The 57206-nt window shown below is 66.8% G+C and carries 48 protein-coding genes (2 of these 48 only partly in view); 19 read left to right on the top strand and 29 right to left on the bottom strand.

What is annotated here, in order from left to right; translation table 11 throughout:
- Nucleotides 1-1199, bottom strand: the 5' portion of a protein-coding gene (locus tag QX073_RS18505) for a helix-turn-helix domain-containing protein (protein WP_316165976.1). It extends 340 nt beyond the left edge of the window; the window shows 1199 of its 1539 coding nt (coding positions 1-1199); it begins with the start codon at nt 1197-1199; its stop codon lies beyond the left edge, outside the window.
- A gap of 159 nt (nt 1200-1358) precedes the next feature.
- On the opposite strand from QX073_RS18505, the gene QX073_RS18510 reads away from it, so the two are divergent.
- Complete coding sequence (locus QX073_RS18510; protein ID WP_316169800.1) at nt 1359-2198, top strand: class I SAM-dependent methyltransferase; 840 nt, start codon at nt 1359-1361, stop codon at nt 2196-2198.
- A 133-nt stretch (nt 2199-2331) separates the two neighbouring features.
- Here the strand turns inward: QX073_RS18510 and QX073_RS18515 are convergent, their stop codons facing one another.
- Together QX073_RS18515 and QX073_RS18520 are read right to left on the bottom strand one after the other, a co-directional pair.
- Complete coding sequence (locus QX073_RS18515) at nt 2332-3549, bottom strand: alpha/beta hydrolase (RefSeq protein ID WP_316172375.1); 1218 nt, start codon at nt 3547-3549, stop codon at nt 2332-2334.
- 282 nt (nt 3550-3831) lie between these two features.
- The gene (locus tag QX073_RS18520; protein WP_316226215.1) at nt 3832-5331 is read right to left on the bottom strand and encodes an amidase; all 1500 of its coding nucleotides are present in this window, start codon (nt 5329-5331) and stop codon (nt 3832-3834) included.
- Between the two features lie 260 nt (nt 5332-5591).
- On the opposite strand from QX073_RS18520, the gene QX073_RS18525 reads away from it, so the two are divergent.
- The 4 genes from QX073_RS18525 to QX073_RS18540 are packed head-to-tail and all read left to right on the top strand — an operon-like array spanning nt 5592 to nt 8660.
- Nucleotides 5592-6431 (top strand): roadblock/LC7 domain-containing protein, encoded by an 840-nt coding sequence (locus QX073_RS18525; protein ID WP_315825259.1) that lies wholly within the window; start codon nt 5592-5594, stop codon nt 6429-6431.
- Nucleotides 6432-6491: 60 nt separating this feature from the next.
- Nucleotides 6492-7253 carry an MBL fold metallo-hydrolase gene (locus QX073_RS18530; protein ID WP_315713400.1) on the top strand — a complete coding sequence of 254 codons (762 nt, stop codon included), beginning with the start codon at nt 6492-6494 and terminating at the stop codon, nt 7251-7253.
- A gap of 1 nt (nt 7254) precedes the next feature.
- The gene (locus tag QX073_RS18535) at nt 7255-8019 is read left to right on the top strand and encodes an OmpA family protein (RefSeq protein WP_316169801.1); all 765 of its coding nucleotides are present in this window, start codon (nt 7255-7257) and stop codon (nt 8017-8019) included.
- On the top strand, nt 8016-8660 hold the full coding sequence (locus QX073_RS18540; protein ID WP_315713402.1) for a hypothetical protein: 645 nt from the start codon (nt 8016-8018) through the stop codon (nt 8658-8660). Before QX073_RS18535 ends, QX073_RS18540 begins: the two co-directional genes overlap by 4 nt.
- Nucleotides 8661-8743: 83 nt before the next feature.
- Here QX073_RS18540 and QX073_RS18545 read toward each other — a convergent pair whose 3' ends face one another.
- Complete coding sequence (locus QX073_RS18545; RefSeq protein WP_009030497.1) at nt 8744-8917, bottom strand: DUF1328 domain-containing protein; 174 nt, start codon at nt 8915-8917, stop codon at nt 8744-8746.
- Between the two features lie 291 nt (nt 8918-9208).
- Between QX073_RS18545 and QX073_RS18550 the strand changes: the two genes are divergently transcribed.
- The 6 genes from QX073_RS18550 (at nt 9209) to QX073_RS18575 (ending at nt 15491) form a co-directional block, all read left to right on the top strand.
- Nucleotides 9209-11809: an ATP-dependent helicase gene (locus tag QX073_RS18550; protein ID WP_316226145.1), complete on the top strand. Its 2601-nt coding sequence runs from the start codon at nt 9209-9211 to the stop codon at nt 11807-11809.
- A gap of 109 nt (nt 11810-11918) precedes the next feature.
- Entirely contained in the window at nt 11919-12335 is a 417-nt protein-coding gene (locus tag QX073_RS18555) for a hypothetical protein (protein WP_315713404.1), read from the top strand.
- Entirely contained in the window at nt 12335-13006 is a 672-nt protein-coding gene (locus tag QX073_RS18560; RefSeq protein WP_315713405.1) for an OmpA family protein, read from the top strand. Before QX073_RS18555 ends, QX073_RS18560 begins: the two co-directional genes overlap by 1 nt.
- 243 nt (nt 13007-13249) lie before the next feature.
- Nucleotides 13250-13801, top strand: a complete 552-nt coding sequence (locus QX073_RS18565; protein ID WP_315825264.1) for an Mpo1-like protein — start codon at nt 13250-13252, stop codon at nt 13799-13801.
- Nucleotides 13801-14826, top strand: coding sequence for an NAD-dependent epimerase/dehydratase family protein (locus tag QX073_RS18570; RefSeq protein ID WP_315713407.1), 1026 nt, complete (start codon nt 13801-13803; stop codon nt 14824-14826). Before QX073_RS18565 ends, QX073_RS18570 begins: the two co-directional genes overlap by 1 nt.
- A 41-nt stretch (nt 14827-14867) precedes the next feature.
- Nucleotides 14868-15491, top strand: a complete 624-nt coding sequence (locus tag QX073_RS18575; RefSeq protein ID WP_315752449.1) for an isoprenylcysteine carboxylmethyltransferase family protein — start codon at nt 14868-14870, stop codon at nt 15489-15491.
- 5 nt (nt 15492-15496) lie between these two features.
- Here QX073_RS18575 and QX073_RS18580 read toward each other — a convergent pair whose 3' ends face one another.
- A complete protein-coding gene (locus QX073_RS18580; RefSeq protein WP_315752448.1) occupies nt 15497-16543 on the bottom strand; it encodes an alpha/beta fold hydrolase in 1047 nt (348 codons plus the stop codon).
- A gap of 119 nt (nt 16544-16662) precedes the next feature.
- A complete protein-coding gene (locus QX073_RS18585; RefSeq protein ID WP_410052375.1) occupies nt 16663-17394 on the bottom strand; it encodes a hypothetical protein in 732 nt (243 codons plus the stop codon).
- Between the two features lie 283 nt (nt 17395-17677).
- Here QX073_RS18585 and QX073_RS18590 point away from each other — a divergent pair, with 283 nt between their 5' ends.
- Both QX073_RS18590 and QX073_RS18595 read left to right on the top strand, forming a co-directional pair.
- A complete protein-coding gene (locus QX073_RS18590) occupies nt 17678-18598 on the top strand; it encodes an ABC transporter ATP-binding protein (RefSeq protein WP_315752447.1) in 921 nt (306 codons plus the stop codon).
- A complete protein-coding gene (locus QX073_RS18595) occupies nt 18595-19356 on the top strand; it encodes an ABC transporter permease (protein ID WP_315713411.1) in 762 nt (253 codons plus the stop codon). The genes QX073_RS18590 and QX073_RS18595 overlap by 4 nt, the downstream gene beginning before the upstream one ends.
- 14 nt (nt 19357-19370) lie before the next feature.
- Here QX073_RS18595 and QX073_RS18600 read toward each other — a convergent pair whose 3' ends face one another.
- Nucleotides 19371-19721 (bottom strand): hypothetical protein, encoded by a 351-nt coding sequence (locus QX073_RS18600; RefSeq protein ID WP_316165961.1) that lies wholly within the window; start codon nt 19719-19721, stop codon nt 19371-19373.
- Nucleotides 19722-20038: 317 nt separating this feature from the next.
- On the opposite strand from QX073_RS18600, the gene QX073_RS18605 reads away from it, so the two are divergent.
- On the top strand, nt 20039-20827 hold the full coding sequence (locus tag QX073_RS18605) for a L,D-transpeptidase (RefSeq protein ID WP_315713413.1): 789 nt from the start codon (nt 20039-20041) through the stop codon (nt 20825-20827).
- Between the two features lie 53 nt (nt 20828-20880).
- Here the strand turns inward: QX073_RS18605 and QX073_RS18610 are convergent, their stop codons facing one another.
- The 4 genes from QX073_RS18610 to QX073_RS18625 form a co-directional block, all read right to left on the bottom strand.
- Nucleotides 20881-21906: an ABC transporter permease gene (locus QX073_RS18610; protein ID WP_315752444.1), complete on the bottom strand. Its 1026-nt coding sequence runs from the start codon at nt 21904-21906 to the stop codon at nt 20881-20883.
- Nucleotides 21907-21918: 12 nt separating this feature from the next.
- Nucleotides 21919-23421, bottom strand: coding sequence for a sugar ABC transporter ATP-binding protein (locus QX073_RS18615; protein WP_316226146.1), 1503 nt, complete (start codon nt 23419-23421; stop codon nt 21919-21921).
- 13 nt (nt 23422-23434) lie between these two features.
- Entirely contained in the window at nt 23435-24388 is a 954-nt protein-coding gene (locus QX073_RS18620; RefSeq protein ID WP_315713416.1) for a sugar-binding protein, read from the bottom strand.
- 505 nt (nt 24389-24893) lie between these two features.
- Nucleotides 24894-27173, bottom strand: a complete 2280-nt coding sequence (locus QX073_RS18625; RefSeq protein WP_316226147.1) for a fused MFS/spermidine synthase — start codon at nt 27171-27173, stop codon at nt 24894-24896.
- Between the two features lie 200 nt (nt 27174-27373).
- Here QX073_RS18625 and QX073_RS18630 point away from each other — a divergent pair, with 200 nt between their 5' ends.
- On the top strand, nt 27374-28975 hold the full coding sequence (locus QX073_RS18630) for an NAD(P)/FAD-dependent oxidoreductase (RefSeq protein WP_316226148.1): 1602 nt from the start codon (nt 27374-27376) through the stop codon (nt 28973-28975).
- 175 nt (nt 28976-29150) lie between these two features.
- Here the strand turns inward: QX073_RS18630 and QX073_RS18635 are convergent, their stop codons facing one another.
- Nucleotides 29151-29315: a Flp family type IVb pilin gene (locus QX073_RS18635; protein ID WP_315713419.1), complete on the bottom strand. Its 165-nt coding sequence runs from the start codon at nt 29313-29315 to the stop codon at nt 29151-29153.
- A 267-nt stretch (nt 29316-29582) separates the two neighbouring features.
- Between QX073_RS18635 and QX073_RS18640 the strand changes: the two genes are divergently transcribed.
- Nucleotides 29583-30479: a 50S ribosomal protein L11 methyltransferase gene (locus QX073_RS18640; RefSeq protein ID WP_316226149.1), complete on the top strand. Its 897-nt coding sequence runs from the start codon at nt 29583-29585 to the stop codon at nt 30477-30479.
- A 68-nt stretch (nt 30480-30547) separates the two neighbouring features.
- On the opposite strand, the gene QX073_RS18645 is transcribed toward QX073_RS18640, so the two are convergent.
- Entirely contained in the window at nt 30548-30730 is a 183-nt protein-coding gene (locus tag QX073_RS18645) for a hypothetical protein (protein ID WP_315713421.1), read from the bottom strand.
- Between the two features lie 261 nt (nt 30731-30991).
- On the opposite strand from QX073_RS18645, the gene QX073_RS18650 reads away from it, so the two are divergent.
- On the top strand, nt 30992-32815 hold the full coding sequence (locus QX073_RS18650) for an aminopeptidase P family protein (RefSeq protein ID WP_315825270.1): 1824 nt from the start codon (nt 30992-30994) through the stop codon (nt 32813-32815).
- A 120-nt stretch (nt 32816-32935) separates the two neighbouring features.
- Nucleotides 32936-34213 carry a multidrug effflux MFS transporter gene (locus QX073_RS18655; RefSeq protein ID WP_315769148.1) on the top strand — a complete coding sequence of 426 codons (1278 nt, stop codon included), beginning with the start codon at nt 32936-32938 and terminating at the stop codon, nt 34211-34213.
- 191 nt (nt 34214-34404) lie between these two features.
- Here the strand turns inward: QX073_RS18655 and ligA are convergent, their stop codons facing one another.
- From ligA to murC, 10 genes are all read right to left on the bottom strand, one after another.
- Nucleotides 34405-36552, bottom strand: coding sequence for an NAD-dependent DNA ligase LigA (ligA, locus tag QX073_RS18660; protein ID WP_316226150.1), 2148 nt, complete (start codon nt 36550-36552; stop codon nt 34405-34407).
- A 107-nt stretch (nt 36553-36659) separates the two neighbouring features.
- Entirely contained in the window at nt 36660-38333 is a 1674-nt protein-coding gene (gene recN, locus QX073_RS18665; protein WP_315713425.1) for a DNA repair protein RecN, read from the bottom strand.
- 125 nt (nt 38334-38458) lie between these two features.
- Entirely contained in the window at nt 38459-39349 is an 891-nt protein-coding gene (locus tag QX073_RS18670) for an outer membrane protein assembly factor BamD (RefSeq protein WP_316226151.1), read from the bottom strand.
- Between the two features lie 391 nt (nt 39350-39740).
- The gene (gene lpxC / locus QX073_RS18675) at nt 39741-40700 is read right to left on the bottom strand and encodes a UDP-3-O-acyl-N-acetylglucosamine deacetylase (RefSeq protein ID WP_315713427.1); all 960 of its coding nucleotides are present in this window, start codon (nt 40698-40700) and stop codon (nt 39741-39743) included.
- A gap of 347 nt (nt 40701-41047) precedes the next feature.
- A complete protein-coding gene (gene ftsZ / locus QX073_RS18680; protein WP_316226152.1) occupies nt 41048-42886 on the bottom strand; it encodes a cell division protein FtsZ in 1839 nt (612 codons plus the stop codon).
- A 90-nt stretch (nt 42887-42976) separates the two neighbouring features.
- Complete coding sequence (ftsA, locus tag QX073_RS18685; protein WP_315713429.1) at nt 42977-44296, bottom strand: cell division protein FtsA; 1320 nt, start codon at nt 44294-44296, stop codon at nt 42977-42979.
- On the bottom strand, nt 44293-45342 hold the full coding sequence (locus tag QX073_RS18690) for a cell division protein FtsQ/DivIB (protein ID WP_315713430.1): 1050 nt from the start codon (nt 45340-45342) through the stop codon (nt 44293-44295). Before QX073_RS18690 ends, ftsA begins: the two co-directional genes overlap by 4 nt.
- A gap of 288 nt (nt 45343-45630) precedes the next feature.
- Nucleotides 45631-46632, bottom strand: coding sequence for a D-alanine--D-alanine ligase (locus QX073_RS18695; RefSeq protein ID WP_315752434.1), 1002 nt, complete (start codon nt 46630-46632; stop codon nt 45631-45633).
- 69 nt (nt 46633-46701) lie between these two features.
- A complete protein-coding gene (gene murB, locus QX073_RS18700) occupies nt 46702-47625 on the bottom strand; it encodes a UDP-N-acetylmuramate dehydrogenase (RefSeq protein ID WP_316226153.1) in 924 nt (307 codons plus the stop codon).
- A gap of 202 nt (nt 47626-47827) precedes the next feature.
- Complete coding sequence (murC, locus tag QX073_RS18705; RefSeq protein WP_315825274.1) at nt 47828-49231, bottom strand: UDP-N-acetylmuramate--L-alanine ligase; 1404 nt, start codon at nt 49229-49231, stop codon at nt 47828-47830.
- 358 nt (nt 49232-49589) lie between these two features.
- On the opposite strand from murC, the gene QX073_RS18710 reads away from it, so the two are divergent.
- Entirely contained in the window at nt 49590-50327 is a 738-nt protein-coding gene (locus QX073_RS18710) for a carbonic anhydrase (protein WP_316226154.1), read from the top strand.
- 3 nt (nt 50328-50330) lie between these two features.
- Here QX073_RS18710 and QX073_RS18715 read toward each other — a convergent pair whose 3' ends face one another.
- The 6 genes from QX073_RS18715 to murF all read right to left on the bottom strand — a co-directional run.
- A complete protein-coding gene (locus QX073_RS18715) occupies nt 50331-51053 on the bottom strand; it encodes a hypothetical protein (RefSeq protein ID WP_316226155.1) in 723 nt (240 codons plus the stop codon).
- Nucleotides 51054-51214: 161 nt separating this feature from the next.
- Nucleotides 51215-52318 (bottom strand): undecaprenyldiphospho-muramoylpentapeptide beta-N-acetylglucosaminyltransferase, encoded by a 1104-nt coding sequence (gene murG / locus QX073_RS18720; protein ID WP_316226156.1) that lies wholly within the window; start codon nt 52316-52318, stop codon nt 51215-51217.
- Between the two features lie 45 nt (nt 52319-52363).
- On the bottom strand, nt 52364-53515 hold the full coding sequence (ftsW, locus tag QX073_RS18725; RefSeq protein ID WP_316165944.1) for a putative lipid II flippase FtsW: 1152 nt from the start codon (nt 53513-53515) through the stop codon (nt 52364-52366).
- A gap of 84 nt (nt 53516-53599) precedes the next feature.
- Nucleotides 53600-55000, bottom strand: a complete 1401-nt coding sequence (murD, locus tag QX073_RS18730) for a UDP-N-acetylmuramoyl-L-alanine--D-glutamate ligase (protein WP_316165943.1) — start codon at nt 54998-55000, stop codon at nt 53600-53602.
- Nucleotide 55001: 1 nt separating this feature from the next.
- The gene (mraY, locus tag QX073_RS18735) at nt 55002-56108 is read right to left on the bottom strand and encodes a phospho-N-acetylmuramoyl-pentapeptide-transferase (RefSeq protein WP_315713440.1); all 1107 of its coding nucleotides are present in this window, start codon (nt 56106-56108) and stop codon (nt 55002-55004) included.
- A gap of 187 nt (nt 56109-56295) precedes the next feature.
- Nucleotides 56296-57206: the 3' portion of a UDP-N-acetylmuramoyl-tripeptide--D-alanyl-D-alanine ligase gene (gene murF / locus QX073_RS18740; RefSeq protein ID WP_316165942.1), read on the bottom strand. 466 nt of this gene lie beyond the right edge of the window; only the last 911 of its 1377 coding nucleotides appear in the window; its start codon lies off the right edge, out of view — the gene reads right to left on this strand; its stop codon occupies nt 56296-56298.

Here is a 57206-nt window from a genome sequence, read left to right on the forward strand (position 1 = left end):
AAGCGCTCGATCGCCGACGCGGCATCGCCGCGATAGACATCGAGCCAGCCGCTGCGGCTCCAGGCCCAGGCGGCACCGCCATCCAGCGCGAGCGCCCGGCCCACCACCTGCTCGGCCTCGGCGAGCTCATCCAGCAAGGTGAGCGCGTTGCCGAGCACGCACAGCACGGTCGCATCCGCAAGCTCGGTCGGCACGCGCTGCGCCAGGGCGCGACCAAGCTGCCGGTCCTGCCCGGGCGCGGTGCCGAAATGATAGACCGCGCGCTGGCCGTAGGCCCAGGCCGCGAGCGCCGTGGCCAGGGCATGACGGGGATCGCGGGCGATGGCCTGATGCAGCAGCTCGAGCGCACTGCGGTTGCCGTCGGCGTCGAGCGACAGCACGCCGGGCATGGCGCGCAGCGCGAGATCCTGCGCGGTCAGATCCTCATCCGGTTTGCGCAGCGCCCGATCGATCTCGGCGCGGCGCAGGCTTTGCAGCAGCGATGCCGCCACGCGGGCGGCCAACCGTTCGTGACTGTCGGCCTCCCACCGCAGCATGACCTCGCCGCGATGCGCCCATATCAGCCCGCCGCTGTCCTGGTCGATCAGCTGCAGCAGCAGCCGTGACGCGCCATCCCGACCCTGGAGCGACGCGTTCATGCGGTAGCGCGCCGCGCGCGGCTGGGTCGTCACGGCAAATCCCGCGCGGGTCAGCGCCAGCGTGAGCTCGGCCGCGAGGTCGTCCGCCAGCTCGCGCACGCTCGGATCGGTGGCGATCATGGCGAAGGCAATGGTCGGCCGATCGCGCACCGGCGCAATGGTGGTGCGCGACGCGGCGAGCTGCGCCATCAAGACCGCCTGCCGCTTCAGGGTTTCCGACGGCGTCTCGCCGTGGCAGCGACGATAGCCGGCGGCGAAGCGGCCGTAATGCGGGAAGCCGCAGCGCAGCGCGACGTCCATCACCTTCCCGCCGGCGCGCCCCTGCAGAAACTCGACACGGGCGCGCGCGTAGCCGATCTCCTGCCGGACCATTTGCGGCGACCGGCCGATCGACCTGACGAACTGGCGCTGCAAGGTCCGTCCGGAAACGCCGGCAATCTTCGCCAGATCGGCCAGCGTCCAGCGCCGCCCGAGGTCGTCATGCATCGCTTCGAGCGCGCGGCGTACGCTGCGTGGCAAAGGCTGCCGCGCCGCCAGGGGAACCTGATCTCCGTCCATCATGCGACGACGTCCAATTGCCTATGGGTCATCGGCGGCGCTCGAAAAGTTCACGATCCGGATGGCCGTGTCGCGATCTGGATAGCGCCGCCCGAAGCCTGCCGCGTACGTCTCCACACACCAGCGCGCGCAACAGCGCTGCATTCTCCGGAGGAGACCATCATGACCGCATCAGCTGCAATTCAGGCCGGCGCGACCGCAGAGCCGGATTTCACCGCGCTCAAGGCACGCCAGCACAGCGCGTGGTCGTCCGGCGACTACGCCATCGTCGGCAACACGCTGCAGATCGTCGGCGAGGAACTCTGCGAGGCGCTTGACATCCGCGCCGGCCAGAAGGTGCTCGACGTGGCCGCCGGCAACGGCAACGTCACATTGGCTGCGGCGCGGCGCTGGTGCAACGTCGTCTCGACCGACTACGTGCCTGCCCTGCTCGACCGCGGGCGCCAGCGTGCCGCCGCCGACGGCCTGTCCGTGCAGTTCCAGGAGGCCGATGCCGAGGCGCTTCCGTTCGGCGATGGCACATTCGACGTGGTGGTCTCGACATTCGGCGTGATGTTCACGCCCCGGCAGGAGCGCGCCGCCGCCGAGCTCACCCGGGTGTGCCGCAGCGGCGGCAAGATCGGCCTGGCCAATTGGACCCCCGACGGCTTCATCGGCCAGTTGTTCAAGACGCTCGGCAAATATCTGCCACCGCCCGCCGGCGCCAGATCGCCGGCGCTGTGGGGCACCGAGGCACGCATCCGAGAGATGTTCGCCGATGCCACCGACATTCGCTGCCATCGGCGTCATTTCGCGATGCGCTACCGCTCGCCTGAGCATTTCGTCGACGTGTTCAAGACCTACTATGGCCCGGTGCTCAAGGCCTTCGCTGCGCTTGATGGCGACCGCCAGGCCGATCTCAAGCGCGACATGCTGGCCCTGATCGGGACGCTCAATCGCGCCGAGGACGGCACGATGGTGGTGCCGTCGGAGTATCTCGAAGTGGTCATCATCAAACGCTGAGATCGTCAGCTCTGCATCACCCAGTCCGGCAGGCGCGCGAACCAGGGCTGCGCCTGCTCGAGCTGGCGGGCGAGCCGCAGCAGCCTCGTCTCGTCGCCGAGCCGGCCCATGCGGGCGCGCCTGCGTCCCGCGCTCAGCTCCCGCCGGCCGCCCTCTTCTTCGCAGCACCGGACTTGGCGACGCGCGCCTTCGCGGCGCGCGGCTTGGGACTGGTGGCCCTGACCGCCAAGCGGGCCTGCGGCCGAATGCGGTAGCGTCCCGACCCCACCGGATCGCGGTTGCTGACCTGGTTCTGCGGCACGCCCTGCAGCACCTGGACGATGTCGTCGCGGACCACCGGGAAGATCCGGTAATACTGGTGCTGCTGCGGGTCCTGCTCGAACGTCGTCACATCCGAGCAATCGATCGCGGTGACCTTGTCGCTGATGCTGCCCATGTTGTCGGGACCGTCGTTGCCGAGCCGCGGACCGTTGAATTTCGTGCCCGCGCTCAGCGTATTGAGCACCCAATCCTTGGTCGAGTGATAGACCGTGACGCTGCTCGCGGTGCGCGGCAGATATTTCAGCTTCGCCGGGTCGTCGAACGCGTCCGCGTCCTCGTCGGCCGCCGCGAGCACGACCTTGTCGAAGGTCCTGCGCAATCCGGTCAGGGACGGCTGCGTCCCGCCCATCCGCACCATCGCCGGAACGCCTCCGGCCATGGCCGCGCCGGCGACCGGGTCGGGCATCTGCATCAAGGCCTGCAACGCGTTGCGCAGGACATAGACGCCCATGCTGTGACAGATGAGATGAATGCTCTGGTTGCAGCGTTCACTCTCGGGCAGCCCGTCGACGAAATCATAGAGCCGCCGCAGCGTGCGTGCCACGGCCGGGCCGGATGCCGCCGCCGTCTTGCGATCGTGCTGGTAGTCCACAAAGGGCAGCGGCACGCCGACCAGCGAGGCGACCGACGGCCAACTGAACACGAACATGTTGGCGTCGATCCCGTAGAACGCCGAGATCCACCCGGCGCGTTCGATCGAGTCGACGAAGCTGTTGCTGAAGCCGTGAATGAACGCCAGCGTCGGCCGCGCCTTCGCCAGCATGTCGGCACGCAGGGCGCCGAAGATCGTATTGCTGCCGAGGACCGCACGGGAGCCTTGCGGAAAGATCAGTTGCTCGTCCTCGACATGAAGCGATCCAGGCACCAGGGCATAGCTCGATGCCTGCAGATCGACCGCGATCTCGGCCCGGCCATACCTGATGTTCAAGCCGTTGACGGGACCGAGCTCGGAGCTGAACCCGGTAATCTGATTCGTGCCTTCAGCCGTGATCGGTTGCCTGTTGGTCGCGAAATAGACTGTGACGTTCATGATCCCGCCCTCTGAAAGTATCACCAACGTGCATGGCACGGCACCGGACCAGCGGACCGTCGGAAGCGACGCGGAGTAGTTTCCGCACGACGGCAGCGACGTGCGATGTGCCGGGTCCGAAGAACGTGGCCGTCCGAAGAACGTCGCCGAGCCGGCGCGGCTTAGGCGACCGCGCTCCACCTAAGATAGAACACCACAAACAGCGCGCACGCAATCGCGATGGACGTGCACGGCGTCGTGCGACGCACGACCGCGCTGCTCGAACCGGCCCGCCGGGTGTGGTCAGCTCTGCATCACCCAGTCCGGCAGGCGCGCGAACCAGGGCTGCGCCTCCTCGAGCTGGCGGGCGAGCTGCAGCAGCCTCGTCTCGTCGCCGAGCCGGCCCACGAACTGCACGCCGAGCGGCAGGCCGTCGGCGGTCCAGTGCAGCGGCACGCTCATCGCCGGCGTGCCCGTGAGATTGGCGAGCTGCGTGAACGGGACATATTGCAGGCTGTCGCGGGCGATCTTGTCGATCATGCCGTCGAGCAGGCCCCAGCGCGTCATCAGCCCGAGCAGGCCGATGCGGTCGAGCATGTCGAGCAGGGTCTGCTCGGCGGTGCTCGGATCGCCCTCGCCGTGCCGGATTGGCGGATGCGCGAGCGTCGGCGTCAGCAGCAGGTCGTAGCGGGCATGGAAGCGCGCCAGCGCCCGCGCGAACTCGTTCCATTTCAGCAGCTGCGTCGTCAGCGCGCCGGCCGAGATCGCGCCGCCGAGCGTCGACAGCACCCGCGTCAGCAGCTCGAACTCCTCGCGCCTTGCGCCCTTGCCGCGCGCGTCGGCGACCAGCGCCGCGACCTGGCCGAAATAGATGTGCAGGAACGCTGTCGCGAGCGCGGCGCCATCGATGTCGGGCGAGGCCTCCTCGACCTCGTGACCAAGGCCCTGCAGCAGCTTCACGGCGTTGTCGACCGCAAGCTTCGCCTCGGCATGCACCTCGGTCCCGATCGGCGACGCCACCGTGTAGCCGATGCGCAGGCGGCCGGGATCGCGGGCTACCGCGTTGGCGTAGACCACGCCCGGCTCGGCGGTGAGAAAGGGATCACCGGGCTCGCCGCCCGCGATGACGTCGAGCGCGAGCGCGGTGTCGCGGACGCTGCGCGACACCACGCCCTCGCTGGATGCGCCGAACCAGTACTCGCCGAAGCCGGGCCCTGACGAGATCAGCCCGCGCGATGGCTTCAGGCCGAACAGGCCGCAGCAGGCGGCGGGAATGCGGATCGAGCCGCCGCCGTCATTGCCGGCGGCCATCGGCACGACGCCCGAAGCGACCGCCGCCGCAGCGCCGCCGCTGGAGCCGCCGGGCGTATGTGCGGGATTCCAGGGGTTGCTGACGCGGCCGAAGGCGCGGGAGTCGCTGACGCCCTTCAGCGCGAGCTCCGGCAGGTTGGTCTTGCCGAAGATCACGAGGCCGGCCTCGAGATACCGCCTGACGACCGAGGCATGCTCGCCGGCGACGAATCCGGATAGCGCCTTGCTGCCATAGGCCGTCGGCAGGCCCGCATAGTCCTGGGCGCAGTCCTTGATCAGGAACGGTACGCCGGTGAGCGGGCCGTTGGCGGGCTTGGCGAGCTGCGCGCGGGCCTCGCGCTCCATCAGCCTGCAGACCGCGTTGGTCCTCGGCTGGGCCCGCTCGTTCTGCGCCAGCGCGAGCTGCAGCAGCTCCGCCGCATGGGTCTCGCCGCCCTTCACCGCGGCGGCAAGCGCCGTCGCATCGCGCTGCACATAGTCCCGGACGTTCACATTGCCCTCCCCGCGCCGCCATTCGTCGCCGTGATCGTAGCTGATTCTGGCTGCGACCGAGGCGCAGTTGCGCCGAACGCGGCGGCAATACGGCGCATTGGCGGCAATCGTGGCCACACGATGATCTGCTGCGGTCGACTTGAGGGCGAGATTACGCAGTCTGGTCCTGATTTTAGTCAATTTGATTCAGATCATTCGTCCTGTCCCTTGCACCGACCTAACCTTATGCATCGTTAGTTGCGTAGAGTGACGAGAGAGCGATGGGACGCCTCGCAAGCCTGCTGAGCCGAGCGCACGGTCCGCATGAGGATGCGGCAGCCCTGCCCGTGACCACCGCCGACTACTTCATCCTGCTGTCGCGCGCGATGGAGAGCCTGCCGGATTCCACCCCCGAACGCCGCGCCGAAGTCTACCAGTCGGCCCGCCAGGCGCTGGTGACCCAGTTGCAGGCGATGGATCCGCCGGTCTCGCGATCACGCATCAAGGCCGAGCAGCGCGCGCTCGACGATGCGGTTGATACGATCGAGACACGCGCGCTGACGGCGCCGGACGGCAGTCCGGAACAGACGACGACGCTGGTCCCGGATGACCCGCTGTATCCCTCCTTCGTTACTGCACAAATCGACATTCCGACCGCTTCCGTTTCAACAGCTCAAGATGATGACCAGGACCCCGCCATGGCTCAAACCCAGTTTCATTCCAAGTTTGCCCCGCGCGCCGTCGAGGAGAAGCCGATGTCACGACTCGATGAAATCAACCGGGTGCTGCGCAAGCTGCAGAGCGACTCGTTCGGGGTCGAGGCCTGCGCGCTGATCTCGGAGGACGGGCTGATGATCGCGAGTGTGCTCGCGGCCGACATGGAGGAGACGCGGGTTGCCGGCATGACCGCGACCTTGCTGTCGCTCGGCGGCCGCGCCGCCATGGAGCTCGGCCGCAGCCATCTGCAGGAGGTCATCATCCGCGGCGAGTCCGGCTATGCCGTGCTGGTCAGCGCCGGCCGCGGCGCGCTGCTGCTCGCGCTCACCAACGAGAACAGCAAGCTCGGGCTGACCTTCTTCGACATGCGCGAAGCCGTCAGATCGCTGCAGAAGGTACTGTAGCGCACCGTCGTCCAATGAGCCGGCGCGCTGCGATGGCGCGGCGCCGGCGGGAGTAGTTTCATGGCCAATACCGTCCTCTACGACGACGGCGTTCACAAGAACATTCTGCTGGAGGATTTCGGCGCCGGCGACCACGCGGTGCAGGCGAACCAGCATCTGATCATCCACGACCGCGTCGGCATGCTGCTCGATCCGGGCGGCCACAAGGTCTATTCCAGGGTGCTCAGCGAGACCTTCAGCGAGCTCTCGGGCGGGCGGCTGAAATATCTGTTCCTGTCGCACCAGGATCCCGACATCGTCGCGGCGATCAACGGCTGGCTGATGACGACCGACGCCGACGCCTACATCTCCGAGCTGTGGACCCGCTTCGTGCCGCATTTCGGCTTCGACCACATCGTTGCCCACCGGCTGAAGCCGATCCCCGACGAGGGCATGGTGTTCGATCTCGCGGGCAGCAGGCTGTACGCGCTGCCGGCGCACTTCCTGCACAGTGAGGGCAATTTCCAGCTCTACGATCCGATCTCGAAGATCCTCTACAGCGGCGACCTCGGCGCCTCGATCGGCGTCGACTACACCGTCGTGCGCGACTTCAAGGCGCATACACGCTTCATGGAGGGCTTTCACCGGCGCTACATGGTCTCCAACCGCGTCATGAAGGCGTGGGCGCAGATGGTCAGCACGCTCGACATCGAGATCATCGCCCCGCAGCACGGCGCGCTGTTTCCGGATGCTACGATGTCGCGCCAGTTCATCGCGTGGTGCGCGGGGCTCGAATGCGGCATCGACCTGATCACGCCGAAATTCAAGGTGCCCGTGGGCTGACATGCTGGCGCCCTCCCCGAACTCCGCTCTGCCTTCTCCCGCCATGCGCATCGATGCGTGCACCGTGGCCGGCGAAGAGGCGCCGGTCTGGCTCGCCGCGGCCTTCGCCGTCGCCGGCACCCTGATCGCCGTCATGTCGGCAGCGCTCTGGCAGCAAGGCACCGCCACGCCGCCGGTCGCGACGGCCGCAATGCCGGTGACGGCCGTGCCGCAGCGCGACGCCCCCGTTGCCGACGCGGCACCCAAGCGACGGGAGGCGCGGATCGTCGACCCGGCACCGGTCGCGGCGCCGCCGATGCCGCCCGCGATCGCTCCCGTCGTGGTCGCGCCACCGACACCGCCGGTCGCCCCGGCAGCGCCCCCGGAGCCCCAGAGCCCCGCGAAGCCCTCCGCCGAGTGCTTCGCGCCGCTGGCGGTCGGCTTCGAGCGCGGCAGCGCACGACCGAACCCTGCCGACATGAAGCGGTCGCTGGCGATCCTGCAACGCGCGCTCGCGCGCCATGGTGAGGCGACCATCATCATCGAGGGGCATACCGATGCCAGCGGCACCGAGGATCTGAACGTGCTGCTCAGCTATTCGCGCGCCAAGGAGATCGCGGCCCAGTTGAAGCGCGAGGGCCTCCCCGCGCAGCGGATGTCGGTGCGCGCGGCCGGCGCCGGCGAGGCGCGCGGCGATGCCCAGGCGGTCGCGGGCGACCGCAAGGCCGTGCTGCGCATTGCGGGCGTCGATGATTGCAGTCAACTCACAGCGACGAAGCGACCATGACGATCTATGCCATCGTGAGCGGCCTCGGCGCCGCCATTCTGCTGTTGACCTCGGGCTATCTGTTCGGCGCCCGCCAGGGCGCGCTGTCCCGCGAGCTGTTGCGCCGGCAGGTGCAGATGCAGGCGGCCAGCCTCGACCAGTTGCAGGAGCAGAGCAGCCACGACGCCATCGAGCGGGAGACCAGCCTGCGCAGCGCGATCGAAGATGTGCTGGCGCCGCTGGTCGAGCGTGAGCGCATCTCGCTGGATCTGGCGCAGCTCGCGAGCCGGCCGGGCCGGCGCCGCGAGCTGGTGCCGCTGCTCGACCGCATCGCCGAAGTCGGCCGCTTCCAGACCGTGCTGCTCACCAACGAGGAAGGCTTGCCGCTCGCGGCCAATACGACCGCACACCGCACCGAGCAGCTTGCGGCGGCGGCGACGCGGCTTGCGCTCGTGGCGGAGAAGATCGCCGACGAGACCCACATCGCGCCGTTGTCGGTGATGCTGCGCGACGCCTCGGAGGCGACGACGCTGTGCCGGATCTTCCGCGTGCAGGACCAGACGCTCACTCTGACCGCGCTCTCCAACGATACGCGCCTCGCCTCCGTGGCGCTCGATCCCGCCCTCGCCAAGGTGCAGGTCGCGCTGACGGCCCCGGCCTGACACCTCCTCAAAACGCAAAGGGCGCCGCACCTCTTGCGAGGCACTGCGCCCTTCGCCGACCTCATTGTCAGGGATGAGGCCGACTACACGCGGCTGCGGCCACGGGCGAGGCCCACGACGGCCGAAACCAGAAACAGCACGATGGCGATGAAGAAGATGATCTTGGCGATCTCGATGGAGGCACCGGCGACGCCGCCGAAGCCGAGAATGCCGGCGATCAATGCGATAACCAGGAAGGTGACAACCCAGCCTAACATGACACGACCTCTGTCTCTCGATTGCGGTTCAAAGCGACGCGGAGCTTGCGCCGTTGCCGAAATAATCATGGCTCGGAACAAAGGTTCCGGCCACGCGGGCCGCTAAAATTTCGCGATTTGCCGGAACAAATGCCCAGCGAGGCTGGAGCGGCGTCCGTCTGGCCCGATTTAGGGCTGTAAAACGCCGGACCCGGCCCCATATAGCCGTCAATCCCTGCTATGAGGGCTCCTTCCTGCAGACCTCGTGATGCCGTCATATGATGCCATCCGAGGGACGAGACTGATTCGCTGATGACCGAGCCCAACCGCGTGAGCCCCTTTCCTGCGCCTGACCACCAGCCCGTTGCCGGCGGCATCGCCGCGCGCGCCCGCGCCGCCGCGACCGGTGGCGCGCGCTATCTGGCCGGCCTCAATCCGGAGCAGCGCGAGGCGGTCGAAACGCTCGATGGCCCGGTGCTCGTGCTCGCCGGCGCAGGCACCGGCAAGACCCGTGTGCTGACCACGCGCATCGCGCATATCCTGAGCCAAGGCCGCGCCCGGCCGAGCGAGATCCTGTCGGTGACCTTCACCAACAAGGCCGCACGCGAGATGAAGACGCGGCTTGCCGAGATGCTCGGACAGGCGGTCGAGGGCATGCCCTGGCTCGGCACCTTCCACTCGATCTCCGGCCGCATCCTGCGCAGCCATGCCGAGCTGGTGCAGCTCAAGTCCAATTTCACCGTGCTCGACGTCGATGACCAGATCCGCCTGCTCAAGCAGTTGCTGCAAGCCGAGAACATCGACGACAAGCGCTGGCCGGCGCGCATGCTGGCCGGCCTGATCGACGGCTGGAAGAACCGCGGCCTGGCGCCGTCCCAGGTGCCTTCGGGCGAGGCCGCCGTGTTCGCCAACGGCAAGGGCGGCAAGCTCTATGCGAGCTACCAGGAACGGCTGAAGATCCTCAACGCCGCCGATTTCGGCGACCTGCTGCTGGAGAGCATCCGGCTGTTCCGCGAGAACCCTGACGTGCTGCGGCAATATCAGAGCCGCTTCAAGTTCATCCTGGTCGACGAGTATCAGGACACCAACGTCGCGCAATATCTGTGGCTACGGCTGCTGTCGCAGGCGCCGAGTTCGTCGCGTGCCGTCGCCCCATCCTCCGTCATTCCGGGGCGGCTCGAAGAGCCGAACCCGGAATCCCGCGCTGAGGATAACCAACTGCGAGATTCCGGGTTCGCACCTGGCGGTGCGCCCCGGAATGACGACGCCGCGCAGGGCGCCACGCCGCCGCTCAAGAACATCTGCTGCGTCGGCGACGACGATCAGTCGATCTATGGCTGGCGCGGCGCCGAGGTCGACAACATCCTGCGCTTCGAGCACGACTTCCCCGGCGCCAAGGTCATTCGCCTCGAGCGCAACTACCGCTCCACGGGTCACATCCTCGCCGCCGCCTCGCACCTCATCACCCACAATGAAGGCCGGCTCGGCAAGACCTTGCATACCGAGGACGTCGAGGGCGAGAAGGTCACCGTCACCGGCGCCTGGGATTCCGAGGAGGAAGCGCGCGGCATCGGCGAGGAGATCGAGGAGCTGCAGCGCAAGGGCGAGCATCTCAACGACATCGCGATCCTGGTGCGCGCGTCCTACCAGATGCGCGAGTTCGAAGACCGCTTCGTCACGCTCGGCCTGCCCTATCGCGTGATCGGCGGCCCGCGCTTCTACGAGCGCGCCGAGATCCGCGACGCGCTGGCCTATTTGCGCGTCATCAACTCGCCGGCCGACGACCTCGCCTTCGAGCGCATCGTCAACGTGCCCAAGCGCGGGCTCGGTGATGCCACGGTGCAGATGCTGCACGACCACGCCCGCAAGCGCCGCATCCCGCTGTTCGAGGCGGCGCGCGCGGTGGTCGAGACCGACGAGCTGAAGCCGAAGGCGCGCGGCTCGCTGCGCGGGCTGATCCTGCAGTTCGAGCGCTGGCGCGCCCAGCGCGAGGTGACGCCACACACCGAGCTCGCCGAGATCGTGCTCGACGAGAGCGGCTACACCGAGATGTGGCAGAAGGACCGCTCGGCCGATGCGGCCGGGCGACTGGACAACCTCAAGGAGCTCGTCCGCTCGATGGAGGAGTTCGAGAACCTGCACGGCTTCCTCGAGCACATCTCGCTGGTGATGGACCGCGAGGGCGCGGCCGACGAGGAAGCGGTGTCGCTGATGACCTTGCATTCGGCCAAGGGGCTGGAGTTCGACAACGTGTTCCTGCCGGGCTGGGAGGAAGGGCTATTCCCGAGCCAGCGCACGCTCGACGAGCAGGGCCGCGCCGGGCTGGAAGAGGAGCGCCGCCTCGCCCATGTCGGCCTGACCCGCGCGCGGCGGCGGGCAAAAATCTATTTCGCCACCAACCGCCGCATCCACGGCACCTGGACCACCACGATCCCGTCGCGCTTTCTCGACGAGCTGCCCGCGCCGAGCGTCGAGATCACCGAGTCGAAGGGCGGCTCGGGCTGGGGCGGCGCCGGGGGCTACGGCCCGTCGCGCTTCGACAATGTCGAGTCGTTCGGATCGAGCTATTCCACGCCGGGTTGGCAGCGCGCTCAGGCACGTCGGCCGGGCGCGGCGCGCGGTTCGTCGGAGGGCGGCTTCAAGGAAGAGCCGTCGCCGTTCTCGGGCCGTGATCCGTTCGGCAGCGGCTTCGGCGGTCATTTCGGCCGTGGCAAGCGCGGACCGATGATCATCGAGGGCGAGCTGGTGGCGAAATCCACCGGCACGACGTCGGAATTCGCCCTCGACGACCGCGTCTTCCATCAGAAGTTCGGCTATGGCCGCGTCGTCAAGATCGACGGCAACAAGCTGACCATCGCCTTCGACAAGGCCGGCGAAAAGCACGTCGTCGACAGCTTCGTGCAGCGGGCGTGACCTGACCGCCACGCTGCGCTTGCCGCGTAGCCGCTCGCCGCGATCGAACTTCACACTTCGCCTTGGTTAGGCCTTGACCGTGGCAGCGTGCATCGTATGAGATGCAATCATGGTCCGGGGATATATTCTGTTGAGTGTTGCGGTCGCGCTGTGTGTGCCCTCGCTGGCGGCGGCGCAGACGATGAGCTTTGGCGATTCCGCGGGGCTGATCGCGTCGAGCTGCGGCGCCGACATCACCGCCAATTGCCGCGGCGTCAATCTCGATTCCAACCGCCTCAAGGAATGCCTCTCGCGCAACCAGGACGTCGTCTCCGCGCAGTGCAAGGCGACCTATTTCAAGGCGTTCGAGGCGATCCAGAAGCGCATCGCGGCACGGGTCACGGTCGCCAACGCCTGCCAGCGCGAGATCGTCAAGCTGTGTGGCGGCTCCACGAAGGAGACGAGCAAATCGATCCCGTGCCTGATGACGGCCAACGGCGTGAGCGCGCGGTGTCAGCAGGCGATGGGCGAAGCGGGGTATCGCTGATGCGGCGGACCGCGAGATCATTGCTGTCAGGGCCGATCGTGGCTTCGCTGATGGCCGCGAGCGCGCCCGCCTGGTCGCAGGAGCCGGGTCGCGAGGACATCGTGCGCCAGCTCGGCCGCTTCGAAACCGCACCCACGCTGGATCTGCCGGCGCTGAAGCAGCAGACGCAGGAGCGTTCCAGGTCGCGCGGGCGCAACGAGCCACCGCCGCAGAAGCGTCCGCCGATCGCGCCGGAGCTGATGAATCTGCCGGCCTTCAACGTCGACATCCAGTTCGACGTGGACACGCCGATCGTGCGCCCGGAATCGTACCAGACCGTCGGGCGGATCGCCGATGCGATGGTGTATTCCGATCTGCTGCCCTACACCTTCCTGATCGTCGGCCATGTCGAGGCCAACGGCAAGCGCGAGGCCAACGTCATCCTGAGCCAGCGCCGCGCCGACGCGATCCGCGACATCCTGGCGAACACCTTCAAGATCTCGGTCAAGCGGCTGCAATCGATCGGACTTGGCGAGGAGCAGTTGCTCGACCCGTCCAAGCCGACCGCCGCCGTCAATCAGCAGATCCAGATCATCCCGATCGCAAAGACCGTCGAAGAGGCCGCGCCGCCGCCTTCGGCCCCTGCCCCGGCAGCGCCCCACAAGCAGGCCCCGCGCAAGCATCGCAGTTGATGCAATTGAGACCTGCGCTGAGGCCATGAACCCAGCGCGCTGCAGGTGCGACTGTTGTCTCAGCAGGTTGCCGATACGCTATTCCCGACAGGCGCCAATGGAACCTGTTTTCAAGTCGGGTCGCGCGGCAATGCTGCTGGGCCGTGATTGCCGGGTTTGTCGATGCAGCCGCTTGATGGTATAGCCCCCTCTTTGCGGCCGTCGATTGAGCGACGGTCGATCTCATTGACGAGCGAGCCAGCCATGAACGCCATGTTCCGACGCCAGATGGTCGACTACGTCGAATACCATCGCGATCCGCGCAACGGCCTGATGCATGTGTTCGGGATCATCCTGTTGTTCCTGGGCGCCGTGCTGCCCCTGAGCTTGTGGCATTTCGACGCGTTCGGCATCCGGATCGGCCTCGGCGCCGTGCTGGCGCTGCCCGTCCTGCTCTACTGGCTGCTGCTCGATGCCGCACTCGGGGCCGGCATCCTGGCCTTCGCCGTGCTGTTCCTTGCTGCGGCCATGATGATCGCCGATCACGTCCATGGCGTCGCCTTCTGGGCGCTGTTTGCCGCGCTCATCATCTTCGGCTTTGTCTCGCAGGCCGTGGGCCACAAGGTGTTCGAGCGCAACAATCCATCTCTGCTGGATCATCCGGCGCATCTCTTTCTCGGTCCGATGTTCGTGATGGCGAAATTGTACATGGCGTTGGGTCTGCGGCCTTCGGTGTCCGACCTCATCGCGCCGGACTGGTCGCCGGATCGGCTCGCATCGGACCGGCTTCAAGGCGATCAGCACTCGCGCCCCTAATGAAAGTCCTCGTCACCGGCGGCAGCGGTTTCATCGGCCATCACCTCGTCTCTGCGCTCGCGACGCGGGGCGCGGAGGTGCGTGTGCTCGATATTCGCTGCCCCAGCCACATGATCGCTGACGTCGAGTACATCGAAGGCTCGGTGCTCGATGCGGGCCTGGTGAAGCAGGCGGTCGCCGGCGTCGATCAGGTCTATCATCTGGCTGGACTGCCCGGCATGTGGATGCCGGACCGCGAGGACTTCTACCGCGTCAATTGCGTGGGCACGGAGACGGTGCTGGCGGCGGCGCGCGCCGGCCGGGTGCGCCGGTTCCTGCACTGCTCGACCGAATCCATCCTGTTCGACTATCCCGGCTCGACCGGCGCCGCATCGGCACCGACCGCACCGCCGGCCGAGGCGATGCCCGGCGCCTATACGCGCTCCAAGGCGCTGGCGGAGGCCCGCGCCATGGCCGCCGCGGCGGACGGCTTCCCCGTCGTGGTGGGCACGCCGACAATGCCGATCGGGCCGCACGACAGCAACCTGACACCGCCCTCGCAGATGCTGCGGCACTTCCTGGACAGCCGGCTCCAGCTCTATCTCGACTTCGTCGTCAACCTGGTCGACGTCCGCGACGTCGCGGACGGCCTGATCCTGGCGATGGAGCGCGGCAAGGTCGGCGGCCGCTACGTGTTCGGCGGCGAGAGCCTGCGTCTCAGCCGGATCCTCGATCTCATGGCGGCGATCAGCGGCCGCAAACATGTCGCGGTCGCCGTGCCCGGCCGGCTGGCCGAGCTGTCGGCGGGCATGCTCGAGCTCGTCTCCGATCACCTCACCAAGCGCTGCCCGTCCGGCACCGCCGAGGGGGTGCGGATCGCCCGCGCGGCCTCGGATCTGTCGATCGACAGGGCCAAACGCGAGCTCGGCTACGTCCCGCGCCCGATCGAGCCGACCTTGCGCGAGACGATCGGCTTTCTGCTCGGTTCCGAGCCGGGAAAGCGGCTCGACGGTAAACAACACCCTTTTCGCACCGCGGCCGAATAGCTAAGAGCAGCCGGTCCCAGGTCTCATAACGGTTCCAACACATGTCCGGCGATGCCAGCCCCATCTCGTCGTTTGCGTTCAGCGGATGGACCACCACCTGGCCCACCTCGCTGCTGGCCATCATCTGGCTGATCTGGCTCGCGAGCTGGGTCGGCGCCTCGTTCTGGTCGGGGCAGACCCGCAAGCATGTGACGGTGATCAAGACCAGCCGCTATCACGCGCTGATCGTGCTCGGCGGCATCCTGTTCACGCCGTGGACCTCGCGCCTGCTCGGCGAGAAGCCGTTCTGGACTCCCGGTGAGACCGGCGTCTACCTGCTGACCGTCGTCACCCTGGCCGGCATCGCCTTCACCTGGTGGGCGCGCATCCATCTCGGTCGCTTCTGGTCCAACGCGATCACCCACAAGGAAGGCCACAAGGTCATCGACACCGGCCCCTACGGCATGGTCCGTCACCCCATCTATACCGGGCTGATCCTCGGCATGATCGCCACCGGCATCGCGGTGGGCACGGTGACCGCCGTGCTGGGCGCCGTCCTGATCTCGCTCGGGATGGCCTGGAAGGCAAAGATGGAAGAGGTCTTCCTCGCGCAGGAGCTCGGGCCGGATTACGTCACCTACCGGCAGCGCGTGCCGATGATCATTCCGTTCCTGCCGCCGGGCTAGAGCGCTCAGCGTCTGGCCTGGGCTTCCGAAGGCGGCTGCGGCGACTGGTTTGCCGCCTGCGGCAGCAGGTGGCGCGGCAGGATGATGCGCTGGCCGGGGACCAACGGCTGGGTGGCGAGGCCGCGGTTGGATTGCTGGAGCGCCCAGAGCGGAACGTGATAATTGGTGGCGATCTGGTCCAGGGTCTCGCCCGGCCGTACCGCCAGAGCAGTGCCGCTGTCCCACAGCTCCACGGAGGCTTTCGGCGGCACCAAGTAGCGCAGCGGCACCGGGTCCGCGTCGGCGGTCGCCGAGGTCTGCGACAATTGGCTGATCATGGTGACCAATTGGGCGTGCACGTCCTCCATCTTGTCGATGTTGATGTGCGTGACCTCATCATGATCCTTCATGTCGAAACTGGCGTAGTGACCGCGAAAGCCGGGCTCCGGCTTGACGTCGCCGCCGCCGAGAATGTTGTCGGACAGGAACAGGTTGATGAAGCGCTGCACGTTGGGCGGCACGCTCTTGGTCGCATGCGCCGGATCGACGGTGACGACGAGGGCAACCGGGATGTTCTGCTCCTGCAGCGTGATCGCGATGCGGACGCTGCACAGCCCGCCCATCGAATGGCCGATCAGCACGATCGGGCCCGGCTCCTGGCGGTAGTTCTTGGCCACCTGGAGCGCGATCAGGTCGCACAGCGTGAATTCATAGACACTGGCCCGGTAGCCGGCCTGCTCGATCTTTTCGGCCAGACGATCCATCCCGGTCGAGAACAGCGGCCCGAGCGCGCCGCGGAACAGGTACACCCGCGGCGGCGGCAGCGGCTGGCTGATCTCGGGCGGCGCAGTCGGTACGGCGCGGATCGCCGCGGGGGTTGCTGCCGGGGATGCCTTGGCGGATCTGGTCGGCGCGGGGGCGGACGCAGCGCCGGGCTGGGCGGCCCGCGAGATGCTTGGGGCGGCAAGTCCCGCGAGCAAAGGTGCGGTGACGAGGATCGCGAGCAGTCTCCTGCCGGCAGCCACCTTGGCTGGACCGAGCCACCGCTTCGCGATTCGCGCCACGCTGGTCATTCGCGCTCCCGGGAAAGCTCTCGGCTGAGATCAAGCAGGGTCATATCCCCCCTGCCATACCGTTTGTCGCCGCCGAATGGGAGCATTTTGGGGCGCGCGCCCCGTGGCGCGGCCGCCGACTACCGGTAGCCGGTCACGTTGGCCGCGCGCTGCGGCGCGGCCATGCGCGTCGGCGGCGCCGCCGGGCGGCCGCGGCCGCCGAACACCACGCCATCGATGGCACCGATCACCTTCTGCTGCATGATCTGGTTCTTCTCGATCGTGACGTGGCCGACACCGGGAACCGACTGGACGTCGACATTCTCGAGCTTGCCGCGGAAGCCGTCGTCGCGGCGGACCGGCTCGCCGGCACCGCTGGCGATGTAGAAATTGATGTAGCGCTCGGCGTTGCCGCCGACGAGCTTGGTCTTGAACACCGAATCGAGCCCGATCGCGAGCTTCACCGGCACCCCGAGCTGGCCGAGCTTGTTGATCATGTCCGGCAGCGCGGTCGCGCCGGAGGAATGGCCCACCAGGATGATGGTCTTGATCCGGCCGGCGCGATAGGCGGCCGCCGCTTCGTCGGCGAGCGACGACCACGACACGAAATTGGCGACCGTGTTCGGAATGCCCTGCGAATCCAGCTTGGCGGCGATGTCGTCGAGCCCGAGCGAGAAGATGTTGAGCACACCGCGCAGCAGATAGACATGCGTGGTGCTGGCGGCGGTTGCGGCCGCCGGGCTCGGCGCCGCCCGGACCGATCCGGTGCCGAGCGGCAGAGCCAGCGCAACGGCCAGCGCCACCATGCCAAAGCAGCGCGCCGAGAGGCTGCGCTTGAAGGTGGGTCGAACGGTGCTGGCGCGTGCCGTCATCGGTCCTTCTCCGCGGCGGAAATGTCGAGACGGCGCGACCGTACCCAAGATGCTCGCGGACGCAACATCGTCGGACATCGCAAGGCGGCGTTCCTCCTCAGACGTGGCTGAGCGGCAACACTCAGCCATATCGGCCACGGAAAAGCCCAACAAGCGACATGATCGAGGGCGGCGCGCACGATTGCGCGAACGCATCGCCGTCCCTATCTGAGCGCTTCGCCTGCGCCCCCTCCTCCGCGCAGCTCCCCCGCTCTTTTCGAATCCCTCGCATCGAATCCCCGTGATGGCTCCCGTCATTTCCGTTACCGGCCTGTCGAAGACCTATTCCTCGGGCTTCACCTCGCTCAACAATGTCGATCTCGCGATCGAGCGGGGCGAGATCTTCGCGCTGCTCGGGCCCAACGGCGCGGGCAAGACGACTCTGATCAGCATCATCTGCGGCATCGTCAATGCGTCCGCGGGCAAGGTCGCGGTCGGCGGCCACGACATCAACCGCGACTACCGTGCCGCACGGGCGCTGATCGGGCTGGTGCCGCAGGAGCTGCACACCGATTCGTTCGAGACCGTATGGGCCACGGTCAGCTTCAGCCGGGGGCTGTTCGGCAAGCCGAAGAACCCCGCCCTGATCGAGAAGATCCTCAAGGACCTGTCGCTCTGGGACAAGAAGGACGCCAAGATCATCACGCTCTCCGGCGGCATGAAGCGCCGCGTGATGATCGCGAAGGCGCTCTCGCACGAGCCGCAGGTGCTGTTCCTGGACGAGCCGACCGCGGGCGTCGACGTCGAGCTGCGCAAGGGCATGTGGGACGTCGTGCGCGAGCTGAAGGCCGCCGGCGTGACCATCATTCTCACCACGCACTACATCGAGGAAGCCGAGGAGATGGCCGATCGCGTCGGCGTCATCAACAAGGGCGAGATCGTGCTGGTCGAGGACAAGGCCAAGCTGATGGCGAAGCTCGGCCGGAAGCGGCTGAGCCTGCATCTGCAACACCGGATCGAGACCATCCCCGAGACGCTCGCGCCCTATCATCTGGCGCTGTCGGACGACGGCTGGCGGCTCGCCTATGACTACGATACCAAGGGCGAGCGCACCGGCATCACCAGCCTGCTCGGCGATCTCAGGACCGCCGGCATCCGCTTCGTCGATCTCGAGACCAAGCAATCATCCCTTGAAGACATCTTCGTGAGCCTGGTGCGGCAATGAATTTTCGCGCGGTCGCCGCAATCTACAAGTTCGAAATGGCGCGCACCTGGCGCACGCTGCTGCAGAGCATCGTGTCGCCCGTCGTGTCGACGTCGCTCTACTTCGTCGTGTTCGGCGCCGCGATCGGCTCGCGCATCAGCCACGTCGAGGGCGTCAGCTACGGCACCTTCATCGTGCCCGGCCTCGTGATGCTGTCGGTGTTGACCCAGAGCATCTCCAACGCCTCGTTCGGGATCTACTTCCCGAAATTCATCGGCACGATCTACGAGATCCTCTCGGCGCCGATCTCGCATTTCGAGATCGTGCTCGGCTATGTCGGCGCGGCCGCGACGAAATCCATCATTCTCGGGCTGATCATCCTCGCGACCGCCGGGCTGTTCGTGCCGCTGCACATCCAGCATCCGGTGTGGATGCTGTCGTTCCTGGTGCTGACGGCCGTGACCTTCAGCCTGTTCGGCTTCATCATCGGCATCTGGGCCGACGGCTTCGAGAAGCTGCAGATGGTCCCGATGCTGGTAGTGACGCCGCTCACGTTCCTCGGCGGCAGCTTCTACTCGGTCAACATGCTGCCGCCGACCTGGCATTCGATCGCGCTGCTCAACCCGGTGGTCTACCTGATCTCGGGCTTTCGCTGGAGCTTCTACGAGATCGCCGACGTCAGGGTGGAAATCAGCGTCGGCGTGACGCTGCTGTTCCTGGCGATCTGCATGACGATCATCTGGTGGATCTTCAAGACGGGCTACCGGCTCAAGCATTGAGCCGGCGCCTCAACTCAGCGGTAGCAGTGGAAGCGGCCGTAGCCGTCGCGGTATCCCCGGCAGTGATAGTGCCGGTGGTAATAGGAGCGGTGCGGAATGCCGAGCACGCCTTCGACGGCGCCCACGGCTCCGCCGACGCCGGCACCGACCGCGCCGCCGACGACGCCGCCCACCGGACCGGCGATGCGGTTGCCTTCGTGGGCCCCTTCATGGGCGCCACGGATGATGCCCTGGGCATGGGCGAATTGCGGCAGCGCCAGCCAGGCCAGCGCCAGGACGACCAGCGCGAGCGCAGCCAGCAGGTAGGTCAGCTTCTGCGGCGCGCGATCATCGAGCACCGCCGTCTTGGCCTTCATCGTCAACATTTTGAGTCCTGGGAACCGCATGGGGGAATCCTTGAAACGCGGATGCGGCCAAAAAGTTGCGCGGTCGTGACGAATTGCACCGATTAGAGAGGTCCCAAAACGCCGGAATGAAAGACCATCCGCGGTCGCGAAAATGTCAGCGCCGATGAACGCGGGGAGCCTTTGTCCTGGTCCTGCCCGACATTAAGGTTGAGGCTGCCCTCGGCTGGAACAAAGCCGGCAATTCCGACATAGTGCAGGCCGAGGCGATGACCTGGGCGTTAAAGTCCCGTTTTGAGGTCTCTCCACAGTCGAGGGCCCTGGAGGCCAGAGGTTAGATGCGTACCATCCTTTTTGCAGTTGCCGGCTTCGCCTTTCTGTCGGCCACGCCGGCTCTGGCCAAGATCGACATCACGGTCGACAAGAACAGCCAGATCATGACGGTCGCCGTCGATGGCGTCGAGCGCTATCGATGGCCAGTCTCGACCGGCATTCCCTCACGGGAAACGCCGAATGGCTCGTTCCGCGCCTTCCGCATGGAGGCCGATCATTTTTCCAAGGAATTCGACGACGCACCGATGCCGCATTCGATCTTCTTCACGAAGGTCGGTCACGCGATTCACGGCACGGATTCGGAGGGCCGGCTCGGCACCCCCGCGTCTCACGGCTGCGTCCGGCTGTCGAAGGCGAATGCCACGACGCTCTACGACCTGGTGCAAAAGGACGGCGTGCTCAACACCACGGTGACCCTGACCGGCTCGGCCGAGGTGGCGCTGGCGCGCAATCCACGCCGCGGCACCGCTGTTGCCCGCCGCGACGTGCCGCAGCAGTATGACGACAGTGGCGAGCCGGTCGTGCTGACGCCGCAGCCACAGATGCTGCCCGGACGCCAGGTCGTTCCGCAGCAGCGGCCCGATGACGGCTACATCTATCCCGCCGACGGCAGCGACAACGGCGTGCGTTATCCGGCGCCGCGCGGCACGGCCCGGCGCGTCTATGACGCCCAGGCCTATCCGCAGCAGCAGCAGTACGATTACCAAAACGGCAATCCGAGCTACGCGCAGCCGCGCTATTACCAGCCGCGCTCTTATTATCAGCCGCGCGGCTACTACACCTATCAGGACTGATCGCGCATTGATCCTCGCGGCCGGGCGCTGTTACGCAGCGCATCGGCGCCTCCTCACTCGGCGTTGACCCGCTCGAGCGAGGCGGACGCACGATCGGCGCTGGCCTGCCCGCGGGCCGTCGGCATGCGCGCGCGCCGCTGCACGAAATACTGATCGGCCAGCACGCCGATCAGGATCACCGTGCCCATCACGGCGAAATTGAGCGAGCTCGGGATGCCCAGCAGATTGACCAGGTTCTGCAGCATCTGCAGCAGGATCGTGCCGAGCACGACGCCGATGACCGAGCCCTCGCCGCCGCGCAGCGAACAGCCCCCGAGCACCGCTGCGGCGATCGCATAGAGCTCGTAGAACGAGCCGTGTACCGCCGGCGAGATCGAGCGGGTGTACATCGCCAGCAGGACCGCGGCGAGCGCCGTCAGGGCGCCGCAGATCACATAGGCCGCGATCGTCACCCGATCGGACCGGATGCCGGAGTAGCGCGCCGCCTCCTCGTTCTTGCCGACCGCGTAGAAATAGCGGCCGTACACCGAGCGGTGCAGCACCAGCCAGGCGATGCCGGCCACGATGGCGAGCGCCACGACGCTATGCGGCAGTGGAAAGCCGAGGACATCGGTGCGGCCGGCGGCCAGCCATTCCAGCGCCGGGAAGCTCGCGCCGTAGCCGAAGCCGGCCGTGGCATCCTCGGTGTAATAACGGGCCGCGCCGCGATAGATCAAAAGTCCGCACAGGGTCACCACGAAGGGCTGGATGCGCATCTTGGTCACCAGCGTGCCGTGGACCATGCCGATGGCGACGCCGCCGGCGAGGATGAGGAACAAGGCGGCGACCCAGTCGACGTCCCGGTTGACGATGAGGTCGATGAACAGCACGCCGAGCAACGCGATCACCGAGCCCACGGCGAGCTCGATGCCGCCAACGATGATGACGAAGGCCTCGGCGATCGAGAAGATTCCGAACATGCCGACCTGGTTGGCGGTATTGGAGAGGTTGCCGACCAGCAGGAAGCGCGGGTTGATGAAGGCGACGACGGCGCCGACCACCAGGATCAGGATCAGCAGGCTGAGATCTTTTTTCTGCACGGGCGCCCTCGCTCAGACGGTATGGCCGACGGCGAGCTGAAGCACGTTGTGCTCGCTGAACTCGTTGCGGGCCAGGAAGCCCGAAATCATGCCTTCATGCATCACGGCGATCCGGTCGCTCGCCCCGATCACCTCCTCCATGTCGCTCGAGATCATCAGGATCGCGACGCCGGAATCCGCCAGCCGCCGCAGCATGTCGTAGATCTCCTGCTTGGCGCCGACATCGATGCCCCGGGTCGGCTCGTCGAAGATCAAGACCTTTGGCCGCATCGACAGCCATTTGGCGAGCACGACCTTCTGCTGGTTGCCGCCGGACAAGGTGCCGACCGAGACCTTGACGTCGGACGCCCGGATCTTGAGCCGTTCGCGCTGCCGGTCGGCATTCTCGGTCTCACGCCTGATGTCGACAAGTCCAAAGCTGAGATAGGAGGCGAGATCCGGCAGCGAGATGTTCTCGGCGATCGACAGGTCGAGCAGCAGGCCGCAGGCCTTGCGGTCTTCCGGGATGAGATAGATGCCGCGATCGATCGCCGCGCGCGGCGTCGAGATGCGGATCGGCTCGCCCTCCAGGCTGATGCCCCCGGCCAGCAGCGGCTCGACGCCGAAGATGCCGCGCGCGAGCTCGGTGCGGCCGGAGCCGACGAGACCTGCAAGCCCGAGGATCTCGCCGCGCCGGAGCTGCAGGCTGACGGCCTGGTTGGGATAGGTCGCGGTCACGGCCTCCACCACGTCGAGCACGGCATCGCCGGGCGGCGCGGCCGGCGGCACGTAGAGCGACCGCAGGTCCCGGCCGATCATCAGCCGGATCATCGCGGCAGGACTGAGCTCGTCCCGCGTGAGCGCGCCAACCATACGGCCGTCGCGCAGCACGATCGCGCGATCGGCGCATTGCATGACTTCGTTCAAGCGATGCGTGATGAAGATGACGCTGACCCCGCCCGCCTTCAGGCCGGCGATGACCTGCATCAGCCGCTCGGTTTCCGACAGCGTCAGGCTGGAGGTCGGCTCGTCCATGATCACGCAGCGCGCATCGAGCGACAAAGCCTTCATGATCTCGACCAGCTGGCGCTGCGCCAAAGACAGCTCGGCAAGCGGCGTCTCCGGCTCGAAATCGGCCCCGAGGCGCGCGATCAGCGGGCGCACCCTGGCTCGCAGCGTCGCCCGGTCGATCAGCCGCAGCGGACCGCCATAGACCGGCTCGCGGCCGATGAAGACGTTGCCTGCGACATCGAGATTGTCGAACAGGTTCAGCTCCTGGTGGACGAAGGCGATGCCGGACGCGATCGCGTCCGCCACCGTGTAGCTGGTCCGCGCCGTGCCATCGATCCGGATCGTGCCGCTGCTCGGCTCGACGACGCCGCCGAGCACGCGCATCAAGGTCGACTTGCCGGCGCCGTTCTCGCCGACCAGGGCGATCACCTCGCCGGGCGCGACCGACAGGCTGGCGTGGTCGAGCGCGACCACGCCAGGATAGGTCTTGCCGATGTCGATCAGCTCGAGGAAGGGCTCGCGCACGCCGGCCGTCGCGCTACTTCTTCAGCATCTGCTTCATCTGCGCCATGAAGTCGTCGACGTTCGACTTCTCGATCACCTTGCCGGGCACGATGATGATGCCGTTCGCCGGCACGCCCGACTTGTCGCCCTCAACGACCTTCGCCATCAGCTTCATGCCCTGATAGCCCCACTCGAACGGCTGCTGCACGACGGTGCCCTCGATCGCGCCGTCCTTGACGCCGCCGAGCGTGATCGGATCCTCGTCGAAGCCGATGATCTTGATCTTGCCGAGCTTGCCGGCCTCCTTCAGCACCTCATAGATGCGCGGGGTGTTGTAGGAATAGAAGCCGACCAGGCAGCTCACGTCCGGCATCGCTGCCAGGATGTCCTCGACATTGCGCTTGGCCCGGGTCTGGTCGATCTCGTCGCCGCGCACGTCGACCAGTTCGACCTTCGATCCCTTGATGGTCTCCTTCACGCCTTCGATGCGCTCGCGAGCGTTGTCAGCCCCGAGCAGGCCGACGAAGCCGACACATTTGCCGCCGTTCGGGAGCGCCTTCAGCATCAGCTTGCCGGCATCCTTGCCGAGCTCGGTATTGGAGGAGCCGATATAGGCGATGCGTTTGGATTGCGGGGCGTCGCTGTCGGTGGTGAAGAGCACCGTCTGTGCGGCAATCTTGTTCAGGTGCTCAGTCTGGTTCTTCGGATCGACGGCGCTCACCATGATTCCGGCGGCCCCGGCCGCGACGAGGTCATCCAGCATCCGCTGCTGCACGGCGGCTGCCGCCTGCTCGGGATATTTGAGCTGCAGGTTGTAATTGGGCAGCTCGCCCTGCGCCTTCTTCACGCCGGCCTCGGCGATCTTCCAGAAGTCGGAGGCACCGTTGACGACGAAGGCGAGGACCTTCTTGTCCGCGGCTCCCGCGGAGCCGAGACCGAGCGCCATCGACAACAAGGCAGACGCACCGGCAATCCAAAGACGCTTCATTGAACCCCTCCCATGTGAAGCCGGCCTGCTTTGATGCGGCCGGCATTTGGTAGTCGAACGATATCTAGTCGCGAACAGTCGTCTCTCGTCCGAACCGCTGGCTCCGCCCGGACGAACAGCACCTCGATCTGGACAGCGTCCGCGCGATCGTTCGCTCAGGGCAAGACGACCAGACCGGTCCCTCACCGCTCAGTTTGCGATCCAGCTCGACTGCGCGTGCGTGCCCCAACCCCCCATTCGAAGACGCGCAAAGTACCGACCTCAAATGAGGGGCGCACCTCAAGGTAGCATGGTCATGACGGGCACGCAACAGAGGCCCGCGCAGAAAGCGCGAAACCACTGCGTTTTGCGATGCGGTACAGCAAAGTCGGCGATCAGACGCTCGAGAAATCGATGCGGCAATGCAACCGAGGCCCGCCGCTGACGAGGCGCGCACCTCTTTGGGCGCAGACGCCATCATCACGGCGATCCAGGCCCGGCGACGTCGAACGGCGGCAGTGCCCTGTTACTCGCCGTCGCGAAGCCGCCGATACACCGCGCCGAGAATGTTCGAATAATCGTCGGTCCAGACCCGTTCGCCGTCGGTCGGCTCAGTTTCGGTCCACTTGTCCGAGGAGGCCAGCTTGCCGACGTCGGCGTCCTCGCGCGCGCTGATGACGACGTCGGTGGAGAAGATGTACTCGTCGTCGCGGCCGGAGTCCTCGTTGTAGACCCAGCTCTTCAGGTCGTTGGCGTCGGCGATGCCGACGACGACGCTCTCCAGCTCCAGATGGCGATTGGAGACGTGCATCACGACGGCGCCCTGCGGCGCCAGCTTCGCCTTGTAGATCGCCATCGCCTCCTCCGTCGCCAGATGGATCGGAATCGCATCCGAGGAATAGGCGTCGACGATGATCAGATCGTAGGCGCCGTCCGGCTCCTTGGCAAAGGTCAGCCGGGCATCGCCGATGACGGGCTTGATGTCCGGCGCGCAGTTCCTGATGTAGCTGAAATATTTCGTGTCGCTGGCGGTGTCGACCATGGTCTGATCGATCTCGAAGAATTTCCAGCTCTCGCCAGGCTCGGCTGCGCATGTGAGCGTGCCGGCGCCGACGCCGATGACGGCGACCTTGAGCGGCGCGCCCTTGCGCTCCCGGATCGCGGTGATGGCGCGGCCGATGCCGCCGTCCTTGTGATAGTAGGTGATCGGCTCGGGCCGCCCCGTCACCTTGGAGCCATCGGCGTTGAGATATTTCTGCGCGCCGTGAATGGTCGTGCCGTGCATCAGCACGTGGTAGTGCCCGTCCGATGTCACCACGATCTTGTGCACACCGAAGAAGCTGCGCACCGTCTCGACGCGGCCGTCATCGGCCGGATAGGCGCGGATCAGGACGAGCGCGAGCGCGGCCGTCGCGAACACCTTCCAGCGGCCACCGTTCAGCAGCAGAGCGAGCAGCGCTGCGAGCACACCCACGGCGCCCGCGACATAGACGCGGTGGTCCTCGAGATAGGTCGTGACCTTGCCGGTCATGCCGGCGGGCACCAGCAGCGCGACGGCGATGACCGCGAGCGGGAGCCAGTACCAGCGCGTGATCCCGGGCAAGCGCTCGTTGGCCGCGGGCCGGCACAGCGCCGCCAGCGCCAGCAGGATCGGATATTCGGCAACCCATGAGAAGGTGAAGGGGGCGATCAAGCCGGCGAACAGGCCGCCGACCATGCCACCGAACGACAGCGCGACATAGAAGCCGGTGAGATATTTGGCCGGCGGGCGCGTGCGCGCGAGCTCGCCATGGCAGGCCATGGCGATGATGAAGAAGCAGAGCTGGTGACCGCCGAGCGTGAGCGCGAGATTCTGCTCGCCGCCGAAGGCGAGCAGCACGACGACGCCGGCGATCGCCAGCGGCTGCAGCGCCAGCATCCATTTGTGCGGCAGCAGCGGCCTCGACTGGAACACCAGCACCCAGGTCAGCAAATAGAGCGACAGCGGCAGCACCCATAGCAAGGGGGCGGCCGCGACGTCGGTGGAGATGTGCGCGGTCACCGCGATCAGCAGGCCGGAAGGCACTGCGGCCAGGAAGATCCAGCGCAGGCGCAGCAGCCAGCGTGGCGCCGGCGCATGGCTCTCCTCGGTCTGCAGCAGGCTCGTCACGATCACGGGCGACCGCAGCAGCAGGACGCCGCAGCCGGCGATCAGCGCGATCAGGAGGCCATAGCCACCGGTCCAGATCAGGTTCTGCATGCGCAGGCTGAAGATCGGCTCGATCAGCAGAGGATAGGACAGCAGCGCCAGAAAGCTGCCGATGTTCGACGACGCATAGAGGAAATACGGGTCGGGCGCGGCCGGATGACCCGTGCGCACGAACCACGCCTGCAGCAGCGGATTGTTGGCGGCGAGCGCGAAGAACGGCAGGCCGATCGACACGGTGAACAGGCCGAGCAGCCACAGCCCGTAGCCCGAGGTCGGCGGATCGCCCCAGCTACTCGCGATCGACAGCGGCAAGCCCAGGATGGCGAAACCGAGCAGCAGCAGATGAATCGCGATCGGCAGCACCCGGCTGCGCAGCTGGGTGAGAAAATGCGCATAGGCGTAGCCCGCCAGCAGCAGGGTCTGGAAGAACACCATCGCCACCGACCACACCGCCGGCGAGCCGCCGAGTCGCGGCAGCACCATCTTGGTGAACAGCGGCTGCACCGAGAACAACAGCAGCGCGCTGACGAAAATGGCGGCGGTATAGACGATGAGCACCAGCCGGTTGCGTGCGGCGGAGGGCTGAGCGACGGCGGCGGGCGAGGCGATTGAGGTCATGACAACTCCGGCAGCAGCGCGGCCGGCATCAGATGCCGAGGCCGGACCGCGATGAGCAGACGAGACATAGCGGATCGCAGGGCGGTATGGCGAGCAGCTGAGGCAAAATGGAGTTTTCCTTGACGTCGCAGCCTTCCGGCGCGACAGCACCAGCCGAGGTTCCCGGTGCGGGCCATTAAACAGGGCTTCTTGAAGCTGACATGAATGAAACCGACGCCATCATCATCGGCGCGGGCCACAACGGCCTGACCTGTGCGGCCTATCTCGCCATGGCGGGCCTGCGGGTGCATGTGGTCGAGCGTCGCAAGGTGGTCGGCGGCGCTGCGGTGACCGAGGAGTTTCATCCGGGCTTCCGCAACTCCGTCGCGTCCTACACGGTGAGCCTGCTCAATCCGCGCGTCATCTCCGACCTGAAGCTGCTCGAGCACGGGCTCGAGATCGTCGAGCGCCGGGCGCAGAACTTCCTGCCCTCGCCGGACGGTCGCTATCTGCTGACGGGCGAGGGTCGCACGCTGGCTTCGGTTGCGCGGCTGAGCCAGCGCGACGCCGACGCGATCGGCCCGTTCTCGGCCCGGCTCGAGGCGATCGCGGATGTGCTTCGCAGCCTCGTGCTGCGGGCGCCACCGAATCTGGTCGCCCAGTTCGGGCTGTCGGCGATCCGCGAGGCGTTCAACGCGCTCGGCACCGCCAACACCCTGCGCGCACTGTCGCTGGAGCAGCAGCGCGACCTGCTCGACCTTTTCACGCGCTCGGCCGGCGAGATGCTCGACGAGATCTTCGAGACCGACCTGGTGAAGGCGCTGTTCGGCTTCGATGCCATCGTCGGCAACTATGCCAGCCCCTACGCTGCCGGCTCGGCCTATGTGATGCTGCATCACGCCTTCGGCGAGGTGAACGGCAAGAAGGGCGTCTGGGGCCATGCGATCGGCGGGATGGGCGCGATCACGCAGGCGATGGCCGGGTGCCTGAAAGAGCTGGGAACGCTGGTCGAGGTCGAGGCCGGCGTGCGCGAGGTGATCGTCGAGCGCGACCGCGCGGTCGGCATCGTGCTCGAGGATGGCCGCACCATCCGCGCCCGCCATGTCGTCGCCAACGTGAACCCGAAGCTGCTGTATACGCGCCTGGTGCCGGCCGGTGCCGTGCCCGAGCCGTTCCTGAGCCGCATCCGGAACTGGCGCTGCGGTTCGGGCACGTTCCGCATGAACGTGGCGCTCGACCGGCTGCCCTCGTTCAGCGCGCTGCCGGGCGAAGGCGACCATCTGTCCGCGGGAATCATCCTTGGCTCGAGCCTCGGCTACATGGACCAGGCCTATCTCGACGCGCGGGCGCATGGCTGGAGCCGCGATCCCGTGGTCGAACTGCTGATCCCCTCCACGCTCGACCCGACGCTGGCGCCCGCGGGCCGGCACGTCGCCAGCCTGTTCTGCCAGCATGTCGCGCCCGAGCTGCCGGACGGCCGCTCCTGGGACAATCATCGCGACGAGGTCGCCGACCTGATGATCGCGACCGTCGACCGCTATGCGCCGGGCTTTGCGGCCAGCGTGCTCGGCCGGCAGGTGCTGTCACCGCTCGACCTCGAACGCCAGTTCGGGCTGATCGGTGGCGACATCTTCCACGGCGCGCTGACCTTGAACCAGTTGTTCTCGGCCCGCCCCATGCTCGGTCACGCCGACTATCGCTCGCCGCTGAAGGGGCTCTACCATTGCGGCTCGGGCAGCCACCCCGGTGGCGGCGTCACCGGCGCCCCCGGCCACAATGCGGCCCAGGCGATCCTGGCGGACCATCGCGCGTTGTTCGGCTGAGGATAAGGGGTGGAAAGGCGCGGCACACCCCTGTGGACAAGCGGTGGATCAACCGCCAAAGAAGCAGTGCACGGCCGTGTGGATATGCTGTGGACCCGGCGTTCGATACGCCCTCTCAAGAGCAGAAAAACCGGGCGCTGAGGCCCGGTTCTTCGAGGACGCCGCGGCGGTCGGATTACTTCAGCGACGTGTTGATCGATTCGAACTTGCTGCTGAGCGAGCTGCCCAGGCCGTTGACGGCGGCAATGATCGCCAGCGAGATGCCCGCTGCAATCAGGCCGTATTCGATGGCGGTGGCGCCGGATTCATCACGCAAGAACTTCGACAGAATGGACTTCATCTGAACCTCGTTTCCCAACCCAGGAACCGAGGATCATCCGGTTCCCATGACGGGAAAATTAGGGGCCAGGACCCTAAAGTCGGGATAATGCCCCCAGTTCAAGTTGCAGAGATTCTTCGCTGCAATTGAACCTCAACTTTTATTCGGATCAGGAAAGGCATTATACAACCGCCGGATGCACAGATCCGGCCGCATTGCGGCCCTATCGCTTGCGTTGGCAGGCAATTCCCTTAACCACGCCGTCAAATCTCGCCAGGATCCACCTTGATGACCTCAACGACCACGCCCGCCACCCACAAGGCCAGCTTCACGGTTGCCGATGAAGCGACCGCCCGCCCGGCGGTCGACGTCCTGACCGAGGTGTTCTTCGAGGGCGACGCGGCGGTGGCGGCGTTCGAGCGTCCGGACGGGCGCTGGGACGTCACGGTTCATTTTGCCGACCCGCCCGACCAGGCGCTGGTGCGCGAGTTGGTCGGCGGGGCGGCAGGCTCCGACGTGGCCCAGACCCTGGCGTTCGAGGTCGTCGAGGCCAAGGACTGGGTCAAGGCCAGCCTGGACGACCTCGTTCCGGTGCCGGCCGGCCGCTTCATGGTCCATGGCAGCCATGACCGGCAGCGGGTGCCCGGCAACAAGCTCGGGATCGAGATCGAGGCGGCGCTCGCCTTCGGCACCGGCCACCACGGCACCACCCGCGGCTGCCTGCTGCTGCTTGATCACGTGCTCAAGACGCGCGCGCCGCGACGGGTGCTCGACCTCGGCACCGGAACCGGCGTGCTCGCCATCGCCGCCGCCAAGGCGACGCACCGGTCCGTGCTGGCGAGCGACATCGATGCGCCCTCGGTCATGGTGGCGCGGGAGAACGCCCAGCTCAACGGCGCAGGCCCCCTGGTCCGGGTCATCCGCGCCACCGGCTTCGCCGCCCCGGACTTTGCCCGGTGCGGCCCGTTCGACCTGGTGCTGGCGAATATCCTGGCCAACCCGCTGCGCCAGCTGGCCGCGCCGATGCTGCGCCACCTCGCGCCTGGAGCCTTCGTGATCCTGTCGGGCCTGTTGACCCCGCAGGCACGCTCCGTCCGCGCCGCCTATCGTGCTCGCGGCCTGGTTCCGATCCGGCATTTGAGAATCGAGGGGTGGAGCAGCCTGTTGCTGCAGAAGCAGCAGTAAGGCGGATCAGCTCGCGGCGTGGATCGAACCTGCACGGTAACCTTCACGCTGGTGCGGCAAGCTCGCGACTACGTCTTCGGCTGGCTCTGCTGGGAGGTGGAGTCGGACTGATTACGCGAGGCACGTCGACCGCGCGGCGCAACGAGACGATTGACGAGATCGGCCAGCGCGCTGCGCGGCTTCTCGGCCGGTGCGGACGCCGGTCCGCTTGGCGCGGGCGCCGATAGTTTTTCGAAGGTAAAAGCAGGCATCGTGCATCCCCTCGCCGTTGAGTTGAGGCACTCCCCGGATCATGCGACCGACCGCGGATGATCTTTACGATCGCGGTCGTCACGTCCATACGTTTCCTCGCCGCACCTCTTTCGGATGACTGGCATGCGACAGCAAATCTTTTTGCACAGGCGAATGCAAGGAGATTCTTCGTGCACTGCACTGTCGGCTGAAGGAGTATTCGTCGCCGACGCGGCAAGATCCACTTCTGCGGCAGGATCCACTTCTAAAGTATGAGACCGATGTTCGAAGCTCTGTTCCAGACGTTCGAAGAACCCGAAACCGGCGTGGCGCTGACCGCGCGGCTGGCCGCGCTCCGCGAAGAGCTGGCCAGCCGCAAGCTCACCGGATTCATCGTGCCTCGCGCCGACCAGCAGCAGAACGAATATGTGCCGCCATCGGAGGAAAGGCTGGCATGGCTGACCGGCTTCACCGGCTCGGCCGGCCTCGCGATCGTGCTGCCGCAGGCAGCCGCGATATTCGTCGACGGCCGCTATACGCTGCAGGCCGGCAAGCAGGTCGACGGCAAGGCCTGGATGGTGGAATCGCTGATCGAGCCGCCGCCCGAGAGTTGGCTGACGCGACACCTGCAGAGCGGTGACCGCGTCGGCTTCGATCCGTGGCTGCATACGACGGCCGCGGCCGAACGTCTGGCCGCCGCTTGCGCCAAGGCGGGCGCGGAGCTGGTGCCGGTCGAGCGCAACCCGGTCGACAGCATCTGGACCGAACGGCCGCTGCCGCCGCTCGGCGCCGTCTCCATCCACGGCGCGGAATTGTCCGGCGAGAGCGAGGCGGACAAGCTCGGCCGGATCCGCCAGGAGATCGAGCGCCTCGGGGTCGAGGCGCTGGTGCTGTCCGATTCCCACAACGTCGCCTGGACCTTCAACATCCGCGGCGCCGACGTCTCGCACACGCCGCTGCCGCTGTCCTATGCGCTGGTGCCCAAGGCCGGACGTCCGACCATCTTCATCGATTCCCGCAAGCTCTCGAACCTGACGCGCGATCATCTCGAGCAGAGCGCTGATGTGGCGGAGCCGGACACGCTGACACTGCGCCTGAGCGAGCTCGCACAATCCGGCGCAGCCGTCGCGCTCGACAGCGCCACGGCCGCCGATGCCCTGACGCGGCTGATCCAGGGCGCCGGCGGCAAGGCGGTGCGCGGCGCCGATCCGGTCAGCCTGCTCAAGGCCGCCAAGAACGCGGTGGAGATCGACGGCACGCGGCGCGCCCATCAGCGCGATGCGGTGGCGCTGGCGCGCTTTCTCGCCTTCATCGATCGCGAGGCGCCGAAGGGCACGTTGACCGAGATCGATGCGGTCGAGGCGCTGGAGAGCTTTCGCCGCGACACCGGCGCACTCAGGGACGTCTCGTTCCCGACCATCTCGGGCACCGGTCCCAACGGCGCCATCGTGCATTATCGCGTCACCCGCAAGAGCAACCGCCGCATCATGCCGGGTGATCTGCTGCTGATCGATTCCGGCGCGCAATATCAGGACGGCACCACTGACGTCACCCGCACGATCGCCGTGGGCGCGCCGACCGAGGAGATGCGCGACCGCTTCACCCGCGTGCTGCGCGGCCACCTCGCGATCGCACGCGCGATCTTCCCCGACGGCACCACCGGTGCGCAGCTCGACACCCTGGCGCGGCAGTTCCTGTGGCAGGCGGGCATCGATTTCGAGCACGGCACCGGCCACGGCGTCGGCAGCTATCTGTCCGTGCACGAGGGACCCGCGCGCATCTCGAAACTCGGCACGACGCCACTGAAGCGCGGCATGATCCTGTCCAACGAGCCCGGCTACTACAAGACCGACGCCTTCGGCATCCGCATCGAGAACCTTGAGCTCGTTGTGGCGAAGGACGTCGCAGGCGCGGAGAAGCCGATGAACGGCTTCGAGGCGCTGACCCTGGCGCCGATCGACCGCCGCCTGATCGATGTCGTCATGCTGACCGCCGAGGAACGGGCATGGCTCGACGCCTATCATGCCCGGGTCAGGGAAACCGTCCGTGCAGCGCTCGACGACAGCGACCAGCGCTGGCTCGATCAGGCGACTGCGCCACTGTAGTCATCCGGACTGTCCAGCTACGAACTGTCCCGCTGCCCGCATGGGCGCATGCCGAAACAGGCATTTCCGCGAAGCGGAAGGCCGCTACAGTCAGGGCGTTCACCCGATTTGAGCGGCAGCATGCATGGAATGATCAGCAGACCGCCTGGGGCGGCGCCACCGCGCGCCGCTCCCTCGCGCACGCTGCTGGTCCTGCTGGTCGTAATGACCGGCCTGGCGCCGATCTCGCTATACCTGCTGGTGCCAGCCCTGCCGATGCTCGCGACCACGTTCGGGCGCGACGCCTCCGTGGTGCAGATGACGGTGTCGTTCTACATGGCCGGCATCGCGATCTCGCAGCTGCTGCTCGGGCCGCTGTCGGACCGCTTCGGCCGCCGCCCCGTGATGCTCGCAGGGCTCGCGCTGTCGATCGTCGCGAGCGTCAGCTGCATCTTCGCCGACACCCTGCCCCAGCTGATCGCGGCGCGCTTCTTCCAGGCGCTCGGCGGCGCCAGCGGCATGGTGATCAGCCGCGCCATCATCCGCGATCTCTATCCGCGCGAGCGCATCGGCGCGATGATCAGCCTCGTCGTCGCGGTCATGATGATCGCGCAGATGCTGTCGCCGCTGACCGGTGGCCTGATCGAGATCGCGTTCGGCTGGCACGCCATCTTCTACGTCGTCGCCGCGCTGTCGATCGTGATCGCGATCGCCGTGACCATGGCGCTGCCGGAGACCCGCCCTGCCCGCGTCGAAGACGCGAGCTTCCGCCGCGACGTCGCCATGCTGGTGAAGAGCCGCGCCTTCCTCGGCTACATGCTGTGCCAGGTGCTGGCCTCGCAGATCATCTTCGCCTTCGCCGGCGGCGGGCCGTATATCGTCGAGGTGCAGATGGGCCGCTCCTCGGCGGAGTATGGCGCGTGGTTTGCGACCACCGGCTTCGCCTATTTCGTCGGCAACCTGTTCTGCGTGCGCTACGCGCCGCGCCATTCGCTCGATCGGCTGATCTGGTTCGGACTGGGGCTGCAGCTCACCAGCGCCGCGCTGAACTTCACGTGGAGCCTGTTCGGCTTCAACCAGGTGCCTTCGGTGCTGTTCGGCACGCAGATGCTGCTGATGTTCGCCAATGCCGCCGTGATGGCGAACTCCGCCGCCGGCGCCATCAGCGTCCGGCCGGGCGCGGCCGGCACCGCCTCCGGCGCGATGGGCTTCCTGCAGATGGGCGTGGGCGCGCTGACGTCGCAGCTCGGCGCCTGGCTCGGCGGCCATTTCAGCAGCACGCTGCCGCTGACATCAGCGATGCTCACCCTGTCCCTCGCCTGCGCCTGCAGCATGATCTTCCTGGTCCCGCGCACGCAGATGAAGGTGACGAAGGAGCTGATCGAGACGGCGGAAGAGGACGAAGCCGGGGTAATGTGAGGGAGGTGCGTGAGCGACTGCACGACCGCGCGTCACTGTCGGCGTCATACCCCGCGCAGGCGGGTAACCAGCAGGCCGAAGCGTCCTGGCTCCATGACAAATGCCTCTGGAATACTGGATCATCCGCTTTCGCGGATGATGACAATTGTTAGGGCGCATCCAGCGTCTGTCGCACCGACACCGCGGAGCTGCTACTCCCCGATCAGCTGCAGCCACTCGTCCTCGGTGAGCACCTGCACGCCGTGCTTCTGCGCGTCCTTCAGCTTTGATCCCGCGCCGGGACCGGCGACGACGTAGTCCGTCTTCTTCGACACCGAGCCCGAGACTTTCGCGCCGAGCCGCTCGGCGGTCGCCTTGGCTTCATCGCGCGTCATCTTTTCCAGCGTGCCGGTGAACACCACGGTCTTGGTCGCGATCGGCGAATTGCGCTTCGGCTTCTCCGCGTCGAGGATCTTCACCTCTTTCGTCAGCCGCTCGACGATGCCGCGATTATGGTCCTCGCCGAAATAGGCGGCGACGCTCTTGATCACGGTGTCGCCGATCTGGTCGAGCGCATCCATCTCCGCGATCGCCTCCTCGTCGCCGTTGGCGACCTTGAGACAGGCTTCGTGGAACGCATCCCAGGAGCCGTAGCCGCGCGCCAACGCCAGCGCCGTGGTCTCGCCGACATGGCGCATGCCGAGCGCAAAGATGAAGCGCTCCAGCGCGATCTCGCGCCGGGCGTCGATGGCATTGAAGAGATTGCGCACCGAGGTCTCGCCATAGCCCTCAATCTCCTCGAGCTTCAGCTTGGCGTTGCGCGCGGCCAGCGTGAAGATGTCGGCGGGCTCCTTGACCCAGCCCTGGTCGAAGAAGAATTGGATCTGCTTCTCGCCCAGGCCGTCGATGTCGAAAGCGCGGCGCGAGGCGAACAGCTTGAGGTGCTCGATCTTCTGGAACGGACAGGCGAACTCGCCGGTGCAGCGGGCGCGCGAGCCCTCCTCGCCGGTCGCAATCTCCTCCCGCACGACGTCGGTATGCAGCGGGCACGGGCACGTCTTGGGGAAATGGAATTCCTTGGCGTTCTTCGGCCGCTTGTCGATGAGGACGTCGACCACCTGTGGGATGACGTCGCCAGCGCGCTGGATCACGACGGTGTCGCCGATCCGGATGTCGCGGCCCTCGCGCAGAACCTCGCCCTTGTTGCCGATCCCCTTGATGTAGTCCTCATTGTGCAGCGTCACGTTCTGCACGATGACGCCGCCGACACCGACCGGCTCAAGCTTGCCGACCGGCGTGAACGAGCCGGTGCGGCCGACCTGGATCTCGATGTCCTTGAGCACGGTCATGGCGCGCTCGGCCGGAAACTTGTGCGCGATGCCCCAACGCGGCGTGCGTGACACGAAGCCGAGCCGCTCCTGCCAGTCGATGCGGTCGACCTTGTAGACGACCCCGTCGATGTCGTAGTCGAGCTCGGCACGCTGCTCCTCGATGTGACGATGGAACGCGATCAGTTCCTCCACCGAGTGGCAGAGCCTGGTGAGCGGATTGGTCGTGAAGCCGCAGCGCTCGAACCATTTGATCATGCCGCTCTGCGTCTCCGCCGGCATCGCGCTCATTTCACCCCAGGCATAGGCGAAGAAGCCGAGGGGACGCGAGGCGGTGATGGCCGGATCCTTCTGCCGCAGCGAGCCTGCGGCGGAGTTGCGCGGGTTGGCGAAGATGGTGTCGCCCGCTTCCTTCTGGCGCTCGTTGAGCGCGAGGAAGGCCTGCTTGGTCATGTAGACCTCGCCGCGCACTTCGCAGATGTCGGGCAGGTTGCGGCCGTGCAGCTTGTGCGGCACGTCCTTCAGGGTGCGGATGTTGGCGGTGACGTCCTCCCCCTCGGCGCCGTCACCACGCGTCGCGGCGGTGACCAGCTCGCCGCCCTCGTAACGCAGCGACATCGACAGCCCGTCGATCTTCGGCTCGGCCGAGAAATCGATGCGATCGTCGGCAAGCTTGAGGAAGCGCGCAATGCGGCCGACGAAGTCGCGCACGTCCTCCTCGGCGAAGGCGTTGTCGAGCGACAGCATCGGCACCGCGTGCCGCACTTTCTTGAACCGGCCGGAGGGCGCGGCGCCGACCTTCTGCGACGGAGACTCGCTGCTGACGAGCTCAGGGAAACGCTTCTCGATCGCATTGAAGCGGCGACGCAGCTCGTCATAGGCGCCGTCCGAGATCTTCGGCGCGTCATCCTGATAATAGAGCCTGTCGTGGGTCTCGAGCTCCAGCGCCAGCCGTTTCCATTCCACCTTGGCCTGGGCCTTGGTGAGATCGGCAACGTCGATGAGCTGCTTCGGTTTTGCTGTCTTGGGCATGCGTATGATCTGCTCGTCGTTGCGGGACGGCCCGGAGGCCGTTCCGAAACGACGGTGTACACAATGCGCACGCCGGAGCCAAAGCGTTCGGCCCGCTCCGTTTCCAGCTACGCCGCCGCAGCCTCCAGCAGCCGGTCGGCGGCGGCGCGGGCTTCGGCGGTGACCTCGGCGCCGGCCAGCATGCGGGCGATCTCCTCGCGGCGGTGCAGGGTGGCGAGCGTGTTGACCCGGGTGACGACACGCTTGCCGCGATCCAGCGCATCCTTGGAAATCAGGAGATGCTGGTCCGCCCTGGCCGCGACCTGCGGCGCATGGGTCACGGCCATCACCTGAACCCCGTGCGCGAGCCGCGCCAGCCGGGCGCCGATGGCATCCGCGACCGCGCCGCCAACACCCGTGTCGATCTCGTCGAACACCAAGGTCGGCGCCGAGCCGCGGTCGGACAGCACGACCTTGAGCGCCAGCAGGAACCGCGACAGCTCGCCGCCCGAGGCGACCTTCATCATCGGGCCCGGCCGCGTGCCCGGATTGGTCTGGACCCAGAACTCGACACGGTCGATGCCCTCCGGCCCCGGCGCCTCGGCGTCGCTGTCGACCTGGGTCATGAACTTGGCGCGCTCCAGCTTGAGCGGGGCGAGTTCGGCATGGACGGCCCGGTTCAGCTTCTCTGCCGACTTGGTCCGCGCCGCCGACAGCTTGGCCGCCGCCGCGGCATAGCGCGCATCGGCTGTTGCCGCCGCCGCCTCCAGCTTCTTCAACTGCTCGGCGCCGGCATCGATCAGGACGACATCCGCGGCATATTTGGCAGCCAAGGCCGCCAGCCCATCCACCGGCGTCGAATATTTGCGCGCAGCCGCGCGCAGCGCGAACAGCCGCTCCTCGATGCGCTCCAGCTCCAGCGGATCGAAATCGGTGGCCGCGAGCGCCACCGTCAGATGCTGATCGGCCTCCTCCAGGGCGTTGATCGCCGAATCGATCGCCTTCACCGCCGGATCGACCAGCGCGGGCGAGCTGACCGCGCGTCGCTCCAGCCGGCGAACGGCCGCGGCCAGCGCGGCGATCGGCGACTGGTTGCCGCTGACCGCATCCTGCGCGTCGCGCAGATCGCCTGCGATCTTCTCGCCCTGCATCATGGCCGTGCGGCGGGCGGCGAGCTGCGTCTCCTCGCCCTCCTTCGGCGCCAGCTTCTTCAGCTCGTCCGAGGCATGCCGCAGATAGTCGGCCTCGCGGGCCGCGCGCTCCATGCCCGCCCGGTGCTCGTCGAGCGCCGTGACCGCGGTCCGGCGGGCCGCCCAGAGGGCCTCGACCGCGGCGACGTCCTTCTCCAGGCCCGCAAAGGCATCCAGCAGCCGGCGGTGGGTGGCGGCATCGACCAGCGCACGTTCATCATGCTGGCCATGGATCTCGACCAGGGTGGCGCCGATCGCTTTCAGCGTCTGCACGCTGACCGACTGGTCGTTGATGAAGGCGCGGGTGCGGCCGTCGCCGAACTGGACGCGGCGCAGGATCATCTCGCCATTGGCATCCAGGCCGTTGGCGGCGAGGATCCTGGCCGCGGGATGATCCTTGCCGATCTCGAACACGGCCGTGACCTGCCCCTGGTCGGCCCCGTGGCGCACCAGGCTGGCGTCGCCGCGACCGCCGAGCGCGAGAGCGAAGGCGTCCAGCAGGATCGACTTGCCGGCACCGGTCTCGCCGGTCAGCACCGCAAGTCCATGGGAGAATTCGAGATCGAGTCGTTCGATCAGGACGATGTCACGGATCGACAGTCGCGCCAGCATGGAACCGAAGTCCTTCGTAACGGGGCGGAACGCCCCTGAGCGAACGACTCGATGCTAGCAGCAAATAGAGAACAAAACAAGAATATAGAACAAAGCCAGATCAAACGAGCGATCCGGCCGATTGCTCAGCCCAGGCCGAGCTTCTTGAAGGCGCGCGAGATGTAGGAGCCCTTGTTCTCCTCGGGCTCGACGCCGCCCGACTTCACGAGATTGTAGGCGTCCTTGTACCACTTGCTGTCGGGGAAATTGTGCCCGAGCACGGCCGCCGCGGTCCGGGCCTCGCCGACGATGCCGATCGTCATGTAGGCCTCGGTCAGGCGATACAGCGCTTCCTCGACGTGCCGCGTGGTCTGATACTGCGTCACCACCGCCTTGAAGCGGTTGATGGCGGCCGTGTAGTCGCGCTTCTGCATGTAATAGCGGCCGACATCCATTTCCTTGCCGGCGAGCTGGTCGCGGGCGCCCTCCATCTTGGCCTTGGCATTGGTGGCGTATTCGGAGGTCGGATATTTACGCACCACCTCTTCGAGGGAGGCGATGGCCTTCTCGGTCCGGCCCTGGTCGCGGCTGATGTCCGGGATCTGGTCGTAATGCGAGGCAGCAATCAGGTATTGCGCATAGGCCGCGTCCGGGCTGCCCGGGTGCAGGGTAACGTAGCGGGTGGCGGCGCCGATGCAGCCATCGTAGTCGCCGGCCTGATAGGAGGCGTAGGCCGACATCAGCAGCGATTTGCGGGCCCAGTCGGAATAAGGATGCTGGCGGTCGACCTCCTCGAACTTCTTGGTCGCGCCTTTGACGTCCTTCTTCTCGTTCATCAGGTACAAGCCCTCATTGTAGAGCTTGTCCGCGGGCTCATCGACGAAGGTGTCGTCCTTGGCGAGGAACTTGTCCCAGAGTCCGCCGGTGCCGCAGCCGCTCAACGGCAGCGCCAGCAGGATCAGCGACGCGGCGAGCCGGAGCCGGCCGATGCTTGCTGCGGGATGACGGAGGTCGCGCGTGAGACGCTGTATCGACATGCTTCTTTGGAACCCGATGCCTGTGATCTGATCTACGCCGTGCACCATGAAGGTCGCTTCATGACCGCGAAGGAAGAGCCCCGCCAGTGGCACGCATCACGCGGCCCCGGCCTCTCTAGCCGAAAACACTTCATCAACCAACCGCATAGGAAGCCAATCCGCCCGGATTAAGGCAACACCGAGGCTGCCGCCGCGCATCATGGTTACCGCTGAAGAAGCCGTTGGAAAACATCGAAATGCCGATGATCCAGCCACGGAGAAGACGTGGCCAGTAACAAACATTGACAAAAAAGCAGCCGGAAAAAACCGAACGAAGTCGAAAGCAAAGCTCCCGGCAATGCCGCGCGTCGCGCAACCCCGTCGACGGATCAGCCGAGCGGCAGGACGGCGCTCAGGACACGTCCGGGCCGTAGGCCGGCGCAACCATGCCACCGACCATGCCGCCAACGACCTCCGCGGCCACGCGGGGACGCCGCACGGTCTCGCCTTCGACGATCCGCCAAGCCGTGCGATCCGCCATCAGAGCAGTCAGCACCGCATGGTTGAGCTTGTGACCACCACGGACCGAACGATAGGTTCCGAGCATCGGCAGGCCGGCCAGCGCCAGATCGCCGATCGCATCCAGCACCTTGTGGCGGGCGCATTCGTCGGCGTAGCGCAGACCTTCGGGATTGAGCAGGCGGTCCTCGTCGAACACAAGCGTGTTGTCGAAGGACGAACCGAGCGCGAAGCCGGCGCTCCACAGTCGCGACACGTCGCTCATGCAGCCGAAGGTGCGGGCGCGGGCGATCTCGCGGCGGAAGCGCTCGGGGCTGAGCTCGAAATGATAGGCTTGGCGGCCGATCACGGGGTTGGTGAAATCGATTTCGGCTTCGACCCAGAAGCCGGAGCTGTTTGGACGCAGCTCGCCCGTGGAGGCGCCGATGGTCACCTGGACCGGCTTGAGCACCTGAATGTAGCGCCGCGGAGCCGACTGATTGACGATCCCGGCCTGGTCGATGGCAGCGACGAACGGTGCCGCACTGCCATCCATGATCGGAACCTCGGGACCATCGACCTCGATCAGCGCATTGTCGACACCCATGCCGCGCAGCGCGGCGAGAACATGCTCGGCGGTGGACACCAGCGGACCGTTGCGGTCACCGAGCACCGTCGCCAACTCGGTGGCGATCACCGAGCCGAAGGACGCCTGGACCTCGCGGTCGGCGCCATCGAGGCCGGTGCGGAGGAACACGATCCCCGCATCGATCGGCGCAGGCCCGATCGTCAGGCTGACAGGCGCGCCAGAGTGGACGCCTACACCGGTGACGGTGGCTTGCGAACGAAGCGTTGTTTGCCGGCTGAATTTCATCGACGATCGCCCAAGACCCCGCCTGATCCCCTCGTCAGCCCGCCCCTCGCGAACCGACTCACTTTCAGGCATCCCCAAGTCACGGCAGAACTTAACGAGAGCCCCAAAGAGCGCCAACTCACGCTTCTTTACGGATTGTTACCCCATCTCTGCCGTATTCGCGCCAACCCTTAACCAAACTGGAACGAGGCCTTAACCCTCCCGGTTCCCGATCTAAACACCGAAAGAATAATTAATCATTTAAAATCAGTTAGTTGAACGGCAATCACGGAGCCCCGGCGGCCCATGGAAAAGGCCCGGCTCTCGCGAGCCGGGCCTGTTCAGCACCATCAGGGCTGTAACAATTCTCAGGTTGCCTGCCGGCGGAGGAAGGCCGGGATATCCAAATGGTCGTCTCCCTGTGGCGCCGGGGACACAGGCGCAGGACGGCCATGGACGTCCAGACCCTGCGGCGCGGGACGGCGGGCATATTCCGAGACAGGCGATTCGTGGCTCGCAACCTGCTGAGCAACGTTCCGCTGCGACTTACGTTCCGGCAGGGGCGGCATCTGCGGCATGGCAGGACCCGCGGTCCGCACCGGCAGCGGCGGCTCGGCGTCCTCGTCCCGGCGGCCGAGACCGACATTGGCGAGACGCTGCAGCAGCGACATTCGGGTCTTCTGCGGATGCTCGTCGCCCTCGTCGCCCCTCGCCTGACGGATCTCGGCCTGGGCCGGCATCGGCAGGTCCTCGAACTTGGGCATGCGCGGCGCGCGGACCGGAACCCGCTCAGCGGCCTGGGGAATGAAGGTCTCGGGCGGGGCCGCCGGCTCGATCGGAGCCGCGCGCTGCGCCTCGGGCTCCGGGAACAGGGACGGCTTCTGCGCAATCGGGCGGACCGTCACGTCGCCATAAGAGGCTGCCGGCGCCGGGGCAGCCGAGGGCGCGGGCTCGCTTGCCATTGCGGCGGCAACGGCGGCCAGCGTGTCGCGCTCGAGATTCGGCGCCGGACGCGGCGCAGGCGCCATCGGCGCGGGCGCCGCGGCGGCGACGGCCGGAGCCTGCGACGCCTGCTGCTCGAGCTTGGCGGCGCGTTCAGCCAGGCGCTGATTGTCGGCGCGCAGGCGCGCAGTCAGATCGGCGAGGCGGCTTTCAGGGAGACCCGCGGCAGCGGTCGGGGCGGCGGCAATCGGAGCGACAGCCGCCGCCGGCTGTGAGGTCGTGACGTTCCGGTTGAACTGCGCCTGCTCGATGCCGGTCGCGACCACCGAGACCCGAATCAGCCCGTCGAGCGATTCGTCGAAGGTGGCGCCGACGATGATGTTGGCGTCCTGGTCGACCTCCTCGCGGATACGGGTCGCAGCTTCGTCGACCTCGAACAGCGTGAGATCCTTGCCGCCGGTGATCGAGATCAGGAGGCCGCGCGCGCCCTTCATCGACGAATCGTCGATCAGCGGGTTGGCGATGGCGGCTTCGGCGGCAGTGAGCGCGCGCTTGTCGCCGGAGGCTTCGCCGGTGCCCATCATCGCCTTGCCCATCTCACGCATAACAGCGCGGACGTCGGCGAAGTCGAGGTTGATCAGGCCTTCCTTGACCATCAGGTCGGTGATGCAGGCGACGCCGGAATAGAGCACCTGGTCGGCCATCGCGAAGGCGTCGGCGAAGGTGGTCTTCTCGTTGGCGACCCGGAACAGGTTCTGGTTCGGGATGATCAGCAGCGTGTCGACGACCTTGTGCAGCTCGGAGATGCCCGACTCCGCGGTGCGCATGCGGCGCGCGCCCTCGAAGTGGAACGGCTTGGTGACGACGCCCACGGTGAGAATGTTCATCTCGCGCGCGGTCTTGGCAATGACCGGAGCTGCACCGGTGCCCGTTCCGCCACCCATGCCGGCGGTCACGAACACCATGTTGGCGCCCGAGAGATGATCGCGGATCTCGTCGATCACCTCCTGCGCGGCGGCGGCGCCGACGTCCGGCTGCGAGCCGGCGCCGAGGCCTTGGGTCACCTGCGTGCCCATCTGGATGATGCGCTGAGCCTTGGACATGGTCAGCGCCTGCGCGTCGGTATTGGCGACCACGAAGTCCACCCCCTGCAGGCCGGCCGTGATCATGTTGTTGACGGCGTTGCCGCCCGCGCCACCGACACCGAACACGGTGATCCGGGGCTTCAGCTCGTGGATATCAGGAGGGGTAATAGTGAGTGCCATGATTGCCTCTCGATCACGCGCGGGTGGGTTCGCCCCGGCCGCCGGCCGCGGTTGGTGTTGTTGAAAATCGCATGGGGTGGAAACCGGTCATCAGAAGCCCTCGCGTAGCCATCGTCCGACCTTTCCGAAGTAGCCGTCGGTTCCTGTCCCGACCTGCCGCGTATGCCGCGGTTCGACGTGTTCCAGGTGCGCGTATTGCGGATAGACCAGAAGCCCGGTGGGCACCGCGAAGGCGGCGTTCTTGGCCTCGTTGGGGAGACGGCCGAAACCGAGCGGACGGCCGACGCGCACCGGGCGGTCGAGGATCCGGGTCGCAAGCTCGACCAGCCCCGTCAGCTGGGAGGCGCCTCCGCTAAGGACGACGCGCGCCTTGGGTTCTGCCGCAAAGGGCGAATCCTTCAGCCGGTCGCGGACCATTTCAAAAATCTCCTCTGCGCGGTGCCTGACGATGTTCGCGATGGTGGCGCGGGACACGATCTGCGGAACATCCCGCTCGTTGTCACCGGCCGTCGGAACAGACATCAACTCACGCGCGTCGGACCCGCCAGTCAGCACCGTGCCATATAACGTCTTGATTCGCTCGGCATCTGCAATGCACGCTGATAGTCCGCGCGCAAGATCCATGGTCACGTGATGCCCGCCGAGCGCAAAACCGGAGGCATGGACGAAGCGGCCGCCGGAATAGATCGCGATCGTCGTGGTGCCGGCCCCCATTTCGACCACCGCCGCGCCGAGATCGGCCTCGTCGTCGGTCAGCACCGACAACCCGGCAACATACGGGCTTGCCGCCATGGCCTCGACGTTGAGATGGCAACGCTCCACCACGAGCATCAGGTTCTTGGCCACGGTGGCGTCGGTCGTGACCACGTTCATGTCGACGCCGAACTGCCGCGCCAGCATGCCGCGGGGGTCGCGGATGCCCTTCACGCCATCGAGCGTGTAGCCGACGGGCAAGGCATGCAGCACCGCGCGCCCGTCGCCGGTGGCGTGGTGCATGCCGGTTGAGGTCACGCGGCTGACATCGGCCTGGGTCACGGCGCCGCCGCGAATGTCCGAGGTGGCCTCGATCAGATGGCCCATGACGCGGCCGCCGGCGACCGGCAGCAGCACGGACTCGACCCGCACCTTGGCCATGCGCTCGGCCAGCGCGACCGCCTGCCGCACGGCCTGCTCGCATTCGACGGGATCGACGACGGCGCCGGCCTTGACGCCGCGCGACTGGATCTGGCTGTAGCCGATCAGCTCGACCGTGTGGGTGCGGCCGCGCAGCGCGTCGCTGGGCGGCGCCGGCTTCAGCCGCGCGATCATGCAGGCGATCTTGCTGGTGCCGACATCGAGAGAGGCCACAAGCGCGGTGCGCTTCTGGCCCATCGGGCGCGTCTTCGGAGTCTGGCGATCGAAGCCGGTCATGCGTCACCGGCCTTCTTCTTGGACTTCTTGTCCTTGAACAGCTCGTCGTGCGCCTTCGCTGCGTCCTCGGACAGTTGCACCGTCAGCCGGTCCGACAGCCGCAAGTCGATGGCGACGATGTCGCGCGAGAACAGCTTGTCGTCCTGGTCGAGCTGGGTCAGGGTCGCGAGCGCATTACCGACATCGTGCTCGGGCAGGCGAATATCGAGGCCGTCCTTGGTCCGCAGGTTCCAGCGACGCTCGCCGACGAACACGGCGGCCTTGGTGACCGCGCGCACCTGCGGGTAGCGGGCGAGCAGCGCCAGGAAATCACGCGCCCGGCTTTCGGCTCCCTTGCCGACCACGAGCGGCAGGGTCAGGAAACGGCGCGAGACATATTGCTCGAGCACGGCGCCGTCATCGGCGATGACCGAGAGGCGGCCCTCCTGCTGCCAGAGCGCGAACGCCTTGCGCTCGACGACGTCGATCTGGAGCTGGTTCGGAAAGAACTTCTGCACCGTGGCGTCGGCGATCCAGGGGTTGGCCTTGAGCCTGTCGCGCACCGCGGCGGCATCGAGGAACAGCAACGAGGAGCGGCCGGTGACGCCGCCGACGGCGAGGATCTCGTCCTGGGTGAGCTGCTTGCGGCCATTGATCGCCACGGCCGTGATGCGGAAGCCGGCCGCATTGGCCAGGGCATTGCGGGTGTCGGACAGGGCCGCGCTGACGTCCTGGGCGTGGCCGCCCTTGACGATGCCGAGCCAGACGCTGCCGAACAAGAGCACCACGGTCGCCACGGTGCCGAGCCGGCGCGGCAGATAGCGCTCGACGAGCTCGACCACGCGCGGCGGCGCCTCGCGCTCGACCATCGGCGCGCGCGCGGCCTGCATCGACGCCAGATCTCTTCGGCTCGACCGCCTGCCTTGCTTCGTGCCGCCGTGCGCGAAGCGGATACGCGGAAGGCGGGCCGAGACATACTCGCGCAGCAGGATTGCCGCGCCAAGGGCAGCGGCTTTCAGGTTCGCTTGAGGCCTCTGCGATCGAGCGAGGCGTCCTGCACCATCCATTGCACGAGCTCATCAAACTGTTGCGCCCGCAGATACTCGCGGACCCACGCCTGCGCTCCCGGCCGGCCGGACGCTGGTGACGTCGCGATGCGTGACGTCACGACCCGGCAGCCGAGCACCACTGAGGCGCCAGCGTTAACCTTCGGACGTCCTGGTAAACAAAAAGTAAAATCGGTCCGGAGAGACGAATTTTTTCTCCGATTTATGAGGACCTTGCCCGGAATTCTTAAGCATTTTACGGGTTACAGGAACCACCGGGAGACGCCGGGCCGGGTTCCTGCGGGGCGTCTACCGAACGCCGGATCGACGGCTGCGCCCCTCCGCCAAGGCGATCTGCTGATTGAGGAAATCGACAAAAGCGATCCCCTGCGCCGCGAGCGCCTTGGGATACAGCGAGGCCGCGGTCAGCCCGGGCAGCGTATTGGTCTCGAGATAAACGGGACCATTGGCCGAGACGATGAAGTCGGTCCGCGAATAGCCGCCGCAGGACAGCGCGCGATGCGCCTTGATCGCCTCCGTCTGCAGCGCGGCCGTCACCTCCGGACTGAAGCGGCCGGGACAGATCTCCTTCGTCGCCGCGGCGAGGTACTTCGCGAAATAGTTGAAGGCGCCGTCGGCGGGGAGGATCTCGATCGGCGGCAGCGCGATCAGCGAGCCGTCTACCTGTTCGAGCACGCCGCAGGTGGCTTCCGTTCCGGTGACGAACGGCTCGATCAGATACTCCTCGGTCGCGGCCGCCGCTTTGACGGCAACGAGGTCCTGGCTGGCGTTGACGAAGATCAGCCCAAAACTCGATCCGTCCTTCACCGGCTTGGCGATCAGCCGGCCGTAGCGCGCCAGCGCCGCTTCGGCGTCATCGAACGCGACACCCTCGGCCGCTGTGACCCCGCCGAGCACGGCGAAGCGCTTGGCGGCAACCTTGTCGAAGGCGAGGTGCGAGGCGGCCGAGCTCGAGCCGGTGAACGGCACGCCGCGAAGCTCGCACATCAGTTGAAGCTCGCCATTCTCCGCCCGGCCGCCGTGGAGACCGAGCACCAGAACCCGATCCTCGGCCCTGGCGCGATCGAGCGCCTCGGCGAGCGTGCCGATACTCTCACCATCGGCGGTGAACGGCTCCTCGAACGGCTTGGCATGAGCCGTGAGCGCCGGGCCGCTCGCCTGATGCACCGTGTCGTCGGCCTCCCAGAACCAGAGGTCAGCCTCGGGCAGCGCGGCATGCAGCGCTTTGGCGCTGGCGACCGAGACGAGGCGCTCCTTGTTGGAGCCGCCGAACAAAATCGTGGTGCGCATCAATGTCTTCTCGGTTGATCTCACAACCGCAGTCGCGATTGCGCTGACGTCACTTGAGCAGGGGGGCGATCAGCTCGCCTTGACTCCGATCCGCTTGATCTCCCACTGCAACTCGATGCCCGAACTCGCCTTGACCCGCTCGCGCACGGTCTCGCCGAGAGTCTCGATGTCGTCAGCGGTGGCGTTGCCGGTGTTGATCAGGAAGTTGCAGTGCATTTCTGAAACCTGGGCGCCGCCGACCTTGAGACCGCGGCAGCCTGCGGCATCGACCAGCTTCCAGGCGGAATGTCCCGGCGGATTCTTGAAGGTCGAGCCGCCGGTCTTCTCGCGGATCGGCTGCGCCGTCTCACGATGCGCCTGCACCTCGGCCATGCGCGCCCGGATCGCCTCCGGCGCCGACGGCGTGCCGCGGAAGCGCGCTACCGTGAAGATCAGCGACGGATCGACGCCGCTCGCGCGATAGGTGAACTTCATCTCGGCATTGTTGAAGCGGTGCGTCTTGCCATGGCGGTCAATCGCGATCGCCTCGACCAGGATGTCCTTTGTCTCGCCGCCATTGGCGCCGGCATTCATCCGCAGCGCGCCGCCGATCGTGCCGGGAATACCGAACAGGAATTCCAGGCCCGCGAGATTGGCCGACGCCGCGATCTCGGCGACGCGCTTGTCGAGCGCGGCGGTGCCGGCGGTCACGATGTCGCCCTCCGCCTTGACCTCGCCGAACGCGCGCGGCGCCAGCCGGATCACGACGCCCGGCACGCCGCCGTCGCGCACGATCAGGTTGGAGCCGACGCCGATAACGTAGAGCGGCAGATCACTGGACAGGTTCTTGAGGAAGTAGGCGAGGTCGTCAGCATCCGCCGGCGTGAACAGCACCTGCGCCGGTCCGCCGACGCGAAACCAGGTGAGAGGCGCGAGACTCTCGTTGGCGAGGAGCCGCCCGCGCAGCTCCGGCATTGCGGCTTTGAGCTCGGGCGTAATGTCGGGGAAACTCACGCGGCTGCTCTCACATCGTGCGCCGACATCGTCAGGGTCGGCACGCACTCTCCGTTCCCTCCCCCCTTGTGGGGGAGGGTCAGGGAGGGGGGTGAGCCCCAGGCGCCGGCGCTCGTGGTCCCCCCCTCTCCACCTCTCCCCCACAAGGGGGGAGAGAGCAGAGTATGCCGCGTAGCTGCCAGCTCGCCCAACGACACAGCCCTCATCCCAGCGCCTTCAACTCACCGGGCAGCGCGTAGGCCCATTGCGTGATGTTGCCGGCACCGAGGCACACGACCAGGTCACCGGGCTTGGCGAGACCCTTGACGATGCCGGCGAGATCGGCGGCCTTCGGCAGCGGCACCACGTCGCGATGGCCGTGGGCGCGCAGGCCCAGAACGAAGTGATCGCGATCGATGCCCTCGATCGGCGCCTCGCCGGCCGGATAGACGTCGGCAACGACGACCGCATCGGCGTCGTTGAAGCAGGTGCAGAACTCCTCGAACAGCGATTGCAGCCGGGTGTAGCGATGCGGCTGCACCACGGCGAAGACCTTGCCATTGGTGGATTCGCGCGCCGCCTTCAGTACCGCCGCGATCTCGACCGGATGGTGACCGTAGTCATCGATCACGGTGACGCCATTCCACTCGCCGGTGCGGGTGAAGCGGCGCTTGACGCCGCCGAAGCCGGCAATCGCCTTGCGGATGGCCTCGTCGGACAGGCCGAGCTCGCGCGCGACCGCGATCGCCGCCGTTGCGTTCGAGGCATTGTGCCGGCCTGGCATCGGCAGCGCGATGTCGGCAATCTCGTGCGTCTCACCGCTCTTGCGGTCGCGGAACACGACCTTGAACGACGAGCCGCCGCCCATCGGCGCGAGGTCGACAAGGCGGACATCGGCTTGCGGGTTCACACCGTAGGTGATGATGCGGCGGTCCTCGATCTTTCCGACCAGCGTTTGCACCACCGGATGATCGATGCACATCACGGCGAAGCCGTAGAACGGCACGTTCTCGACGAAGGCGCGGAAGGCGTCCTGCACGGCCTCGAAGGTCTTGAAGTGATCGAGATGCTCGGGATCGACATTGGTGACGATCGCGACATCCGCCGGCAGCTTCAGGAAGGTGCCGTCGCTCTCGTCGGCCTCGACCACCATCCATTCGCCGGCGCCAAGCCGCGCGTTGGTGCCATAGGCATTGATGATGCCGCCATTGATGACGGTCGGATCGAGACCGCCGGCATCGAGCAGCGCCGCGACCATCGATGTCGTCGTGGTCTTGCCATGGGTGCCGGCGATGGCGACGCAGCTCTTCAGCCGCATCAGCTCGGCCAGCATCTCGGCACGCCGGACGACGGGAATGCGCTGGGCGCGCGCCGCCATCAGCTCGGGATTGTCGCGCTTGATGGCGGTCGAGACGACGACGACGTCGGCACCCGCGACGTTCTCGGCCTTGTGGCCGACGCTGACGGTGATGCCCTTCTCGCGCAGGCGTGCGACGTTCGCATTGTCCGAGGCGTCCGAGCCCTGCACCGTATAGCCGAGATTGCACAGCACCTCGGCGATGCCGCTCATGCCGATGCCGCCGATCCCGACGAAGTGGATGGGTCCGATCTCGCGCGGCAGTCTCATGGGGGCATCTCGTCTCAAGGGTTCCGGGCGCCCGGCGGGAGGGAGCGGCCGCGAATCATCAGCTCTTCTTGCAAGACATGACCGACCTGGACAAGTCCGGCCAGGCCGTAAGAACTGCCAAATTCGCAGCCGTTCGCCCGATTTTGGCCGATTTTGGCAGCCCAGCCGGCGCGATCGGCCATGAGTTCCCGCTCGATCCCACCTTTCACAAATTGTTAAGCGCGATCCCACGCTGCCCCCTCCCAACAGGATACCTGCAATTTTTGCGCGCTCACCGCGTCAGTTCGCGTGGCATGAGTAGCGGGCGGCCGGCGTGCCGGGCACGCATATTTCAATCTTTGATGGAGAACCCTCGCCGATGTGCTCGCTGTGTGAAACGCACCCTCCCGTATTGTCCCGGCGCCGGCTGCTCGGCGGCGGCGCAGTGCTGGCTGCCGCGGCGGTCGGCGCACTTCCGGCGTTTGCCAAAGAAGCCAAGCAGGCGAGCGACAGCGCGATGCCCCCCAACGCCATCTCTCCGGACGACGCGATGAAGCGCATCGTCGATGGCAACGCGCGCTACGTCGCCGGCAACCTCGACAACAAGGATTTCTCGGCCGGCCGGGCAGCGCGCGCCGCGGCCCAATACCCGATCGCCGCGATCGTGAGCTGCGCCGATGCCCGGGTCGCCCCCGAGCTGGTGTTCGATCAAGCGCCCGGTGAGCTGTTCGTGGTCCGGGTCGCCGGCAATTTCGTCAACGACGACGGTCTCGCCAGCCTCGAATATGGCGTCAAGTTTCTCGGCACGCCTCTCGTCCTGGTGCTCGGTCACAGCGGCTGCGGGGCCATCGATGCGACGATCAAGGTACTCAAGGACGGCACCAAGCTGCCAGGCCACCTGCCCGCACTGATCAATGCGCTCAAACCCGGCGTCGAGGCTGCGATCGCGAAGAAGCCGCAGGATCTGCTGGCCGAAGCCACCGCAGAGAACGTGCGCAGCAACGTCCGGCGCCTGTCGACCGCCAAGCCGATTCTCGGCCGCATGGTCGCCGAGGGCAAGGTGAAGATCGTGGGCGGCATCTATGACATCGGCACCGGCCGGGTCACCATGATCTGACGCTCAAGCTGGCCGCAGCACGCGATCCGCACGCGCGGCTGCGGCCGCGAGCCAACACACCTGATGGCAGAACCAGGCCTCCACGGAGGCCACGAAACCCGGCGTCAGCATCAGATGCCGGCGCCCGTCGGCGAAGCGCAGCAGACCGCGCCCCTCCATGGTCGTCAGCAGATTGCGGATATGGGAGCGCGAGACGCCGAGCGAGGTCGCAAGCTCCGCCGTCGAAATCGCGACGGCCTCGCGCCCAACGGCGGACCGGGCGACGAGCATCAGCGCCAGATGGATGCCGCTGTCATGCTCGTCGGTCCAGGCGAGATCGGGAAATCCCGTCAGGGGCCGATTGTCGCGGCACAGCCAGCTCGCACATTGCCGGATCGTCTCCGCATAGAACGCGGCGTCATCCTGCAGACGAAGGCTCAGTCCGCCGGCATGCGTCAATCGGGCGTGGCAATCCAGATGCATGGCAAGCCAGCCTCGCAGCCCCTCGAGGATGACGGGGCCGGGCACCAGGTAGCGGATACGAGCATCCTCGGGATCGCGCTCGACGGTCACCAGCGACAGACCGCGCAACACCGCGACGAACGCCGCCGTCTGCCGCGGACCCGGCAGCCGCCTCTGCAGGCGTGTCAGGGTCGGCCGCTCGACCGGCTTGCGCGCCGACATGTGCATCATCACGATGTGCGCGGCGATTTCCGTCGGAGCGCGCTGACCGAACAGCTTGATCATCAGGCGTTGACCGCGCAGCGGCGCAATCAGCTGGTCGCAAAATCCGACGAGCACAGGCACAAAGGACGGATGGCGCCGCAAGTGCATCGGATGATCGTCAAGCAGGACAGCGCCATTGTCGGAGCTCCGGTTCATCATGGGATCACCGTGCGCTTGCGCGACTAGAGCGCCGCCGTCCTGATCACGAGATCGGCCAGCCGTTCCGCGGCATCGAGCCGCCCGGCTGTGCGCGCAGCCTGGGCCATCGCGGCGAGACGCGTCGGCTCGGCGGCGAGCGCCGAGATCTCGGAGGCCAGCCTGTCGGAGGTGAATTCGCTCTGCACGATCCGGATCGCGGCGCTCGCGTCCGACAGCACGCCGGCATTCGCGAACTGGTCCTGGTCGATGGCGCCCGGCAGCGGCACCAGGATCGAGGGCCGGCCGATCGCGGCGAGCTCGGCCACGGTGCCGGCGCCGGAACGCGAGATCACGAGGTGATTGGTGGCGAGCCGCGCCGGCAGGTCGGTGAAGAAGGGTTGCAGATCGGCATTGATCTTGAGCCGGTCATAGACCGCGCGCACCCGCGCCATGTCCTCCTGGCGCACCTGCTGGGTCAGCACCAGACGGCCCCACAGCGCCGGCTCCAGCCGCTCGATCGCGCCGGGCACGATGTCGCTCATGATGCGCGCGCCCTGGCTGCCGCCGACGACGAGCAACCGCAGCGGCCCGGCGGTCTCCGGCGGGACATAGGGCACGTCCGCGGCTTCGAGGATTGCAGGTCGCATCGGGGTGCCGACCGTGGTCGTCTTGCCGGCCAGCGCGGGATCGCGGTCGAGCACGCCCGGCAACGAGGTTGCAATCGCCTTCACATGCGCGGACAGGAAACGATTGGCGCGGCCGAGCACGGCATTGGCGTCGTGGATCAGGCTGGGCACGCCGGCGAGGCGCGCCGCCAGCAGCGGCGGCACGGTCGGATAGCCGCCGAAGCCGATCACGGCCGCGGGCTTGAGCCGCCGCATCAGGTTGAAGGCCGCGATGGTGCCGGTACCGAGCAGCAGCGCGGTGCGCGCGAGCGCGACCGGCGAGCGGCTGCGCACCGTCTCGCTCGGCACCACGTCGATCATGTCCTTGGTGAACAGGCCGCTGTAGCGCAGCGCGCGCGCGTCGGTGACGAGACGGACGCGATAGCCGCGCCTGATCAGCTCGACGCCGAGCGCTTCAGCCGGAAACAGATGGCCGCCGGTGCCGCCGGCCGCGAGCAGAATGAGAGGCGCGGTTGAGGTCATGCGCGCTTGTTTACAGGCAATGTCTCGTCATTGCGAGCCAACAGCCTAAGCGTAATTGCGCAGCGCGCCGGCTGCGTCGCCGGCCTCGAGCTCCATCCGCGGCCGCTGTCGGGTCAGCGCCAGCATCATGCCGACGCCATAGGCCAGCGACACGATCGAGGAGCCACCGTAGGAGATGAAGGGCAAGGTCATGCCCTTGGCCGGGATCAACTGCAGATTGACCGAGATGTTGATGGCCGCCTGGATACCGAACAGGATCGCGAGGCCCGAGGCCGCGAAGCGCGCAAAGCTATCCTCGGTCGCATAGGCGCGCGACAGCGTGCGGATCACGATGAACGCAAACAGCGCGACCAGCGCCAGGCACAGGATGATGCCGAACTCCTCGGCAGCGACCGCGAACACGAAATCGGTGTGGCTGTCCGGCAGGCTGCGCTTGGCGATGCCCTCGCCCGGCCCCAGCCCGAACCAGCCGCCGTTGGAGAACGCCTCCATCGCGGTGTCGACCTGGAAGGTGTCGCCGGAGGCCGGGTTCATGAAGCGCTTGATGCGGCCGGCGACGTGCGGGACCAAGAGATAGGCGCCGAACAGGCCGGTGGCGGCGGCGCCCGCGAGGCCCGCAACCCAGATCATGCGCATGCCGGCGATGAAGAACAGCGAGCCCCAGACCATCAGGATCAGCATGGTCTGGCCGAAATCCGGCTCCATCACCAGGAGCGACACCAGCACCAGCAGCAGCACCAACGCCATCGTGGTCGCCGGCATGTCGGGCCGCCGCGCGGATTCCGAGAACAGCCAGGCGGAAACGACGACGAAGGCCGGCTTCGCCGCCTCGGACGCCTGGATGTTGACGCCGATCAGCGTGATCCAGCGCCGCGAGCCCTTCACCTCCGGGCCGATCGCGAGCGTCAGCACGATCAGCACGATGGCGATCGTGAACACCACCAGCGCGCTGCGCCGGATCTGGCGCGGCGACAGGAAGGAAACGCCGATCAGCACGATGAACGACGGCAGCAGGAACAGGACGTGGCGGTTGAAGAAGTGGAACGGATCGAGCCCGATCCGAGTCGCCACCGGCGGGCTGGCCGCGAGCGACAGAATCACCCCGCACAGCATCAGCGCGAGGATGGAGCCGAGCAGCGGCTTGTCGACCGTCCACCACCAGTCGGACAGCGGATTGCGTTCTTCACGGGAGAGCATCGGGCGTCCACCTGAGCCGAGTGTCAGCCCATTGGCACCCAGGATGGTTATCGAAGGGTTAAGAAAATCGCTGGCAACGCTGCCTCAGGCCACCCGCTCCACGCCCGGCAGCGCCTGCACCAGGTCGCGGAAATGCGTGCCGCGGATTTCGAAGTTGCGGAACTGATCGAAGGAGGCGCAGGCCGGCGACAGCAGCACCACGACATCCTTCAATCCCGAGGCCTCCGCATCGGCGGCCGCCTGGGAGACCGCGACCTCCAGCGTGCCGGACATGTCGTGCGGCACCTTGTCGCCCAGCGTGCCAGCGAACTCCGCGGCCGCCTCGCCGATCAGATAGGCCTTGCGGATGCGCGGGAAGAAACCCGCGAGGCCGGTGATGCCGCCGGCCTTCGGTTTGCCGCCGGCGATCCAGAAGATGTCGGCGAAGGACGACAATGCGTGCGCGGTCGCGTCTGCGTTGGTGCCCTTGGAGTCGTTCACGAACAGCACGTTGCCGCGACGGCCGACCTGCTCCATGCGATGCGCCAGGCCCGGGAAGCTGCGCAGCCCTTGCTGCAACACGTCCTCCTTCACACCGATCGCGAGCGCCGCGGCGGCGGCGCAGGCCGCATTCTGAGCATTGTGCTGGCCGCGCAGCGAGCCGATGCCGCCAAGCCGGGCGACCTCGCTGCGGGCCCCGCCTGCACTGCACACAATCGTCTCGTGCTCGACATACAGCCCGTCCGCCAGCGGGTTCTTCACCGAGATGCGCACGACGCGCTTGCCGGCCCGGTCGAGCCGGTCGGCGATCGCGCGCGAAAAACCGTCGTCGACGCCGACGATCGCGGAGCCCTTGGACTGGACACTCGCCACCAAGCGCTCCTTTACGGCCGCGTAGTTCTCGATCGTGCCGTGCCGGTCGATGTGATCCTCGCTGACATTAAGCAGGATGCCGACGCTCGGATCGAGCGATGGTGTCAGGTCGATCTGGTAGGACGACATCTCGATGACGTGGACGCGGCCCATGCGCGGCGGCTCGAGGGACAGGATCGCGGTGCCGATATTGCCGCCCATCTGGGTGTCGTAGCCGGCGACGCGCATCAGATGCGCGATCAACGCCGTCGTGGTCGATTTGCCGTTGGTGCCGGTGATCGCGACGAACGGCGCATCCGGCGCGTGCCGCCTGCGCTCGCGGCAGAACAGCTCGATGTCGCCGATCACCTCGACCCCGGCCTCGCGCGCCTTCAATACGGTCCAATGCGGCACGGGATGGGTCAGCGGCACGCCCGGCGCCAGCACCAGCGCGGCGAAGTTCGCCCAGGAGACGGTGCGCAAATCGGCGGTGATGAAACCCGCCTTCGCCGCTTCCGTCATCCGATCGGCGCCGTCGTCGGCCGCGATCACTTCGGCGCCGCCGGCCCGCAGGGCATGACACGAGGCCAGCCCCGAGCCGCCGAGCCCGAACACGGCGACGGTCTTTCCAGCAAATGCGGTGACGGGGATCATGTCAGCGCAGCTTCAGCGTCGAGAGACCGACCAGCGCCAGCATCACCGAGATGATCCAGAACCGGATCACGATCTGCGGCTCGGTCCAGCCGAGCTGCTCGAAATGGTGGTGGATCGGCGCCATCTTGAATATGCGCTTGCCGGTCAGCTTGAACGAGGCGACCTGCACGATCACCGACACGGCCTCCAGCACGAACAGGCCGCCGATGACAGCCAGCACGATCTCGTGCTTCACCGCGACCGCGATCGATCCGAGCATGCCGCCGAGCGCCAGCGAGCCGGTGTCGCCCATGAAGATCGACGCCGGCGGGGCGTTGAACCAGAGAAAGCCAAGGCCCGCGCCGAGCACCGCGCCGCACAGCACGGCAAGCTCACCAGTGCCCGCGACATAGTGGATCTGCAGGTAGTCCGAGAACACCGCATTGCCGGCGAGATAGGCGATCAGGCCGAAGCTGGCGGAGGCGATCATCACCGGCACGATTGCCAGGCCGTCGAGCCCGTCGGTCAGGTTCACGGCATTGCCGGCGCCGACGATGACGAACGCTCCGAAGATGACATAGAGCCAGCCGAACTTGATCACCAGATCCTTGAAGAACGGAATGGCAAGCCCGGTCGAGGACGGATCGCGCCCGAGCCGCACCAGCGCGTAACAGGCGACCAGAGCGATCGCAGCCTCGATCAGCAGCCGCAGTCTGCCGGCAAAGCCGGAATGCGACTGCTTGGTCACCTTCAGATAATCGTCATAGAAGCCGACGAAGCCGAAGCCGAGCGTCACCGCGAGCACGATCCAGACATAGGGGTTGAGCGGATTGGCCCACAGCACGGTGGAGACGACGAGGCCCGACAAGATCATCAAGCCGCCCATCGTAGGCGTGCCCTTCTTGCTGATGATGTGCGATTGCGGGCCGTCGGTGCGGATCGGCTGGCCCTTGCCCTGGCGCAGGCGAAGATGATCGATGATCCAGGGCCCGAACAGGAACACGAACAGCGCCCCGGTGACGACGGCGCCGCCCGTACGGAACGTGATGTAGCGGAACACGTTCAGCAATCCGCGAAAGACGGACAGGCTCGGAAACGTATTCGTCAGCTCGATCAACCAGTAGAACATCCAACCCGCCTATGCCGCCTCACCGAGACCGCGAACACGAATTCGGTCGCGAATCCGGTCCAGCCTCTTTTAACCATGATCGGGGCCGGGTGCGAATCATAGCCCGGCGGAATGACCCATCCGGCATGACCGCTTCGACCACCAGTGGAAAATATCCTTCTGCCGCGCCGCGATATCGCCCGATTTTTCAAGTGGGCCGCTGCAGCGCCGCGGCGAGCTTCGACACGAACTTGTTGACCCAGAAGATCTTCTTGCTGCCCTTGATGACGACGACGTCGCCCGGCGCAAGCAGCGCCGCGACCCGACCGGGATCCAGAGTCACCGGATCCTCATGCCAGCCGAGCCGCTTCGCGTGAGGCAGGGCGTCGAACAGGTGACGCATCAGCGGACCGACGCAATAGACGCCGTCGACCCCCGCGAGATGAGCGACCATCCCCTGATGATAGGCCGGCGCCTCGTCGCCGAGCTCGAGCATGTCGCCGATGATGGCGATCCGCCGTCCCCGCACCGGTCGCGCCTGCAGACTGTCGAGCGCCGCCGCCATGCTGGCCGGGTTGCCATTGAAGCTGTCGTCGATCAGAACAATGTCGCCGACGGTCTGCTCGACGCCACGGCCGGTCATGATGCCGACATCGCCGAGCGTCGGCGCGAGCAGCGCTGGATTGAGCCCGGCCGCTGCGATGGAGGCGAGTGCCGCCAGCGCATTGTGCAGGCGATGCGGCGCACCCGGCGTCAGCGTGAAGGCGACGCGGCGACCGGCGATGTCGGCGCTCACATCCCAGGTCTCGCCGCGCGAGTCGTGCGAGAGCTCGCGCACGTCAGCGCCGCCACCGAAGCGGATCACCTTGCCGGTCCATTCCGGTGCTGCGAGATCGGCCGGCAACACGAGGACGCCGTCAGCCGGCAGCCCATGCGCGATCGAGACCTTCTCTTTCCTGATCGCTTCCAGGCTGCCGAGCTTCTCCAGATGCACCGGCTGCACATTCACGACCAGCGCCACCGTCGGCTGCGACAGCTCCGTCAGCCGCGCGATCTCGCCTTTTTGATTCATGCCCATCTCGACGACCCACACCGAAGCGGAAGGATCGGCGTTGCACA

Source organism: Bradyrhizobium sp. SZCCHNS3052 (assembly GCF_032484495.1).
Classification (GTDB): Bacteria; Pseudomonadota; Alphaproteobacteria; order Rhizobiales; family Xanthobacteraceae; genus Bradyrhizobium.

What these genes read in the sequence shown, in the direction of transcription:
- QX073_RS18510 (WP_316169800.1), top strand. Translation starts at nt 1,359, where the DNA reads ATGACCGCATCAGCTGCAATTCAGGCCGGCGCGACCGCAGAGCCGGAT.
- QX073_RS18515 (WP_316172375.1), bottom strand. Translation starts at nt 3,549, where the DNA reads ATGAACGTCACAGTCTATTTCGCGACCAACAGGCAACCGATCACGGCT.
- QX073_RS18525 (WP_315825259.1), top strand. Translation starts at nt 5,592, where the DNA reads ATGGGACGCCTCGCAAGCCTGCTGAGCCGAGCGCACGGTCCGCATGAG.
- QX073_RS18530 (WP_315713400.1), top strand. Translation starts at nt 6,492, where the DNA reads ATGGCCAATACCGTCCTCTACGACGACGGCGTTCACAAGAACATTCTG.
- QX073_RS18535 (WP_316169801.1), top strand. Translation starts at nt 7,255, where the DNA reads ATGCTGGCGCCCTCCCCGAACTCCGCTCTGCCTTCTCCCGCCATGCGC.
- QX073_RS18540 (WP_315713402.1), top strand. Translation starts at nt 8,016, where the DNA reads ATGACGATCTATGCCATCGTGAGCGGCCTCGGCGCCGCCATTCTGCTG.
- QX073_RS18545 (WP_009030497.1), bottom strand. Translation starts at nt 8,917, where the DNA reads ATGTTAGGCTGGGTTGTCACCTTCCTGGTTATCGCATTGATCGCCGGC.
- QX073_RS18550 (WP_316226145.1), top strand. Translation starts at nt 9,209, where the DNA reads ATGACCGAGCCCAACCGCGTGAGCCCCTTTCCTGCGCCTGACCACCAG.
- QX073_RS18555 (WP_315713404.1), top strand. Translation starts at nt 11,919, where the DNA reads ATGGTCCGGGGATATATTCTGTTGAGTGTTGCGGTCGCGCTGTGTGTG.
- QX073_RS18560 (WP_315713405.1), top strand. Translation starts at nt 12,335, where the DNA reads ATGCGGCGGACCGCGAGATCATTGCTGTCAGGGCCGATCGTGGCTTCG.
- QX073_RS18565 (WP_315825264.1), top strand. Translation starts at nt 13,250, where the DNA reads ATGAACGCCATGTTCCGACGCCAGATGGTCGACTACGTCGAATACCAT.
- QX073_RS18570 (WP_315713407.1), top strand. Translation starts at nt 13,801, where the DNA reads ATGAAAGTCCTCGTCACCGGCGGCAGCGGTTTCATCGGCCATCACCTC.
- QX073_RS18575 (WP_315752449.1), top strand. Translation starts at nt 14,868, where the DNA reads ATGTCCGGCGATGCCAGCCCCATCTCGTCGTTTGCGTTCAGCGGATGG.
- QX073_RS18580 (WP_315752448.1), bottom strand. Translation starts at nt 16,543, where the DNA reads ATGACCAGCGTGGCGCGAATCGCGAAGCGGTGGCTCGGTCCAGCCAAG.
- QX073_RS18585 (WP_410052375.1), bottom strand. Translation starts at nt 17,394, where the DNA reads ATGACGGCACGCGCCAGCACCGTTCGACCCACCTTCAAGCGCAGCCTC.
- QX073_RS18590 (WP_315752447.1), top strand. Translation starts at nt 17,678, where the DNA reads ATGGCTCCCGTCATTTCCGTTACCGGCCTGTCGAAGACCTATTCCTCG.
- QX073_RS18595 (WP_315713411.1), top strand. Translation starts at nt 18,595, where the DNA reads ATGAATTTTCGCGCGGTCGCCGCAATCTACAAGTTCGAAATGGCGCGC.
- QX073_RS18600 (WP_316165961.1), bottom strand. Translation starts at nt 19,721, where the DNA reads ATGTTGACGATGAAGGCCAAGACGGCGGTGCTCGATGATCGCGCGCCG.
- QX073_RS18605 (WP_315713413.1), top strand. Translation starts at nt 20,039, where the DNA reads ATGCGTACCATCCTTTTTGCAGTTGCCGGCTTCGCCTTTCTGTCGGCC.
- QX073_RS18620 (WP_315713416.1), bottom strand. Translation starts at nt 24,388, where the DNA reads ATGAAGCGTCTTTGGATTGCCGGTGCGTCTGCCTTGTTGTCGATGGCG.
- QX073_RS18625 (WP_316226147.1), bottom strand. Translation starts at nt 27,173, where the DNA reads ATGACCTCAATCGCCTCGCCCGCCGCCGTCGCTCAGCCCTCCGCCGCA.
- QX073_RS18630 (WP_316226148.1), top strand. Translation starts at nt 27,374, where the DNA reads ATGAATGAAACCGACGCCATCATCATCGGCGCGGGCCACAACGGCCTG.
- QX073_RS18635 (WP_315713419.1), bottom strand. Translation starts at nt 29,315, where the DNA reads ATGAAGTCCATTCTGTCGAAGTTCTTGCGTGATGAATCCGGCGCCACC.
- QX073_RS18640 (WP_316226149.1), top strand. Translation starts at nt 29,583, where the DNA reads ATGACCTCAACGACCACGCCCGCCACCCACAAGGCCAGCTTCACGGTT.
- QX073_RS18645 (WP_315713421.1), bottom strand. Translation starts at nt 30,730, where the DNA reads ATGCCTGCTTTTACCTTCGAAAAACTATCGGCGCCCGCGCCAAGCGGA.
- QX073_RS18650 (WP_315825270.1), top strand. Translation starts at nt 30,992, where the DNA reads ATGTTCGAAGCTCTGTTCCAGACGTTCGAAGAACCCGAAACCGGCGTG.
- QX073_RS18655 (WP_315769148.1), top strand. Translation starts at nt 32,936, where the DNA reads ATGCATGGAATGATCAGCAGACCGCCTGGGGCGGCGCCACCGCGCGCC.
- ligA (WP_316226150.1), bottom strand. Translation starts at nt 36,552, where the DNA reads ATGCCCAAGACAGCAAAACCGAAGCAGCTCATCGACGTTGCCGATCTC.
- recN (WP_315713425.1), bottom strand. Translation starts at nt 38,333, where the DNA reads ATGCTGGCGCGACTGTCGATCCGTGACATCGTCCTGATCGAACGACTC.
- QX073_RS18670 (WP_316226151.1), bottom strand. Translation starts at nt 39,349, where the DNA reads ATGTCGATACAGCGTCTCACGCGCGACCTCCGTCATCCCGCAGCAAGC.
- lpxC (WP_315713427.1), bottom strand. Translation starts at nt 40,700, where the DNA reads ATGAAATTCAGCCGGCAAACAACGCTTCGTTCGCAAGCCACCGTCACC.
- ftsZ (WP_316226152.1), bottom strand. Translation starts at nt 42,886, where the DNA reads ATGGCACTCACTATTACCCCTCCTGATATCCACGAGCTGAAGCCCCGG.
- ftsA (WP_315713429.1), bottom strand. Translation starts at nt 44,296, where the DNA reads ATGACCGGCTTCGATCGCCAGACTCCGAAGACGCGCCCGATGGGCCAG.
- QX073_RS18690 (WP_315713430.1), bottom strand. Translation starts at nt 45,342, where the DNA reads ATGGATGGTGCAGGACGCCTCGCTCGATCGCAGAGGCCTCAAGCGAAC.
- QX073_RS18695 (WP_315752434.1), bottom strand. Translation starts at nt 46,632, where the DNA reads ATGCGCACCACGATTTTGTTCGGCGGCTCCAACAAGGAGCGCCTCGTC.
- murC (WP_315825274.1), bottom strand. Translation starts at nt 49,231, where the DNA reads ATGAGACTGCCGCGCGAGATCGGACCCATCCACTTCGTCGGGATCGGC.
- QX073_RS18710 (WP_316226154.1), top strand. Translation starts at nt 49,590, where the DNA reads ATGTGCTCGCTGTGTGAAACGCACCCTCCCGTATTGTCCCGGCGCCGG.
- QX073_RS18715 (WP_316226155.1), bottom strand. Translation starts at nt 51,053, where the DNA reads ATGATCAAGCTGTTCGGTCAGCGCGCTCCGACGGAAATCGCCGCGCAC.
- murG (WP_316226156.1), bottom strand. Translation starts at nt 52,318, where the DNA reads ATGACCTCAACCGCGCCTCTCATTCTGCTCGCGGCCGGCGGCACCGGC.
- ftsW (WP_316165944.1), bottom strand. Translation starts at nt 53,515, where the DNA reads ATGCTCTCCCGTGAAGAACGCAATCCGCTGTCCGACTGGTGGTGGACG.
- murD (WP_316165943.1), bottom strand. Translation starts at nt 55,000, where the DNA reads ATGATCCCCGTCACCGCATTTGCTGGAAAGACCGTCGCCGTGTTCGGG.
- mraY (WP_315713440.1), bottom strand. Translation starts at nt 56,108, where the DNA reads ATGTTCTACTGGTTGATCGAGCTGACGAATACGTTTCCGAGCCTGTCC.